At 68.7% G+C, this 56,962-nt stretch carries 55 protein-coding genes and 1 tRNA gene (2 of these 56 running past the window's edge); 36 read left to right on the top strand and 20 right to left on the bottom strand.

What is annotated here, in order from left to right:
* Positions 1–860, top strand: partial view of a transcription-repair coupling factor gene (gene mfd / locus OPU70_RS07835; RefSeq protein ID WP_498557470.1) — the 3' portion only. Its footprint begins 2,704 nt before the window's first position; the window shows 860 of its 3,564 coding nt (coding positions 2,705–3,564); its start codon lies off the left edge, out of view; its stop codon occupies positions 858–860.
* Between the two features lie 10 nt (positions 861–870).
* Here the strand turns inward: mfd and OPU70_RS07830 are convergent, their stop codons facing one another.
* Positions 871–1,752 (bottom strand): SDR family oxidoreductase, encoded by an 882-nt coding sequence (locus OPU70_RS07830; protein ID WP_079112485.1) that lies wholly within the window; start codon positions 1,750–1,752, stop codon positions 871–873.
* 154 nt (positions 1,753–1,906) lie between these two features.
* On the opposite strand from OPU70_RS07830, the gene OPU70_RS07825 reads away from it, so the two are divergent.
* The 3 genes from OPU70_RS07825 (at position 1,907) to OPU70_RS07815 (ending at position 7,257) form a co-directional block, all read left to right on the top strand.
* The gene (locus tag OPU70_RS07825; RefSeq protein WP_498557469.1) at positions 1,907–2,533 is read left to right on the top strand and encodes a gamma carbonic anhydrase family protein; all 627 of its coding nucleotides are present in this window, start codon (positions 1,907–1,909) and stop codon (positions 2,531–2,533) included.
* On the top strand, positions 2,530–5,664 hold the full coding sequence (locus OPU70_RS07820) for an aminotransferase class III-fold pyridoxal phosphate-dependent enzyme (RefSeq protein ID WP_498557468.1): 3,135 nt from the start codon (positions 2,530–2,532) through the stop codon (positions 5,662–5,664). The genes OPU70_RS07825 and OPU70_RS07820 overlap by 4 nt, the downstream gene beginning before the upstream one ends.
* Before the next feature lie 159 nt (positions 5,665–5,823).
* Positions 5,824–7,257 (top strand): APC family permease, encoded by a 1,434-nt coding sequence (locus tag OPU70_RS07815; protein WP_079112487.1) that lies wholly within the window; start codon positions 5,824–5,826, stop codon positions 7,255–7,257.
* 73 nt (positions 7,258–7,330) lie between these two features.
* On the opposite strand, the gene gdhA is transcribed toward OPU70_RS07815, so the two are convergent.
* On the bottom strand, positions 7,331–8,701 hold the full coding sequence (gene gdhA, locus OPU70_RS07810; protein WP_042542082.1) for an NADP-specific glutamate dehydrogenase: 1,371 nt from the start codon (positions 8,699–8,701) through the stop codon (positions 7,331–7,333).
* 150 nt (positions 8,702–8,851) lie between these two features.
* Positions 8,852–11,539, bottom strand: a complete 2,688-nt coding sequence (locus tag OPU70_RS07805; protein WP_498557467.1) for a phosphoenolpyruvate carboxylase — start codon at positions 11,537–11,539, stop codon at positions 8,852–8,854.
* Between the two features lie 86 nt (positions 11,540–11,625).
* Between OPU70_RS07805 and OPU70_RS07800 the strand changes: the two genes are divergently transcribed.
* The 4 genes from OPU70_RS07800 (at position 11,626) to OPU70_RS07785 (ending at position 15,814) form a co-directional block, all read left to right on the top strand.
* On the top strand, positions 11,626–12,792 hold the full coding sequence (locus OPU70_RS07800) for a Na+/H+ antiporter NhaA (RefSeq protein WP_042542208.1): 1,167 nt from the start codon (positions 11,626–11,628) through the stop codon (positions 12,790–12,792).
* 34 nt (positions 12,793–12,826) lie between these two features.
* Complete coding sequence (locus OPU70_RS07795; protein ID WP_498557466.1) at positions 12,827–13,504, top strand: nucleoside triphosphate pyrophosphohydrolase; 678 nt, start codon at positions 12,827–12,829, stop codon at positions 13,502–13,504.
* A gap of 65 nt (positions 13,505–13,569) precedes the next feature.
* Positions 13,570–14,820: a histidine--tRNA ligase gene (locus OPU70_RS07790; protein WP_498557522.1), complete on the top strand. Its 1,251-nt coding sequence runs from the start codon at positions 13,570–13,572 to the stop codon at positions 14,818–14,820.
* 181 nt (positions 14,821–15,001) lie between these two features.
* On the top strand, positions 15,002–15,814 hold the full coding sequence (locus OPU70_RS07785; RefSeq protein ID WP_498557465.1) for an SGNH/GDSL hydrolase family protein: 813 nt from the start codon (positions 15,002–15,004) through the stop codon (positions 15,812–15,814).
* Here OPU70_RS07785 and OPU70_RS07780 read toward each other — a convergent pair.
* Positions 15,783–16,307 carry a VOC family protein gene (locus tag OPU70_RS07780; RefSeq protein ID WP_498557464.1) on the bottom strand — a complete coding sequence of 175 codons (525 nt, stop codon included), beginning with the start codon at positions 16,305–16,307 and terminating at the stop codon, positions 15,783–15,785. The two genes, OPU70_RS07785 and OPU70_RS07780, sit on opposite strands and share 32 nt — an antisense overlap.
* Positions 16,308–16,443: 136 nt before the next feature.
* On the opposite strand from OPU70_RS07780, the gene OPU70_RS07775 reads away from it, so the two are divergent.
* Positions 16,444–17,247, top strand: a complete 804-nt coding sequence (locus OPU70_RS07775; protein WP_042542075.1) for an AraC family transcriptional regulator — start codon at positions 16,444–16,446, stop codon at positions 17,245–17,247.
* On the opposite strand, the gene OPU70_RS07770 is transcribed toward OPU70_RS07775, so the two are convergent.
* Positions 17,248–18,474 (bottom strand): APC family permease, encoded by a 1,227-nt coding sequence (locus tag OPU70_RS07770; RefSeq protein WP_042542074.1) that lies wholly within the window; start codon positions 18,472–18,474, stop codon positions 17,248–17,250. It lies immediately after the preceding gene.
* 49 nt (positions 18,475–18,523) lie between these two features.
* Positions 18,524–18,994 carry a PaaI family thioesterase gene (locus OPU70_RS07765; protein WP_042542073.1) on the bottom strand — a complete coding sequence of 157 codons (471 nt, stop codon included), beginning with the start codon at positions 18,992–18,994 and terminating at the stop codon, positions 18,524–18,526.
* Positions 18,995–19,093: 99 nt separating this feature from the next.
* Between OPU70_RS07765 and OPU70_RS07760 the strand changes: the two genes are divergently transcribed.
* The 11 genes from OPU70_RS07760 (at position 19,094) to OPU70_RS07710 (ending at position 29,380) form a co-directional block, all read left to right on the top strand.
* The gene (locus OPU70_RS07760; protein ID WP_079112493.1) at positions 19,094–19,444 is read left to right on the top strand and encodes a GntR family transcriptional regulator; all 351 of its coding nucleotides are present in this window, start codon (positions 19,094–19,096) and stop codon (positions 19,442–19,444) included.
* Positions 19,441–20,460 carry a DUF1648 domain-containing protein gene (locus OPU70_RS07755; RefSeq protein WP_498557463.1) on the top strand — a complete coding sequence of 340 codons (1,020 nt, stop codon included), beginning with the start codon at positions 19,441–19,443 and terminating at the stop codon, positions 20,458–20,460. The genes OPU70_RS07760 and OPU70_RS07755 overlap by 4 nt, the downstream gene beginning before the upstream one ends.
* Before the next feature lie 37 nt (positions 20,461–20,497).
* Positions 20,498–21,430 (top strand): CPBP family intramembrane glutamic endopeptidase, encoded by a 933-nt coding sequence (locus OPU70_RS07750; protein WP_079112495.1) that lies wholly within the window; start codon positions 20,498–20,500, stop codon positions 21,428–21,430.
* Between the two features lie 49 nt (positions 21,431–21,479).
* Positions 21,480–22,139, top strand: a complete 660-nt coding sequence (locus OPU70_RS07745) for an O-methyltransferase (RefSeq protein ID WP_498557462.1) — start codon at positions 21,480–21,482, stop codon at positions 22,137–22,139.
* A gap of 100 nt (positions 22,140–22,239) precedes the next feature.
* A complete protein-coding gene (gene eno / locus OPU70_RS07740) occupies positions 22,240–23,520 on the top strand; it encodes a phosphopyruvate hydratase (protein ID WP_042542068.1) in 1,281 nt (426 codons plus the stop codon).
* 53 nt (positions 23,521–23,573) lie between these two features.
* Positions 23,574–24,134: an FtsB family cell division protein gene (locus OPU70_RS07735; RefSeq protein WP_311879492.1), complete on the top strand. Its 561-nt coding sequence runs from the start codon at positions 23,574–23,576 to the stop codon at positions 24,132–24,134.
* Between the two features lie 69 nt (positions 24,135–24,203).
* Positions 24,204–24,746 carry a DUF501 domain-containing protein gene (locus tag OPU70_RS07730; protein ID WP_056376067.1) on the top strand — a complete coding sequence of 181 codons (543 nt, stop codon included), beginning with the start codon at positions 24,204–24,206 and terminating at the stop codon, positions 24,744–24,746.
* Positions 24,747–24,757: 11 nt separating this feature from the next.
* Positions 24,758–26,035 (top strand): S8 family serine peptidase, encoded by a 1,278-nt coding sequence (locus OPU70_RS07725; protein WP_498557461.1) that lies wholly within the window; start codon positions 24,758–24,760, stop codon positions 26,033–26,035.
* 39 nt (positions 26,036–26,074) lie between these two features.
* The gene (locus OPU70_RS07720; protein WP_498557460.1) at positions 26,075–27,544 is read left to right on the top strand and encodes an NAD(P)/FAD-dependent oxidoreductase; all 1,470 of its coding nucleotides are present in this window, start codon (positions 26,075–26,077) and stop codon (positions 27,542–27,544) included.
* A 283-nt stretch (positions 27,545–27,827) separates the two neighbouring features.
* On the top strand, positions 27,828–28,661 hold the full coding sequence (locus OPU70_RS07715; protein ID WP_498557459.1) for a cation-transporting ATPase: 834 nt from the start codon (positions 27,828–27,830) through the stop codon (positions 28,659–28,661).
* A complete protein-coding gene (locus OPU70_RS07710; protein WP_498557458.1) occupies positions 28,658–29,380 on the top strand; it encodes a DedA family protein in 723 nt (240 codons plus the stop codon). Before OPU70_RS07715 ends, OPU70_RS07710 begins: the two co-directional genes overlap by 4 nt.
* Before the next feature lie 13 nt (positions 29,381–29,393).
* Here the strand turns inward: OPU70_RS07710 and OPU70_RS07705 are convergent.
* Positions 29,394–29,466: transfer RNA gene (locus OPU70_RS07705), tRNA-Leu, on the bottom strand.
* A gap of 349 nt (positions 29,467–29,815) precedes the next feature.
* Here OPU70_RS07705 and OPU70_RS07700 point away from each other — a divergent pair.
* The 3 genes from OPU70_RS07700 to OPU70_RS07690 all read left to right on the top strand — a co-directional run bounded on the left by OPU70_RS07700 (position 29,816) and on the right by OPU70_RS07690 (position 33,028).
* Entirely contained in the window at positions 29,816–31,063 is a 1,248-nt protein-coding gene (locus OPU70_RS07700) for a type III PLP-dependent enzyme domain-containing protein (protein WP_056376071.1), read from the top strand.
* Positions 31,060–32,373, top strand: coding sequence for a D-arabinono-1,4-lactone oxidase (locus OPU70_RS07695; protein WP_498557457.1), 1,314 nt, complete (start codon positions 31,060–31,062; stop codon positions 32,371–32,373). The genes OPU70_RS07700 and OPU70_RS07695 overlap by 4 nt, the downstream gene beginning before the upstream one ends.
* Before the next feature lie 88 nt (positions 32,374–32,461).
* On the top strand, positions 32,462–33,028 hold the full coding sequence (locus OPU70_RS07690) for a LemA family protein (protein ID WP_042542063.1): 567 nt from the start codon (positions 32,462–32,464) through the stop codon (positions 33,026–33,028).
* A 72-nt stretch (positions 33,029–33,100) separates the two neighbouring features.
* Here the strand turns inward: OPU70_RS07690 and OPU70_RS07685 are convergent, their stop codons facing one another.
* Positions 33,101–33,586 (bottom strand): hypothetical protein, encoded by a 486-nt coding sequence (locus tag OPU70_RS07685; protein WP_079112499.1) that lies wholly within the window; start codon positions 33,584–33,586, stop codon positions 33,101–33,103.
* Positions 33,583–34,845: a winged helix-turn-helix domain-containing protein gene (locus OPU70_RS07680; protein WP_309687002.1), complete on the bottom strand. Its 1,263-nt coding sequence runs from the start codon at positions 34,843–34,845 to the stop codon at positions 33,583–33,585. The genes OPU70_RS07685 and OPU70_RS07680 overlap by 4 nt, the downstream gene beginning before the upstream one ends.
* A gap of 79 nt (positions 34,846–34,924) precedes the next feature.
* Between OPU70_RS07680 and OPU70_RS07675 the strand changes: the two genes are divergently transcribed.
* Positions 34,925–36,121: an AI-2E family transporter gene (locus OPU70_RS07675; protein WP_498557456.1), complete on the top strand. Its 1,197-nt coding sequence runs from the start codon at positions 34,925–34,927 to the stop codon at positions 36,119–36,121.
* Complete coding sequence (gene ilvA / locus OPU70_RS07670) at positions 36,118–37,347, top strand: threonine ammonia-lyase (protein WP_311879479.1); 1,230 nt, start codon at positions 36,118–36,120, stop codon at positions 37,345–37,347. Before OPU70_RS07675 ends, ilvA begins: the two co-directional genes overlap by 4 nt.
* A 91-nt stretch (positions 37,348–37,438) precedes the next feature.
* Here the strand turns inward: ilvA and greA are convergent, their stop codons facing one another.
* Positions 37,439–37,927, bottom strand: coding sequence for a transcription elongation factor GreA (greA, locus tag OPU70_RS07665; RefSeq protein WP_042542059.1), 489 nt, complete (start codon positions 37,925–37,927; stop codon positions 37,439–37,441).
* Between the two features lie 95 nt (positions 37,928–38,022).
* On the bottom strand, positions 38,023–38,409 hold the full coding sequence (locus tag OPU70_RS07660; protein ID WP_042542058.1) for a DUF4307 domain-containing protein: 387 nt from the start codon (positions 38,407–38,409) through the stop codon (positions 38,023–38,025).
* A 69-nt stretch (positions 38,410–38,478) separates the two neighbouring features.
* Here OPU70_RS07660 and OPU70_RS07655 point away from each other — a divergent pair, with 69 nt between their 5' ends.
* On the top strand, positions 38,479–38,763 hold the full coding sequence (locus OPU70_RS07655; RefSeq protein ID WP_056376082.1) for a hypothetical protein: 285 nt from the start codon (positions 38,479–38,481) through the stop codon (positions 38,761–38,763).
* Between the two features lie 15 nt (positions 38,764–38,778).
* Here the strand turns inward: OPU70_RS07655 and trhA are convergent, their stop codons facing one another.
* Positions 38,779–39,510, bottom strand: a complete 732-nt coding sequence (gene trhA, locus OPU70_RS07650; RefSeq protein ID WP_042542056.1) for a PAQR family membrane homeostasis protein TrhA — start codon at positions 39,508–39,510, stop codon at positions 38,779–38,781.
* A gap of 97 nt (positions 39,511–39,607) precedes the next feature.
* On the opposite strand from trhA, the gene OPU70_RS07645 reads away from it, so the two are divergent.
* The 4 genes from OPU70_RS07645 (at position 39,608) to OPU70_RS07630 (ending at position 44,554) form a co-directional block, all read left to right on the top strand.
* The gene (locus tag OPU70_RS07645) at positions 39,608–40,387 is read left to right on the top strand and encodes an isoprenyl transferase (protein WP_042542055.1); all 780 of its coding nucleotides are present in this window, start codon (positions 39,608–39,610) and stop codon (positions 40,385–40,387) included.
* Positions 40,388–40,591: 204 nt separating this feature from the next.
* Positions 40,592–41,974 carry an RNA 5'-3' helicase PhoH2 gene (phoH2, locus tag OPU70_RS07640; RefSeq protein WP_042542054.1) on the top strand — a complete coding sequence of 461 codons (1,383 nt, stop codon included), beginning with the start codon at positions 40,592–40,594 and terminating at the stop codon, positions 41,972–41,974.
* A 142-nt stretch (positions 41,975–42,116) separates the two neighbouring features.
* Complete coding sequence (locus OPU70_RS07635) at positions 42,117–44,348, top strand: carbon starvation CstA family protein (RefSeq protein WP_498557455.1); 2,232 nt, start codon at positions 42,117–42,119, stop codon at positions 44,346–44,348.
* Positions 44,348–44,554: a YbdD/YjiX family protein gene (locus tag OPU70_RS07630; protein WP_042542052.1), complete on the top strand. Its 207-nt coding sequence runs from the start codon at positions 44,348–44,350 to the stop codon at positions 44,552–44,554. Before OPU70_RS07635 ends, OPU70_RS07630 begins: the two co-directional genes overlap by 1 nt.
* A gap of 64 nt (positions 44,555–44,618) precedes the next feature.
* Here the strand turns inward: OPU70_RS07630 and OPU70_RS07625 are convergent, their stop codons facing one another.
* Genes OPU70_RS07625 through xseA form a run of 5 tightly spaced genes read right to left on the bottom strand, consistent with a single transcriptional unit; the run spans position 44,619 to position 48,921 of the window.
* Positions 44,619–46,034, bottom strand: a complete 1,416-nt coding sequence (locus OPU70_RS07625; RefSeq protein WP_079112504.1) for a class II fumarate hydratase — start codon at positions 46,032–46,034, stop codon at positions 44,619–44,621.
* Positions 46,031–46,720: a carbonic anhydrase gene (locus tag OPU70_RS07620; protein WP_042542050.1), complete on the bottom strand. Its 690-nt coding sequence runs from the start codon at positions 46,718–46,720 to the stop codon at positions 46,031–46,033. The genes OPU70_RS07625 and OPU70_RS07620 overlap by 4 nt, the downstream gene beginning before the upstream one ends.
* A gap of 2 nt (positions 46,721–46,722) precedes the next feature.
* The gene (locus tag OPU70_RS07615) at positions 46,723–47,361 is read right to left on the bottom strand and encodes a DUF4245 family protein (protein WP_079112505.1); all 639 of its coding nucleotides are present in this window, start codon (positions 47,359–47,361) and stop codon (positions 46,723–46,725) included.
* Entirely contained in the window at positions 47,358–47,597 is a 240-nt protein-coding gene (locus tag OPU70_RS07610; protein ID WP_042542048.1) for an exodeoxyribonuclease VII small subunit, read from the bottom strand. Before OPU70_RS07610 ends, OPU70_RS07615 begins: the two co-directional genes overlap by 4 nt.
* 31 nt (positions 47,598–47,628) lie before the next feature.
* Complete coding sequence (gene xseA, locus OPU70_RS07605; RefSeq protein ID WP_309687036.1) at positions 47,629–48,921, bottom strand: exodeoxyribonuclease VII large subunit; 1,293 nt, start codon at positions 48,919–48,921, stop codon at positions 47,629–47,631.
* 54 nt (positions 48,922–48,975) lie between these two features.
* Between xseA and OPU70_RS07600 the strand changes: the two genes are divergently transcribed.
* The 3 genes from OPU70_RS07600 to OPU70_RS07590 all read left to right on the top strand — a co-directional run bounded on the left by OPU70_RS07600 (position 48,976) and on the right by OPU70_RS07590 (position 51,672).
* Positions 48,976–50,055 (top strand): 4-hydroxy-3-methylbut-2-enyl diphosphate reductase, encoded by a 1,080-nt coding sequence (locus tag OPU70_RS07600; RefSeq protein WP_197066103.1) that lies wholly within the window; start codon positions 48,976–48,978, stop codon positions 50,053–50,055.
* The gene (locus OPU70_RS07595; RefSeq protein ID WP_498557454.1) at positions 50,048–50,848 is read left to right on the top strand and encodes an IclR family transcriptional regulator; all 801 of its coding nucleotides are present in this window, start codon (positions 50,048–50,050) and stop codon (positions 50,846–50,848) included. Before OPU70_RS07600 ends, OPU70_RS07595 begins: the two co-directional genes overlap by 8 nt.
* A 284-nt stretch (positions 50,849–51,132) precedes the next feature.
* Complete coding sequence (locus OPU70_RS07590; protein ID WP_475436383.1) at positions 51,133–51,672, top strand: DUF6264 family protein; 540 nt, start codon at positions 51,133–51,135, stop codon at positions 51,670–51,672.
* 60 nt (positions 51,673–51,732) lie between these two features.
* Here OPU70_RS07590 and fbaA read toward each other — a convergent pair whose 3' ends face one another.
* The gene (gene fbaA, locus OPU70_RS07585; RefSeq protein WP_042542045.1) at positions 51,733–52,761 is read right to left on the bottom strand and encodes a class II fructose-bisphosphate aldolase; all 1,029 of its coding nucleotides are present in this window, start codon (positions 52,759–52,761) and stop codon (positions 51,733–51,735) included.
* 182 nt (positions 52,762–52,943) lie between these two features.
* Between fbaA and glpX the strand changes: the two genes are divergently transcribed.
* A complete protein-coding gene (gene glpX, locus OPU70_RS07580; protein WP_042542044.1) occupies positions 52,944–53,930 on the top strand; it encodes a class II fructose-bisphosphatase in 987 nt (328 codons plus the stop codon).
* 157 nt (positions 53,931–54,087) lie between these two features.
* Positions 54,088–54,384 (top strand): hypothetical protein, encoded by a 297-nt coding sequence (locus tag OPU70_RS07575; RefSeq protein ID WP_042542043.1) that lies wholly within the window; start codon positions 54,088–54,090, stop codon positions 54,382–54,384.
* A gap of 2 nt (positions 54,385–54,386) precedes the next feature.
* On the opposite strand, the gene OPU70_RS07570 is transcribed toward OPU70_RS07575, so the two are convergent.
* Entirely contained in the window at positions 54,387–55,739 is a 1,353-nt protein-coding gene (locus OPU70_RS07570; RefSeq protein ID WP_311879916.1) for a DNA recombination protein RmuC, read from the bottom strand.
* A 44-nt stretch (positions 55,740–55,783) separates the two neighbouring features.
* Entirely contained in the window at positions 55,784–56,377 is a 594-nt protein-coding gene (locus tag OPU70_RS07565) for an exonuclease domain-containing protein (RefSeq protein ID WP_042542042.1), read from the bottom strand.
* 59 nt (positions 56,378–56,436) lie between these two features.
* Between OPU70_RS07565 and OPU70_RS07560 the strand changes: the two genes are divergently transcribed.
* Positions 56,437–56,962, top strand: partial view of a class I SAM-dependent methyltransferase gene (locus OPU70_RS07560; RefSeq protein ID WP_311879468.1) — the 5' portion only. The gene runs 224 nt beyond the window's last position; the window shows 526 of its 750 coding nt (coding positions 1–526); its start codon is at positions 56,437–56,439; its stop codon lies off the right edge, out of view.

Below are 56,962 nucleotides of genomic sequence, written 5' to 3'. Positions count from 1 at the left end.
AGACGGGTCTCGACATCGCGAACGCGAACACGATCATCATCGACAGGGCCGACAAGTACGGGCTCAGCCAGCTGCACCAGCTGCGCGGACGTGTCGGTCGAGGTCGCGAGCGCGCCTATGCGTATTTCCTCTACGACGAGATGAAGCCTCTCAGCGAGACGGCGGCCGACCGCCTCCAGACGATCGCCGTCAACAACGACCTGGGGTCGGGAATGCAGGTCGCGCTCAAAGACCTCGAACTTCGAGGCGCCGGCAACCTGCTCGGCGGTGAACAGGCCGGACACATCGCCGGGGTCGGATTCGACCTCTACCTCCGGATGATCGGCGAGGCCGTCGCGACGTTCCGTGGCGAAGACGTCGAGTCGGGCCAGGAGCTGCGCCTCGAGCTGCCGTTGGACGCGCGCATCCCCGAGTACTACATCGACAGCGAGCGACTTCGTCTCGAGGCATATCAGAAGCTGTCAGCGGCGTCGACGGCGACGGCGAAGGACGACGCGATCGATCTCGTCATCGACGAGCTCACCGACCGCTACGGCACCCCTCCCGACGAGGTCACGGGCCTGATCGCGGTCTCCCGCCTTCGCCGTCGTGCAGCCAGAGCCGGGCTCTCCGACGTCGTGGTCATGGGCTCGAACCTGCGCATCGCACCGGCTCGACTCGAGGACTCGATCAAAGTGCGCCTGCAGCGGCTGTACCCCAAGGCGAAGCTGGTCGGCGGGGGCGAGGCGCTCGTCGTGCCGATGCCGACAGTGCCCGCCGCCGTGGGAGTGGGACTCGAACCGCTGCAGGCGGCCGAGCTGCTCGACTGGGTCGACCAGCTCTTCACAGCGATCTTCCCCGAGCCGGCGAAGGTCGGGTGACGGGAACCGGCTACAGCGAGAATCCGCCGTCGGTGGTCAGCACCTGGCCGACCACCCACGAGCCGGCGTCCGTGCACAGCCAGCCGATCAGGCGGGCAGGGTCGTCGGGGCGACCGACACGGCCGAACGGCGTGCCCGCGATCCAGTCCTCGACGCCCGACAGATCGCGATCCGTGGTGTCGGCATCGAGGTAGCCCGTGTTCACCGGACCCGGATTGACGGTGTTCAGCACGATCCCGACATCGAGCAGCTCGGCCGCAGTCGAACGGGTGATCCCCGCGAGCGCGGCCTTGCTCGTCGCGTACGAGATCTCGCCGCGCATCGCCCCGTGCCCCTGACCCGAGGTCATCCAGACGACGTGAGCGGTTGGCTTCTCGAAGGGGCCGAGCGACGGGATGCTGTCGCCGGGGCGACCGACCGGAGTCTCTGCACCGCCGAGTTCTCGGCGTACTCGATTCGCCAGCCCGGCTGTGAGCAGCAGCGAGGCGCGGGTGTTGGCCTGCCAGTGCGCGTCGAGTCGGTCGGCGGTCATGTCGAAGATCGTGCCGTCGCCGCCGCTCATCGCCTGGTTGCAGATGACGATGTCGAGCCGACCCGAGAGCGCTGATGCCGCGTCGAGCAGAGGGTCGATGCTGGCCGGGTCGCGGAGATCCGCCTGGGCGTCGCCCATCACGGCCCCGGATGCGAGGGAGTCGTGGATGCCGGCGCGAACCGCGTCGAGGTCGTCCCCGCCCCACGGGTGGTCGAGATCATGGGGGCGGAAGTGGTGGAAGAACACGTTCGCGCCGAGAGACGCGAGCGTCGTCGCGGTCGCGAATCCGATGCCGCGTCTGCGGGAGACGCCGGTCACCAGAGCAGTGCGTCCGAACAGGGGAAGGTCGTGGGAGTGCATGGCGATGCGCCTTTCGATCGATGGAGCCCCGGGCACGCCGAACGGCGGTCGGAGGCGGGGGAGGGATCGAGTCAGCTGCACTTCATGGGCGTCAGCGTAGCAGGAGGCTCGGTCAGCCTTCTCGACACGTATGCGGCGGCGCTACGCTGGCGTCATGTTGTACGAGCACCTCGGGGCTCGGCCCCGGATCCATGACACCGCCGTCGTCGCTCCCACCGCCGTGATCTCCGGAGACGTGACCATCGGCCCTGACTGCCAGGTGCTCCATGGCGCCGTGATCACCGCAGAAGGAGGGCCGATCACGATCGGCGAGCACGTGATCGTGATGGAGAACGCGCTCATCAGAGCCACGGCCGCGAACGCCGTGCACATCGGTGCGCACACCCTCGTGGGAACGCTCGCGAGCATCGCCGGCGCGACCGTGGGCGAAGAGGTCTTTTTCGCGTCCGGGGCACGGATCTTCAACGGTGCGCTGGTCGGGGATCGATGCGAGGTGCGGGTGAACGCCATCGTGCACCGACGAGCGGTGCTCCCGGCCGGAACGGTCGTGCCGATCGGCTGGGTCGCGGTCGGAGATCCCGTGCAGCTCCTGTCTCCCGACAGGGAGGAGAAGATCTCCGCCGCGCAACCCGAACTCGACTTCCCCGGGCACGTCTTCGGCGTGGATCGCGACACCCCCGACCTCATGGTGCAGCTGACCGAGCGCTACGGCAGCTCGCTGGCCCGGCACGCCGACGATGTGCGTCTCGACGCCGACGGTCGCGCGGCGGGTCGCGGGTGAGTGACGGCGCGGGGCTCGTCCGACCGGACATCAGCACGGACGACGCCGCGCTGATCGCTCGCGAATGCTACGGAGTCGAGGCGGTGGCGACCGAGCTCGGCAGCAATCAGGACCGCAATTTCGTGCTGGTCGAGCCGGACGGCTCGCGCAGCGTGCTGCGCGTCGACAACCCCGTCTTCGGTGACGACGCGAGAGCCGCGCAGCATGCGGCGCTCGATGCCTATCGCGCGGCCGGCGTGCGGGTTCCCGCCGTGCTCCCCGGACTCGACGGTCAGCTCACGCAGCGCTGGCGGGGATTCGCGGTGCGCCGCAGTGAGTTCGCCGCGGGTGAGCCGATGGTCGATGCGGGGTATCTGGCTCCCGTGGTCCTCGCCGAGTTCGGCGCGCTGGCGGCGGCATCCGTGAACGCGCTCGCGGGTCTCGCGCATCCAGGGCTCGAGCGCGACCAGATGTGGGACATGCGCGTCGCCTATGCCCAGATCAGCGCGCTCGCCCCGGCGGTGACGGAGGCCGAGCTGCGCTCCCGCGTGCGCACGGCCGCGGAGGACGCGCACAAGGCACTGTCGATCGTGGCCGCTGCGTTGCCGGTGCAGCCGATCCACGGCGACCTCACCGACGACAACGTCACCGGGACGCGCGGTGACGATTCCCGGCTGCACCCGCACACCGTCCTCGACCTGGGCGATCTGGGGCTCGGCTGGCGGGTCGCCGAACTGGCCGTATGCGTCTCGTCGATGCTGCACCACGAGCCGGAGCGCCCGCTCCGTGCCCTCGATACCGTGGCCGCGTTCCATGCCGACGCGCCGCTCAGCCGTGACGAAGCGCTCGCCGTGTGGCCACTGGTCGTGCTGCGAGCGGCTCTGCTCGTCGCCAGCGGGTGGAGACAGCTCGCGATCGACGGAGACAACGCCTATGCCCGCGAGCGGATCGCCGGCGAGCAGGCGATCTTCGACGCCGCGACGGCGGTTCCGCTCGCCGAGGCGACCGAGCTGGTGCTCGCTCGGCTCGGGTTCGAGTCGCCGGAGTTCGAGGCGCCGACGCCGACCGCCTCGCACACGGCGGTGCCGGAGCCGGAGACCCGGGAGCCCGAGGCGCAAGAGCCCGAGGCGCAAGAGCCCGAGGCAGCAGTGGCGGAGGCTCCCGAGCCCGAGAAGACCGAGCCCGGGACTCCTGAGCCCGAGACTCCTGAGCCCGGCCGTTCGCCACTCGACGCTGCTGACGATGAGCGCCCCGAGCTGTCGACCCTTCTTCCGGAGCTCGACGGTCGCGTCGTCGTGGTCGACCCCGGTGTCGAGGCCGAGGGGCTGGGCGCAGGCCGGTGGGCGCATCCCGACGCCGAGGCGCTCCTCGTCGCCGAGGCCCACGCGCGGGGTGCGCGAGCTGCCGTCGTGCCCTACGGCGTGTTCCGGCTCACCCGCACGGCGGTCGACACCGCGAGCGCTGCGGCCACCTGGCCGATCGAGACCGAAGTGCACGTCGCCCCTGGGCCGTCGTCGCGGATGATCGCGCCGGCAGAGGGCGAGCTCAAGACCACAGAGGGTGGGGTGCGCATCGCGCTCGACACCGGGTGGGTGCTCGAGCTCCGGGGCGCCGACCTCGAGCCGAACCGCAGCGGCCGAGTCGAACGGGGCGAGAGCATCGGCAGGCTCGCGGCATCGTTCGAGAACAGGACGATCATCATCGGTCTCAGCCGAGCCGATGCTCCGCCGCTTCCGGCGCCGCGGCCCGATACGTCAGTCACCGCGCATCTCGTGGCACCCGATCGCGTCGCGGCGTGGTGCCGCTTCACCGCCGACTCGGCTGCGTTGCTCGGGCTTCCCTCCCACGCGCAGCACGACGAGGCCGCCCAGGAGCTCGAGCGCAGGGAGCGCATCTTCGCGAGCGCTCAGGAGCGCTACTACGAGCATCCGCCGCAGATCGAACGCGGCTGGCGGCACCATCTCGTCGACACGACCGGTCGCAGCTATGTCGACATGGTGAACAACGTCGCGGGACTCGGCCATGGTCATCCCGGAGTCGCGGCGGCCGCGAACCGGCAGCTGAAGACGCTCGCCACCAACTCGCGGTTCCTGTTCCGCGATCTCGCCGAGTACAGCGAGAGGCTGATCGCGCTGATGCCCGAGAGGAGCGGTCTCGATACGGTGCTGCTGGTGAACAGCGGCTCGGAGGCGGTCGATCTCGGCATCCGTCTGGCGCAGGCGGCCACCGGACGACGCACGGTGGTGGCGCTCCGAGAGGCCTACCACGGGTGGACGATGGCAAGCGATGCGGTCACGACCAGCGCCTACGACAACCCGCATGCTCTCGAGACGCGGCCCGACTGGGTGCACGTCGCCGACGTGCCCAACCCGTTCCGCGGCACCTACCGCGGAGACGACACGGCCGGCCGCTACCTCGCCGATCTCGCCGCAGACCTCGGCGGTCTCGTCGCGGACGGCCGAGAGCCCGCAGCCTTCCTGTGCGAGTCCGTGCTCGGAAACGCCGGGGGAGTGCTCCTGCCCGACGGCTACCTGGCAGGCGCCTACGAACTCGTGCGCGCGCGGGGTGGCCTCTGCATCGCCGACGAGGTGCAGGTGGGCTTCGGTCGCATGGGATCGACCTTCTGGGGGTTCGAGCAGTCCGGAGTGGTCCCCGACATCGTCACGATCGCCAAGCCGATGGGCAACGGCTTCCCCATCGGGGGCGTGATCACATCGAAGCGGATCGCCGACGCGCTCAGCAGCCAGGGGCAGTTCTTCTCCTCAGCGGGTGGCAGCACCCTCAGCAGCAGCGTCGGCCTCGCCGTGCTCGACGCCATGGTCGAGGACGATCTGCAGCGCAACGCCCTCGAGGTCGGTGGACATCTGGCAGACGCTCTTCGTGCGCTCGCGGAGCGGCATCCGCTGATCGGTCCCGTGCACGGCCAGGGGCTCTATCTCGGCGTCGAGCTGGTGCGCGATCGCGAGACGATGGAGCCGGCGGATGCCGAGGCCGCAGCGATCTGCGAGCGGATGCGCGAGTTGGGCGTGATCGTGCTCACGACCTCCGAGCGATCGAACGTGCTGAAGATCAAGCCTCCGCTCTGTCTGACGATCGAGAGCGCCGACCACGTGGTCGCGATGCTGGATCGAGTGCTCACCGACGGGTGGTGATCGGAGGCCGGATCTTCGAATCGAGTCGGTTCGCGGCATGTTAAATGCGTATTTCGAATCAGATCTGCTCTTCCGCTGAGGAATATCCCGGGTACATACTGAGCGTCAGCGTCGGATCGCCCGAAGTCCGACCCATGCGCTGTTCCCGAAGGAGTACTCATGGCCACGCCCATCAAGACGAAGCCGCTCGCGCAGGGCGGCGGAAGACTGCGACGCAACCTCGGTCTCTGGGCGATCGTCGGTCTCGGTCTCGGCTACATGACGCCGACCGTCGTCTTCGACACCTTCGGCATGGTGGCTCGCGACACCGACAACGTCGTTCCCGCCGCCTACCTCGTCGCCCTCGTCGTGATGGTCTTCACGGCGATCAGCTACGGCAAGATCTCCCGTGCCATCCCGAGCGCCGGTTCCGCCTACACCTACGTGCGCGAGTCGATCCATCCGAACCTCGGCTTCATGGTCGGCTGGACCTCGCTCATCGACTACGTGCTTCTCCCGATGGTCAACTGCCTCATCATCCGCAGCTACCTCGAGGCGCTGTTCCCCGACATCCCCGGCTGGATCTGGGTGGTGCTCTACTGCATCCTCGTCACGAGCATCATCTACATGACCATGCGCGGCACCTCGAACATGAACATGATCCTGCTCGTGTTCTCGATCGTCGTGATGGTCGTGTTCGTCGTCATGGTCGTCGCCCAGCTGATGCGTGGTGAGGGTGCGGGGACGATCGCGTCGGCAGCTCCGTTCATCCACGACGGGGCGACGATGAGCGCGGTGCTCATGGGCGCCACGATCGTCTGCTTCTCGTTCATCGGCTTCGACGCCGTGACGATGTACGCCGAGGAGGCGAAGGACCCGAAGATCATGCCGAAGGCGATCCTGCTCACGGTGCTGCTCGGCGGAGCGATCTTCCTCGTGGCCGCGTACGTGACGCAGCTGCGGTTCCCGGACTGGAACGAGTTCGCTCCCGGTGGCGACATGCAGTACGTCGAGGACTCGACCCTGCCGATCATCGGCAACCTCGTCGGCGGCAACGTGCTCATGGCCGTGCTGACGGCTGCGGGCTTCTGCGCGACCCTGGCGTCCGGGCTCGCCTCGCACGCATCGGTGTCGCGCATGCTCCTCGTGATGGGACGCAACAACGTGCTGCCGCAGAAGGCCTTCGGCTACATCAACCCCCGCACGCACACGCCGACCTTCAACATCGTGCTGGTCGGCGCCATCTCACTGCTCGCCATCCCCTTCACGCTCGAGCTGATCGCGGCGTGGATCAACTACGGCGCGCTGATCGCGTTCACCTTCGTGAACATCTCGGTGATCGCCTGGTTCGCGATCCGCAAGGGTCGGCGTCACACGCCGCGCGACATCTTCTCCTACATCGTGATGCCGGGAATCGGCATGCTGCTCACCGGACTGCTGTGGGCGAACCTGCACGCGGACGCCCTGACCGGTGGTCTGATCTGGACGGCGCTCGGGCTGATCTACCTCGCTGTGATCACGAGGGGCTTCCGCAAGAAGGTCGTCGCGTTCGACGAGAACCAGGCGGTGACCGGATTCAACAAGGTCGTGAAGGTGCCGGTCGACGAGAGCTGACGACGCGGGATGCAGAAGAGCCGCCACCCGTGAGGGAGGCGGCTCTTCACCTGTGTGCGGGACGCGAGTGGGCTCAGATCACGCCCTGCGCGAGCATCGCGCCGGCGACGCGCTCGAAGCCGGCGATGTTCGCCCCGGCCACGTAGTCGCCCGCGACGTCGTAACGCTCTGCGGCGTCGAACGCGGCGCTGTGGATGTCGGCCATGATCTCGCGCAGCTTGTTCTCGCTGGCGTCGAAGCTCCACCGCTGACGCGAGGCGTTCTGACTCATCTCGAGTGCGGAGGTCGCCACGCCTCCGGCGTTCGCGGCCTTGCCGGGCGCGAAGAGCACGCCGGCGCCCTGGAACGCCTCGACGGCGGCGGGGACGCAGGGCATGTTCGCGCCCTCCGAGACGGCGCGCACGCCGTTGGCGATGAGCGCCTCGGCAGCGTCGAGGTCGAGCTCGTTCTGCGTGGCAGAGGGCACGGCGATGTCGACGGGAACCTCCCAGACGCTGCCGCCCTCGACGAAGCGCGCGCCGGGGCGACGGTTCGCGTACTCGACGATGCGGGCGCGCTCGACCTCCTTGATCTGGCGCAGCAGGTCGACGTCGATCCCGGCGTCGTCGACGACGTATCCGGAGGAGTCGGATGCGGTGACAGCGGTCGCGCCGAGCTGCGATGCCTTCTGGATCGCGTAGATCGCGACGTTGCCCGAGCCTGAGACGCCGACGCGCTTGCCGTCGAGCGAGTCGTTGTGGACTCCGAGCATCTCCTGCGCGAAGAACACGGCGCCATAGCCCGTGGCCTCGGTGCGCACCTCGGCGCCACCCCAGCCGGTGCCCTTGCCGGTGAACATGCCCGACTCATGACGGTTGGTGATCTTGCGGTACTGCCCGAAGAGATACCCGATCTCGCGGCCGCCGACGCCGATGTCACCCGCGGGGACGTCGGTGTGCTCGCCGAGGTGGCGGTAGAGCTCGTTCATGAACGACTGGCAGAAGCGCATGATCTCGCCATCCGATCGGCCGTGCGGGTCGAAGTCGGAGCCGCCCTTGCCGCCGCCGATGCCCTGACCGGTCAGCGCGTTCTTGAAGATCTGCTCGAAGCCGAGGAACTTGATGATCGACAGGTTCACCGAGGGGTGGAAGCGCAGTCCGCCCTTGTACGGGCCGAGAACCGAGGAGAACTGGATGCGGTAGCCGCGGTTGACCTGCAGGCGACCGGCGTCGTCGACCCAGGGCACCCGGAACAGGATCTGCCGCTCCGGCTCGACCAGGCGGTCGAGGATGCCGCCGTCCACGAACTGCGGGTTGCGTGCCAGCACAGGGGCGATCGAGTTCAGCACCTCGTGCACGGCCTGCTGGAATTCGGGCTCGTGCGGGCTGCGGACGAGCACCGTGTCGAACACGGGCTGCACGGACTCTGCGAGCGGGTGGAAGTCGGCGGATGGCGAAGAGGTCACGCGAAAGAGCTTTCTGATCGGGGGATGGTGCTGCGTGCGATCGTGTCGCGTGAGGGTACGCCGGATCGGGCGGAGTTTTCACTCTAGCGGGCACGCCGATGTGAGGACCTTCGCACCGGCATGCGCTTGCTCAGGCGCGATGGGCGTCGATCACCCGGTGTTCTGCAGACCGGCCGCGACGCCGCTGACCGAGAGCAGCAGCAGGCGCTTCTGCTCGTCGTCGGCTCCGGATCCGGTCGCCTCACCGGGGTCGCGCAGGGCGCGCAGTGCGCGCAGCTGCAGCAGTGACAGCGCGTCTACGTACGGCGTGCGCAACTGCACCGCGCGCTGCAGGATCGGCTTGTTCTCGAGCAGCCCGACGCCACCGGTGAGGCGGATGACCCATTCGCGGGTGAGCGCGAGCTCGTCCAGCACGAGCTGGGCGAGATCGTCGCGGTCACCGAGTGCGAGGTACTGGCGGGCGATGCGCTCGTCGGTCTTCGCGAGGCTCATGGCCACGTTGTCGATCATGGTGCGCAGCAGCGGCCAATCGCGGTAGGCCTCGATGAGCCGTCCCTCGTCGCCGACGGCGGCGAGAGCCGTGCCGAGGCCGAACCAACCGGCCAGGTTGATGCGGGCCTGGGTCCAGGCGAACACCCACGGGATGGCACGCAGGTCTTCGAGCGACTCGACCGACAGCCCTCGCCTGGCGGGACGCGAGCCCAGGGCGAGCAGACCGATCTCCTCCAGAGGAGTCACCGTGGCGAACCAGGGAGCGAAGCCCTCGGCCTTCACGAGCGAGAAGAACCGCTCGCGTGACGAGGCGTCCATGACGGCGGCGATGTCGGAGAAACGCGCCGCGGCGTCGCTCGTGTGCTTCTCGACGCTCGGCGAGGACGCGAGCAGGGTCGCCGCGGCGACCTGGTCGATGTGCCGCATGGCGATGGCAGGCTCGCCGTAACGGGCGAAGATGACCTCGCCCTGCTCGGTCAGCTTGAAGCGCCCGTCGACCGAGTGCGGCGGCTGCGCGAGGATCGCCGAGTTGGCCGGTCCGCCGCCGCGTCCGAGGGCGCCGCCGCGTCCGTGGAACAGCGTCAGCTCTATGTCCGACTCCTGTGCCCACTGCGCGATCTTCTCCTGCGCCTCGTACAGCGCGAGGTTGGCGGCGACCGGGCCGACGTCCTTCGACGAGTCCGAGTAGCCGAGCATGACCTCTAGTCGGTTCCCGGTCGCTGCGAGGCGAGCCTGGAACTCGGGGAAGGTCACCGCCTCGGCGAGGATGCCGGGAGCCGCCTGGAGGTCGGCGAAGGTCTCGAACAGGGGCACGACGTCGAGCACGGGCGCATCGTCGCCGAGCGCATGCGCCGCGAGCCTGTGGACGTTCGCGAGGTCGGAAGCGGCCTGCGTGAACGACACGACGTAACGACCGGCGGCACGGAGTCCGCGGTCGCGCTGGATCTCGGCGATCGCGCGGAAGACCTCGAGCACCTCTTCGGTCTGCGTGCTGATCGCCTCGCCGCTCTCGAGCTCTGCGAGGGCCTTCGCGTGCACCTGCGAGTGCTGGCGCACCTCGAGCTCGGTGAGGTGGAAGCCGTACGTCTCCACCTGCCAGATCAGGTGCTGCACGCCTCCGAAGGCGTGGCGCTTCGCACCCGCATCCGACAGCGACGACTGCACCACGCGAAGGTCTTCGAGCAGCTCCTCCGGGCGGGCATACCCCTCCTCGTCGCCGTGCCTGGTGGCAGCGACGCGATGTGCCAGGGCGAGCAGCACCCGTCGGTGGGGCTCGCCGGGGGAGCGGGCGGCCAGTTCGTGCGCGACCCGCGGCTCGGCGGCCGCGAACGAATCCCAGAGCGCCGAGACGGCGTCACTCGGGGGAGTGTCCTCGGCGCTGAGGGTGAGCGTGCGGCCGATGCGCTCGAGCGCGCGCTCGAGACCGCGCAGCACATGGTCGGAGGCGATCTGCGACGCCTCTCGGGTCACGGATGCCGTCACGAACGGGTTGCCGTCGCGGTCGCCGCCGACCCAGGAGCCGATGCGCACGAAGGCCGGGACGACCGGTGCGCTCGAGCCGGAGTCGTCACCGCGCAGTGCGTCGTCGATGCGGCGATACACGTGCGGCACGGTGGTGAAGAGCGTCTCGTCGAACACGCCCATGACCGTGCGCACCTCGTCGGTCGGCGACGGCTTCTCGGCTCGCAGCGGTGCCGTGCGCCAGAGGGTGTCGATCTCCTCCAGCATCCGACGCCGGGCGCGGTGCTCCTCGGACCCGCCCTCGCTCGCCGCGTCGTGCTGCGTGAGCAGATCGGAGAGGCGGCGGATGCTCGACGACACGGCGCGACGGCGCGCCTCGGTCGGGTGGGCGGTGAACACCGGGTGGAAGCGCAGGCCCTCGAGACGACGGCGAGCCTCGTCATCGCCGACCTCGGTCTTCAGGCGGGCGTACGCGGTGGCGACCGTGTCTGCGGCATCCTCGCGACCGGGCTGGCCGGCGCGCTCGCGCAGAACCCGCACGCGCTGGTGCTCCTCGGCGAGATTGACGAGGTGGAAGTAGCAGGTGAACGCGCGGGCGACCTCGTCGGCGCGCGCGATCGAGAACGACTCGGCGATCGCCGCAGCGCGGTCGAAGGCGTCGGACGTCTCCTCGTCATAGGCCTGGATCGTCGCCAGTCGCAGTCGCTCCACGTCCTCGAAGAGGTCGTCACCGCCCGACTCGCGCAGAACCTGGCCGAGAAGGGCGCCGAGCATTCTCACATCGGTGCGCATGGCATCAGGAATGCCGCGGCCTGCTTCGAAACGGCCGATGATGCGGATGGCCGAGGTGTCAGTGGGCTCGGGGAAGGCGTGTTCGGGGGTCACCGTTCGAGAGTATCCCGGCTCGGGGCCGTGCTCTGAACGCATGACGATGTGAGACGCGCGAGGCAGCCGCAACTACCATGGGGGCGATGCGCATCTCCGCGAACCCCCTCCGTGGTCAGCAGTTCCCCGCTGTCCTCCTGCTCGTCGCGGCAGGACTGGGAATCCTGCTGGCGAACCTCCCTTCGCACGATGCGCTCGCCGCAGTCCTCGACTTCCATATCGCGATCCCCGGCACCGTCCTCGACCTCTCGGTCGAGCACTGGGTGTCCGACGGGCTGCTCGCGGTGTTCTTCCTCGTCGTGGCGATCGAGCTGCGGCATGAGCTGACCCACGGTGAGCTCGACTCGCCGAGCAAGGCCGTGCAGCCGGCCATCGCCGCCGCTGGTGGTGTGCTGGTGCCGATCGCGGTCTATCTCCTCATCGCGGGCGACTCGGCGACCGCGACCGGTTGGCCCATCCCGACCGCGACCGACATCGCCTTCGCGCTCGGCGTCCTCGCCATGTTCGGCCGGGGGCTTCCGTCGAACGTCCGGGTGTTCCTGCTCGCGCTGGCGATCCTCGACGACATCATCGGCATCATCTTCATCGCCGTGCTGTTCGCGCACGATGTGCAGTGGCTCTTCCTCGCGCTCGCCGTCGCCGCCGTCGTCGCCTTCTGGCTGCTCAGCAGGCTGCTGCATGCCAAGGGGCATCCGGCGGTCGCCGTCGCGATGGTCGTGGTCGGCATCGTCGCCTGGGGCCTGGTGGCGTCCTCGGGGATCCATGCCACGATCGCGGGCGTGATGCTCGGGCTCGTGATGTCGCCCGTTCCCGCCGCACGCACCCGACACGCTCTCGAGCCGACGGTGAACGGCGCGATCCTGCCGATCTTCGCGTTCGTCGCCGCCTTCGTGGTGATCCCCGCGCTCTCGCCGACAGAACTGTCGCCCGCCTTCTGGGGAATCGCCGTCGCACTGCCCGTCGGCAAGATCATCGGCATCTCCCTGTTCGGGTGGCTGGCGATGCGGATCCGCCCCCGGGGCGCGGCGCCCGCCCTGCCGTTCGCCGACATCGTCGCCGCCGGCGCACTCGGCGGAATCGGCTTCACCGTCTCGCTGCTGCTGGCGAACCTCGCCTTCGCGACCGATGCGGGCATCCGCGACCAGGCGATCCTGGGCGTGCTCGTCGGCTCGCTCGTGGCGCTCGTGCTGTCGGGGATCATCGTCTCGCTGCGTGCACGCGCGTACCGACGCCAGGGCGTCGTGACATCGTGATCACGAGACAGAGACGAAGAAAGCAGGCACGGTGATGTCCGAGGAAGGGCCAGTGAGCGCAGAGTCGCACCGCGACCCGCTGCGCGCCGCCGCCGAGACGATGCGCGAGGTGCGAGAGCGCTGCGTCTGGTCGCAGCAGATCACCCACCGCGATCTCGTGCCGTACCTCATCGAGGAGTCGCACGAGGTGATCGACGCCGTCGAGAACGGCACGAGAGACGATCTGCGCGAAGAACTCGGCGACCTGCTCTGGCAGGTGCTGTTCCACTCCGCGATCGCTGCGCAGGATCCGGACGACCCGTTCGACATCGACGATGTGGCCGCCACGCTGACCGAGAAGATGGTGCGGCGGCATCCTCATGTCTTCGCCGGAGAGGTCGCGACGACGCCCGAAGAGGTCCTCGTGCACTGGAACGCCGCGAAGGCGGCGGAGAAGCGCACGAGACGGAGCGTCCTCGACGGGATCCCGCGTGGGATGCCGGCGCTCGCTCTGGCGCAGAAGATCGTCGGTCGCGCGGCGGGGGCCGGTGTCGTCGCCGGGGCGGATGCGGCGGCAGGTGACGCGAGGCCGTCCTCGGAGACCGAGCTGGGCGACGCTCTGCTCGCTCTCGTCGCGGTCGCCCGCGCCGAGGGCTGGGATGCGGAACGGGCACTGCGAGAACGGCTCAGAGCGGTCGAGGCCGAGGTCCGCGAGGCGGAATCGGGGGCCTGAGGCCGCAGGCCGCCCCGCCGACCTGGAAAGATGGAGGCGTGGCTACTGTGAACCCGCCGCGCGGAATGCGCGACATCCTCCCCGCCGACAAGGCCCGCCGCGAGCGCGTCCTCGCCGTCATCCGCGATCGATACCGCTCGCATGGCTTCGACGAGATCGAGACCCCCGCGCTCGAGGAGTACTCGCGACTGCACGCCGGCATCGGCGGAGACAACGAGAAGCTCGCATACAACGTGCTGCGACGCGGCCTCGACGCCGAGGCGATCCGTGACGCCGCCGGCGATCAGAGCGCGTTGGCAGACCTGGGTCTGCGCTACGACCTCACGGTTCCCCTCGCACGCTTCTATGCGAGCAACCGCGGGCAGCTCCCCGGTGTGTTCCGCGCCATCCAGATCGGGCCGGTCTGGCGCGCCGAGCGCCCCCAGAAGGGCCGCTACCGCCAGTTCGTGCAGTGCGACATCGACATCATCGGCGACGACTCCTCGCGCGCAGAGGCCGAGCTCATGGTCGCCTCGCTCGACGCGGTCGACGCGCTGGGCCTCGAAGGAGCGACCGTTCGCATCAATGATCGACGTGCGCTCGACTGGATGCTCGACAGCTTCGGCTTCACCGGCGACGAGCGCCCCGGCGTTCTGATCACGATCGACAAGCTCGACAAGATCGGTCCGGACGGCGTCGCCGCCGAACTGCGCGAGCGCGGCTCGGCAGCAGCGGCAGTCGACGCGTTCGAGGCGTTCCTCCTTCGCCCGCAGACCATGGAGCACAACCCGTTCGGTGAGCGGCAGATCCGCAAGGCGCTCCCCGAGAACGCTCCGGAGGAGATCGTCGGACACCTCGTCGGCATCGGCGAGGCCGTCGCCGCGGGGCGAGGTGCGACCGACATCCCGCTGGTCTTCGACCCGTTCCTCGTGCGCGGCATGGGCTACTACACCGGCACGATCTTCGAGCTCGCGCATCCGTCTGTGTCGTACTCGCTCGGCGGCGGCGGCCGCTACGACGGCATGATCGGGCGGTTCCTCGGTCAGCAGGTCCCGGCCGTGGGCTTCTCCCTCGGCTTCGAGAGGCTCGTCGATCTCGTGACGGCGGGAGCGGATGCCGGCGAACGCGCCGTCGTGCTCATCCACGACGCCGACGTGCCGGTCGCCGAGCTCGTCACGCACAAGGCGGGGCTCGTGGCATCCGGGGCCAGGGTCAGGCTCGAGCGGCGCACGAAGAACGTGAAGGCACTGCTCGAGCGCTCGGCCGCCGACGGATACACCGAGTTCGCGACCGTCTCGGCGGGCGCCGCCGAGCTGGAGCTCAAGCCGCTGGCCTGAGGCGCGGCTCCTCCTTCTCATTCCGGGCACGGCGTTCGAACTCTGGGTCCGTCTGCAGGAAGACCGCACGGGATGCAGGGGCAGACCGCTGGTTTCGTCCTGCGGACGTGCCCCGGTCCTGCAGACGGACACTGCGGATGCCGTTCACTCGGCGTTCACGCGGGTCGGATCGAATCAGGGCATGAGCCGACAGTACTTCGTCGCCTTCGCCGCGATCGGTGCCGCGTCGGTCTCGGCCGCCGTCGGCATCCGGTTCGTGCTCACGCGTCAGGCGGCGATCGCGCGTCGGCGCATCGGCAAACCGCTCGGCGAGCAGTCGATCGATGCTGATCGCGTCTGGCGCCGTGCGCTCGACGGCGATCCTGTGCAGCTTCTCGTGCTGGGCGACTCGGTGGCGGCGGGTCTCGGCGCCGAGCGTCGCAAGGAGACGCTCGGCGGACGGCTCGCGAAGGGAATGGCACGGCGGATGCGGCGGCCCGTGCGCCTGCGCACCGCCGCGGTCGTCGGTGCGGAGTCGCCCGATCTCGCTGCTCAGCTCGCGGGTCTGCCCGATGACTACGCACCGCACGTGGCAGTGATCGTGGTCGGAGGCAATGACGTCACCCACCGACTCCCGATCGCCGTCTCCACACAGCACTTACGCGACACGATCGTGCACCTGCGCCGCCAGGGCACCGAGGTCGTGGTCGGCACATGCCCCGACCTCGGCGCGCTGCGCCCCGTGCCACAGCCGCTGCGGAGGCTGATCTCGAGCGTGTCGCGCAGGCTGGCCGAAGCGCAGGCCGAGACTGCACGCTCGGCCGGGGCGCGGCCCGTCGATCTCCGCCGAGCCGTGGGCCCGATGTTCTTCGACGATCCCGATGCCATGTTCAGCCTGGATCGCTTCCATCCGAGCCCGCTCGGCTACCGGCGCACGGCCGAGGTGCTGCTCCCGGCCGCGTGCCTCGCGGCAGAGGCGGCTCTCAGCTCGCGTCGTCAGACGGCGCCGCGCTGAACGACGCGGCCCAGTCGGCGACGCGACGCGCGCTCTCGTCGTCCGAGAGGTCTTCGACGCGGGTCATCACCGACCACCTCACGCCGAAGGGGTCGCGGATGCTCGCGAATCGGTCGCCCGAGACGAAGGCAGACGGCGCTTCGCGCACGGTCGCTCCCGCGGCGACCGCCCGCTCGACCACGGCGTCGATGTCCGAGACGTAGAGGCCCATCGAGTAGCAGTCGTCGTCACCCGACGGCGCGGGAACCAGGTGATACTCGGGGCTCGGTTCGCCCAGCTGCAGGCGACCGAGGCCGAAGTCGAGATCGGCGTGGGCGACGACGCCCCCGAACTCCGTGACGTCGACGACGCGGGCGCCGAAGACGTCTCGGTAGAAGTCGATCGCCTCTCTGGCTCCGGCGATCGCGAGGAACGGAGTGAGCGAGGTCGCGCTGTGCGGGCGGCCGTCGGTGGTGTGTTCGCCGGTCACGCCGGTCGTGTTCTCGGTGGTCATGCGTTCACGGTACGGAGCCCTCGGGGTGTGCGCTTGAACATCGACGACAGACTGCGGAGCGCGTCCTCTGCGCGTGGCGCGAGGGTCGTAGGGTCGAAGACATGGATGTCGAATACCTCCCGAGCGACGAATAGACATGCGTCCGACGCGTGGAGTGCTCTACCCGGCCCGGCTGCCCGAGTTCCATCGGCTGCCGCCCGCGGCGGGCGCGCGGGATCTCGCCGTGTGGTTCTGGATCCCGGAGTGGTCGATAGAGCCCGGCCGGTCATCGCGGCAGGAGATCGTCGGCTACCCGGCGCTCAATCTCGTGGTCGAGCAGGGCGCGGTCACTCTGTCGGGCGCGACGACGCGGGCGTCGCATCGCGACCTGCGCGGAACCAGCTGGGCGGTCGGCGCGCTGTTGCGGCCAGCGGCTGTGGCAGCGCTCGTCGACGACCCGGCTGCGCTCGTCGACACCGAGACGATCATCGACGCGCCTGACCTGGCGGATGCGATCGGTGCCGCCATGAGCACAGGGGAGGGGCGCCGCGAACGCGCCGTCGCGGTCTTCTCCGACTGGCTCGTGCGCCGGGTCGGGGCTGTCGACGAATCCGCACGGCACGCGAACGCGCTCGTCGACGTGCTCATGGGTGATGATGCCGCCGGCAGCGTCGAAGAGGCGGCGATGCGTCTGGCCGTCTCGGTGCGCACACTGCAGCGGATGGCCCACCGACACGTGGGCGTCTCACCGGCGGCGATGATCCGCCGGCGTCGCCTTCAGGAGGCCGCCGAGCGGCTGCGCCTCGATCCGGGGATCGAGCTGTCGGGCCTTGCGGCAGACCTCGGATACGCCGATCACGCGCACCTCACACGTGACTTCCGCAGCATCCTCGGCATGGCCCCTCGCACGTATCGCGCAGGATCGTCCGAGCAGTCCCCGGACGAGAATGCGCGCATGTGATCACCGCGACAGTCTGAGGCGAGTCATCCGATAGAGCACTCCGACGAGCACGACCGCGGTTCCGATCGCCGAGGCCACGACGGGCAGCGTGTTCACGAGCAGCAGGCAGCCCAGAGCTCCGATGACCTGCAACGCGCGGGGATAGCGGCGAGCAGCCGCCTGCTGTCGGAACGCCGCGGCATTCGCGATGAGGTAGTACAGCAGCACCCCGAACGAGGAGAACCCGATCGCGTCGCGAAGGTCGGCGATGACCACGATCCCGACGATGATCAGCGCGATCGTGATCTCGGCACGACGCGGCACCTGCCAGCGCTCGTCGACCTTCGCGAGGAACCGCGGCAGGTCCTGCTCGCGGGCCATGGCCAGGGTCGTCCGCCCGATGCCGGTGAGCAGCGCGAGCAGAGCGCCGAGCGAGGCCGCCGCCGCCGCGATGCGGATGACCGGGGTGAGAGCCTGCCACCCGGTGGCCGCTGCGACGTCGGACAGAGGCGTCGTGCTCGTCGCCGCGTCGCCACCGAGGACGAGGACGACCGTGATCGCGACGAGCGTGTAGACGACGACCGCACCGCCCAGCGCGAGGGCGATGGCGCGCGGGATCGTCCGGGCAGGGTCGACGACCTCCTCGCCCATGGTCGCGATGCGCGCGTACCCTGCGAACGCGAAGAAGAGCAGTCCTGCGCCCTGCAGCACGCCGTACGCGCTGGCATCGGGAAGAGGGGCGGGGGTCGCCGTAGACGATCCGCCGAGTCCGGTCGCGACGACGAGCGCGAGCCCCAGCAGGGAGCACGCGACGAGCACCCGGGTGACGAGCGCGGTTCGCGTGACGCCGAAGCAGTTGACGGCTGCGAGCGCGACGACTGCGGCCACGGCCACCGGCACCTGCCAGCCCTCGGGCGCCGCGTAGGCGGCGAAGGTCATGGCCATCGCGGCGCAGCTCGCGATCTTGCCGATCACGAAGCTCCAGCCGGCCACGAAACCCCACCACGGACCGATCTCTGCTCTGGCGTACGCATAGGTGCCGCCGGCAACGGGGTGCGCTGCGGCGAGCTGCGCCGACGCGGTGGCGTTGCAGTAGGCGACGATCGCGGCGATCCCCAGGGCGATCAGGATGCCGCTGCCGGCGACGCCCATCGCGGGTGCCCACACCGAGAACACGCCCGCACCGATCATCGAGCCGAGTCCGATGGCGACGGCGTCGCCGAGTCTCAGGCGGCGTGCGAGGGGCATCCCGTCATCGTGTCATGCGAGGGTGAATTCGCGGTGACTTCCTCGCTGCTCAGCCGCGAGCCGCGGTCACGCGCTTCTTCTCGCGGATGTAGACCTCGCGTCGCACTTTCGCGACGACATCGCCGTCGCGGTCTGTGATCACGGTCTCGAACCACTCGAGCACCTTCGTGCCGCCGTGCGCGCGCTCGCGGATCTCCTCGACCCGCTCCCTGCTGACCTCGAACTCGGCTGTGAGGATCCCGCGGCCGGGCTTGAGGAACTCGATCTCGCCGCGGGTGTCCCACACCACGTAGTCGCGTCCGAGCTGGTGCATCACGAGCATGAAGAAGTACGGGTCGGTCATCGCAGACATCGAGCCGCCGAACGCCGTCTTGACGTAGTTGCGTGTGAAGACGTTCACATGCAGCTCGACTGTCGCGTGGGTCCAGTCCTCGCTGAATCGGCGGATGCGGATGCCGCTGAAGAGATTGGGGATCCACAGGCTCATGCCGATGGCGAGGCGTCGGGGAGTGATGCGCATGAAGTCAGTGTGGATGACGCCGGGATCGCCACAAAGATCACTGGAGGGTTCGAACAGTTGTTATAGTTTGTGTAGAACTAGTAGAAGAGAGGAGGCGGGATGCTGATCCGCATAGACCCCGACAGCGCTCGGCCGCTCTTCGATCAGGTGGCGGCGTCCGTCCGCGCCGACGTCCTCGCCGGCCGGCTCACGCCGGGCGACCGACTCCCCTCCGCCCGCGAGCTCGCGGATGCGCTCGAGATCAACCTGCATACGGTGCTCCGCGCCTACCAGCAGCTGCGAGACGAAGGACTGATCGATCTGCGACGGGGCAGGGGAGCCGTCGTGTCCCCGGCCGCCGCCCCACTCGCCGAGCTCTCCCACGACATCGCCGCCCTCGTGGCCCGTGCGGCGTCGCTCGGCCTCTCGCCTCCCACCCTGGCCGCCCTCATCAAGGAGACCGAAGCATGACCGCCGAGATCCGCCGAGCCCGCACCGCGTTCTGGTGGGTGGGGGTGATCGTCCCCGCGGCCCTGATCGCGCTCGCCGCAGTCGTCGTCGTCGCCTGGCTGCCCGAGATCCCCGATCCGGCCGCGGTCCACTGGGGCCTCGACGGGGTCGACGGCTTCGGGCCGCGGTGGACGCCGTTGGCGTTGCTCATCGGTCTGGGCGGCGGGACGATCGTGCTGTTCGCGATCATCGCCCTGGTCTCGCACAGACTGCCCGCGCACGGTGCATCGACGTCGAGTGCACCACCGCAGTGGTCGACGACCGCCCGTCTGCTCGGAGCCGCAAGCCTCGGCATCGCGGGCATGATGTCGATGCTCGCCGTCGTCTCGACCGCCGCTCAGCGCGGCCTTTCGGATGCGGCCGAGGCCGCCGACATCACGCCGTGGGTCCCGGTCTTCTTCGTGGTCTCAGCCGGGCTGGCCGCCGCCGGGTGGTTCCTGCAGCCGAAGGTGCAGTTCGCGCCCGCAGCATCCGAGCCACCGGCGGAACCCCTGCCGCTCGCCGATCATGAACGCGCCGTATGGATGAAGACCGTCGGCATCGCCCGGAGCGGTCAGGTGGTCCTGGGGATCGGCGTCTTCCTCACGATCGCGATGAGCGTGCTGCTCCTTGCACGGGGCGTGGCTGCCGGATGGATCGTCGCGGTCATCGCGCTGATCCTCGTGATCCTCGTGGCGAGCGGTCTCTCGTTCCGGGTCCGCGCGAGCGCCGCGGGTCTCCGGGTGCGCTCGGCAGCGGGTTGGCCACGACTCGAGATCCCCGCCACGGAGATCGCGAGCACCCGGGCGGTTCAGGTCAACCCCTTCGCAGAGTTCGGAGGCTGGGGCTACCGCTTCGGCACGGACGGGCGGCGAGGATTCGTCCTGCGCACCGGAGAGGCCCTCGAAGTCACTCGCACCGACGGCCGCGTCTTCGTCGTCACCGTCGACGACGCGGCCACTGCGGCATCCGTCCTGGCCTCGGCCGCATCCCGATGACCACGCCCCTCGGGGGACCCGAACAGGGAGAGAACCCATGACTCGCATCCGAGCCGCAGCCATCATCGTCTTCGTCGCACTCGCGTGCGGACTCGCGTGGGTGGTCGCCCTCCCTCTCTGGCTGGGCGACGGACTCGCCGAGCCGAGCACCTGGTTCCTCCTGCCGGTGATGATGCTGACCCCCGCGATCGCCGCACTGGTGGTCACCTTCACGATGCGAATCCCGTCGAGGGGCGAGCGGGCGCGATTCCTCGGGCTGTGGCCGCTGCGTCCGGCGAAGCGGGTCGTCTGGCTGATGGTGGCCGGCTGGCTCGTACCGCCCCTTCTCGTCGCCCTCGGCATCGTGCTCGCGGCAGCGCTCGGGTTCGTGCAGCTCGACCTGACCTTCGCCGCGTTCTCCGCAGAGGTCGCGAAGGCGCTCCCCGCCGGTGCGCCGATGCCGCCGATCGAGGTCGTCGTGATCTCGCAGATCGTGATGATCCCCTTCGGCGCACTCCTCAACAGCGTGCTGGCGTTCGGCGAAGAGCTCGGATGGCGCGGATGGCTGGTGCCCGCGCTGCGTCCGCTCGGCACCTGGCCCACGCTGCTCCTCAGCGGAGCGATCTGGGGCGTCTGGCACAGCCCGCTGATCCTGCTGGGCTACAACTTCGGACGCACAGACATCACCGGTGTGCTCTTCATGATCGGTGGCTGCATGGCCTGGGGTGTTCTCCTGGGCTGGCTGCGCCTGCGCTCCGCCTCGGTCTGGCCTGCTGTGCTCGCCCATGGCTCCCTCAACGCCGCCGCCGGGCTGATCGTCATCTTCGCCGCATCGCAGCCCGATCTCGCGCTCGCCGGACCGCTCGGCCTCGCGGGGTGGATCGTCGCGGCAGCGGTCATCGCCGTCCTCGTCGTCACCGGGCAGTTCCGTGAACAGCCCGAGCTCGCCGACGGGCCCGGCCGACTGCTGTCCGCTCCGCGCGCGGAGTAGCCTCCGCAACCCTCTTGACGCTCCCGAGGCGTCACGGTTTGCTGAGGGCATGGATTCCACTCCCGCAGCCTGGTCGAACGCCGATGCCTATCTCGCCGAGCTGCTCGTGGGGCACGATCCGCACCTCGAGTCGGCGCTGTCGGCCCAGCGCGACGCCGGTCTCCCCGAGATCGAGGTCGCGCCCGTCGGCGGCAAGATGCTCAACCTCCTCGCGCGCATCAGCGGCGCTCGGCGCGTGCTCGAGATCGGCACGCTCGGGGGCTATTCGACGATCTGGCTCGCTCGTGCCGTGGGGCCGGAAGGCCGCGTCGTCACGGTCGAGGCCGAAGCCGACAACGCCGCCGTCGCGCGGGCGAGCATCGATGCCGCCGGGGTCGGAGAGCGTGTCGACATCCGGATCGGCCGGGGTGCCGACGTGCTCCCGACGCTGGTGGGCGGCTTCGACCTGGTCTTCATCGATGCCGACAAGGAGTCGAACACCGTCTACCTCGACTGGGCGGCGAAGCTGGGGCATCCCGGAACCGTGATCGTGCTCGACAACATCGGACGGGAGGGCGAGATCGTCCGTGCGGACTCGACCGACTCCAAGGTCGTCGGCACCAGAGACGGGCTGCGGATGCTGGGGGAGGATCCCCGCTTCGACGCGACCGCCCTGCAGACGGTCGGCGCCAAGGGCTGGGACGGCTTCGCCCTCGCCGTCGTGGTGTGAGCCGCCGAGACGAACCCGGGAGGTCGAGCGCGGGCGGGCTAGACTGGGCGCGGATCGACGACGCTCCACACAACCTTTTCTCTGAGCAAGGAGCACATCAGTGGCACTGATCGAGGCTGTAGGCGCACGCGAGATTCTCGACTCGCGCGGAAACCCGACCGTTGAGGTGGAGGTGCTCCTCGACGACGGTGTGGTCCAGCGGGCGGCCGTTCCGTCCGGTGCATCCACCGGCGCATTCGAGGCGTACGAGCTCCGCGACGGCGACAAGAGCCGCTACGGCGGAAAGGGCGTCCTCAAGGCGGTCGACGCCATCATCGACGAGCTCGGCCCGGCGCTCGAGGGTGTCGAGGCGAGCGAGCAGCGCATCGTCGACGCGATCCTGATCGAGACCGACGGCACCGACAACAAGCAGCGCACCGGCGCCAACGCGATCCTCGGCGTCAGCCTCGCGGTCGCCAAGGCCGCGGCCGACTCCGCAGACCTGCCGCTGTTCCGCTACCTGGGCGGCCCGAACGCGCACCTGCTGCCCGTTCCGCTCTTCAACGTCATCAACGGCGGCGAGCACGCCGACAACGGCATCGACATGCAGGAGTTCTTCCTCGCCCCGATCGGCGCCGAGACCTACTCCGAGGCGCTCCGCTGGGGCGTCGAGACCTACCACGTGCTGCGCGGCGAGCTGAAGGCCGCCGGCTACGCGACGGGTCTCGGCGACGAGGGCGGCTTCGCCCCCGATCTGCCCAGCAACCGCGAGGGTCTCGACTTCCTCGTCAAGGCGATCGAGAAGGCCGGCTTCACGCCGGGCACCGACATCGCGCTGGGCCTCGACGTCGCAGCCACCGAGTTCTTCAAGGACGGCGTCTACCGCCTCGACAACAAGGACTGGAGCGGCCCCGAGCTGATCGAGTACTACGAGGGCCTGGTCAACGACTTCCCGATCGTCACGATCGAGGACGCGCTGGCTGAGGACGACTGGGACAACTGGAAGCTCCTCACCGACGCTCTCGGCTCGAAGGTCCAGCTCGTCGGCGACGACCTGTTCGTCACGAACCCGACCCGTCTCGCCGACGGCATCAAGCGCGGCGTCGCCAACTCGCTGCTCGTCAAGGTCAACCAGATCGGAACGCTCACCGAGACGTTCGACGCGGTCAGCCTCGCGCAGCGCTCGGGCTACACCGCCATGCTGTCGCACCGTTCGGGTGAGACCGAGGACACCACGATCGCCGACCTCGTGGTCGCGACGAACGCGGGTCAGATCAAGGCTGGTGCGCCTGCTCGCAGCGAGCGCGTCGCGAAGTACAATCAGCTTCTGCGCATCGAGGAGGAGCTGGGCGACGCGGCTGTCTTCGCCGGCCGTTCCGCGTTCCCGCGTTACCAGGGCTGAACACAGCAGAGACAGACACACGCCGCCTGAGCGGCACGTACGGAGGAGGAGCCGTGGCACGACGACCGGCTCCTCCTTCGGCGTCTTCGGGCGCATCCCGCACCACGCCGGCGGCGAAGTCGACCCCGCGTCCGTCCGCCCGTCGGCCCAGGGGAGCCGCGAATCGAGGCTCCCAGGAGCGTCGGGTCGACGTGCGCGAGTGGGCCTCCGGCATCCGCCTCTCGGCGTTCTCGGTCATCATGCTGTCGCTCGTCGTGCTCGGGGCATGGGTGCTGGTGCCGACGCTGGGCACCTTCATCGACCAGCGGCAGAAGATCTCGGCTCTGGAGCAGTCGATCCAGGTCTCCGAAGACCAGATCGCGGCGCTCGAGAAAGAGCGTGAGCGCTGGAGCGACCCGGCCTACATCACCACCCAGGCGCGTGAGCGCCTGTACTACGTCAAGCCCGGCGAGGTCGTGTATCTGATCGACAACGATCTCGACCCCGCAGCGCTCCCGCAGCAGCAGGGGCCGGTCAGTGACACCCTCGAAGAGACGCCCTCCGACTGGATGCCGCAGCTGCTGCGCACGCTGACGTCCGCGGGGCTGAGCGACACGGCCGCCGTCAGCCGCTGACCGTCGGGCGCCGCCGAGCGGCCAGCGCGCTCAGAGCATCCTCCCGGTCGGCTCCCGTACGCTGGAGAGGTGACCACGCCGCCATTCCCCGCCCCCACGACCGCCGAGCTCGCCGTGGTGTCGGCCCAGTTGGGCAGGACCGCCCGTGGCGTCGTGGGAATCGCAGCCCGCTGCGAGTGCGGCAACCCCACGGTCGTCGCCACGACACCCAGGCTCCCGGACGGAACACCGTTCCCCACGTTCTACTACCTGACGCATCCGGCCGCGACGGCCGCGATGTCGACCCTCGAGGCCACGCAGGTCATGCCCGAGCTCTCCGCGCTGCTCGCCGAGGACGAGGGCGTCGCCGCGGCGTACCTCGCCGCGCATGAGGCGTACCTCGCCGACCGGGCGCAGTTCGGCGAGGTCAGCGAGATCGATGGCATCTCCGCCGGCGGCATGCCGTCGCGCGTCAAGTGCCTCCATGCTCTGGCCGGTCATGCTCTCGCGGCCGGTCCCGGCGTGAACCCGATCGGCGACGCGGCGCTCGAGCGCTCGACGTGGTCGCCGGAGAAGTGCCGGTGCGACGACCCCGGTGCGGCCTTGCGTGACGTCGAGGCATCGACCGCATGAGGCGGCCGCGGATGCTGCGCAACGGCGTCGCGATGGCGACGATCGTGGCATCCGTCCTGCTCCTCGGCGCGGCAGCGACCCCGCCGCCGGTGCCGGACGACCCCGCAGATCCGGATCGCGCCGCTCAGTACTGGCTCGACGGAGCCGGCATCCGCGACGCCTGGCAGACCACTCGCGGCGACGGGGTCACGATCGCCGTCATCGACACCGGGATCGGCAAGGTCCCTGGCGTGTTCGATGACGCCGTCGTGGGTGGCACCGACGTGTCTGGCACCGGAACCCCCGACGGCCGCACCCCGGTGGGTGCCATCGACGGCAATCACGGCTCGTGGGTGGCCTCGCTCGCCGCCGGACGCGGCTCTGCCGACGGCAAGGGCATGATCGGAGTCGCCCCCGAGGCCGATCTGCTGTCGATCTCCGTGGGCTTCGGCGCCGCCGCCGCAGTGCCGTTCACCGAGCAGGTCGCGAAGGCCATGCGGTGGGCGGTCGACCATGGGGCCGACATCATCAACCTCTCGTTCACCACGAACACGCTGGACTGGGACAGGAGCTGGGACGACGCGTTCCTCTACGCATTCGAGCATGACGTGGTGGTGGTCGTCGCCGCGGGAAACCGGGGGAGCGGCACCAACATCATCGGCGCTCCCGCGACGATCCCCGGCGTGCTGACGGTCGGCGGAGTCGACCAGACGGGCACGGCGAGCATCGAGGCGTCGACCCAGGGGATCACCATCGGGATCGCCGCGCCCAGTGAGGGACTGCGGGGCGTCTCGGCCGACGGCACCGTCGTGCCCTGGAGCGGCACGAGCGGTGCGGCGCCCATCGTCGCGGGCATCGCGGCGCTCGTCCGGTCTGCGCACCCCGAGCTCGATGCCGCCAACGTCATCAATCGCATCATCAAGACAGCGATCAAGGTGCCGGGCATGGCCGACCTCCCCGATCCTCTCTACGGCTACGGGCTGGTGGATGCCGACGCGGCGATCACCGCGGACGTGCCGAAGGTCTCCGAGAATCCGATGGGCGACCTCGGCGAGTGGGTCCGCCTGTTCCGACGCGCAGAGAGCGTTCCGCAGCCCGAACCCACCGCCGCGCCGGTCGAGGTGCCGCCCCTGCCCGATGCCGACGCGCCGACCGAGCCCGGTTCACCGCTGCTTCCCAGCGCTGATTCGCTGCGCTACGGTACCCTGCCGCTCATCGCGCTCACAGTCCCTGGTATCCTGATAGCGCTTGGCGTCACCGCAGCTGCCCGGCGCATCCGATCGGCGCGCGCTCGCACGCCACATCCCTGACTCCCGAGGAGTTGTCCCCCTGTGCCTCAGAACAGCACTGTGCCCAAGATTCTGATCGTCGGTGGAGGCTATGCAGGCTTCTACACGGCGTGGAAGCTGGAGAAGCACCTTCGCAAGGGTGAAGCAGACGTCACCATGGTCGACCCGCTGCCGTACATGACGTACCAGCCGTTCCTTCCCGAGGTCGCCGCCGGCTCGATCGAAGCCCGCCACTCGGTGGTCGCGCACCGTCGTCACCTCAAGCGAACGAACGTGCTCACCGCCAAGGTGACGGGCATCAACCATGCTGAGAAGGTCGCGACGATCACCCCTCCGGTGGGAGAGCCGTACGAGTTCTCGTACGACCAGATCGTGGTGACCGCTGGCGCGGTCTCCCGCACCTTCCCGATCCCCGGCATCGCCGACAACGCGATCGGTCTGAAGACCATCGAAGAGGCCGTCGCGATCCGCGATCGCCTGATGTCGAACTTCGACAAGGCGGCCTCGCTGCCCGCCGGACCCGCGCGCGATCGTCTGCTCTCGGTCGTCGTCGTCGGTGGTGGCTTCGCCGGCATCGAGGTCTTCGCAGAGCTCCGTTCGCTCGCGTCGTCGCTCGTGGGCAAGTACCCGCAGATCAGTTTCGAAGACACGCACTTCCACCTCATCGAGGCGATGGGCCGCATCATGCCCGAGGTGTCGCTGCCGACGAGCGAGTGGGTCCTCAAGGACCTGGCGAAGCGAGGCGCCAACGTGCACCTCGACACGCAGCTCACCAGCGCCGTCGACGGCAACGTCGAGCTGTCGACCGGCGAGGTCATCCCCACCGACCTGATCGTCTGGACCGCCGGTGTCATGGCGAACCCGACTGTCGTGCGCGGCGGCGATCTGCCGATCGAAGAGCGCGGCCGGATCCAGACCCGCGCAGACCTCCGTGTCGGCACGCCCGAGGCCTTCGTCGAGGGCGCCTGGGCCGCCGGTGACGTCTCGGCCGTTCCCGACCTCTCGGGTGGTGGCGTCGGCGGCTTCTGCGTGCCGAACGCGCAGCACGCCGTGCGTCAGGCGAAGCTCCTCGCGAAGAACCTCGTCGCCGTGCTGCGTGGTGAGGACCCGAAGGAGTACTTCCACAAGAACCTCGGTGCCGTCGCCGGCCTCGGGCTCTACAACGGTGTCTTCCAGTCCGGCAAGATCGCGCTCAAGGGCTTCGTCGCCTGGGTCGCGCACCGTGGCTACCACGGTCTCGCTATGCCGACGTGGGAGCGCAAGTTCCGCGTGGTCTGGGGCTGGTGGAACAACCTGTGGCTCGGCCGCGACCTGGTGAACCTCGAGACGGTGCAGAACCCGCGCTACGTCTTCGAGGAGTTCGCTGCACGCCCGCGTCCGGCGGCTGACGCTCCGGCTCCCGCCGTCACGGCACCGGCCGCTCAGGCGACCGCCTCCGACAAGGCCGCCGACGAGAAGCCGGCAGGTCAGAAGACCGCCGCCACGAAGCCGGCCGGGAAGAAGACCGCTGCGACGGCTGCCGCCAAGTAGTCATCCCCTCGAACGCCCCGACTCTTCGGAGTCGGGGCGTTCGTCGTCTCCGGCGAGGGCGTGTCTTGCACCGGCCTCATAGGCGCGCTTGCTAGCCTCGGCAGCGCAAGGGGAGTACTCCCGTCTGCGGTGGCGTCGTCATTACGGACACGAAGTCGTGTTCCGGCCCACCGGCCCGTGAGGGTGGAGGAGACCTGGCGTCCGTATCCGCGGACGACCATGGACCCTCACTGCCCCGCTGTCGAGTTCCGTGGTCGTCCACACCCACGAAGGAACCGTCACCATGGGAAAACTCAACCGACTGCTCGGGATGGCCGCTCGCGCCCTCGATCTCGACGAGAACGGATCCCGCACGGATCGCACCGGTTCGCAGGCAGCGACGCCGTCTTCACCGGTCGGGCGTCAGGCCGGAACCGATCGCTACTCGCCCCCGCCCGCGCGTCCGTCGGGCCGGGATCCCTACTCGCCGCCTGCGGCCGGCGCGCGCGGTGCAGCCGGTGCGCGCGGTGCGGCCGGTGCGGTGTCGGATGCCGACCGGGCAGCCATCGCGCGGTACGACTACCTGCTCGAGACTGCCGATCCGCACCGCGTGGAGCAGATCCATCGCGAGGCCTTCGCGCGCCTGACTCCCGCGCAGCGGGCGCAGGTGCAGGAGCGCATGAACGCAGAACTCGCTCCGGGCGAGCGCCCGGCATCGTCATCGGCCGATGATCTCGCCCGCGCCGCCGGTCGGTCCGAGGCGGCCCGTCCGGGGCGCATGCGCGGCATCCTCTCGCGCGTGCGCGGGTTCGGTGCTGCCGGTGCTGCCGGTGCGGTCGGCGGAGCCGCGGTGGGCGCGCTGGGGGTCGTCGCGGTGGGCGCGGTCGGCAGTGCCGTCGCCGCTCCTCTCCTCGAGCAGGCTGCCGGTCTCGGAGTCGACTTCGACGCCCTCGCTCAGGGCGTCGACGTCGAGGCGATCGCGAGCGGCCTCGGCGGCGAGGAGCTTGCGGGAGCGGCGGAAGGCGTTCTCGGATCGGCGGGCGAGACCGTCTCGGGCCTCGGCGACACGGCGAGCGAATGGGGACAGCGGCTCGGTGATCTCGGCATTCCGGGCATCGGCGATCTGTTCGGTCGATGAGCACCGCCGGCATGAGCGCCGCCAGCATGACCGCCGCCTCGTCGGCGTCGGATCACGGGTTCTCCGGCCTCACCGGATTCGCCGCTGACGTTCTCACCCAGCTCGGCGACATCGGGGTGGGTGTGCTGGTGTTCCTCGAGGTGCTCGTCCCGCCCATTCCCAGCGAGGTGATCCTGCCCTTCGCGGGGTATCTGAGCCAGAGCGGCGAGCTCACCCTCGGATGGCTGATCGTCTGGAGCACTGTGGCGTCGTGGATCGGCGCGCTCCTGCTCTATTGGCTCGGTGCGGCGATCGGCATCGATCGGGCGGTACGGCTCCTCTCCGCCACCAAGCTGGTCAGCCGTGCGGACCTGGATCGCGGAGTGCACTGGTTCCGGCGAAGCGGCGGGTGGACGGTGCTCGTCGGCCGGATGGTTCCCGGCGTGCGCAGCCTCATCTCGATTCCCGCGGGCGCGACTCGCATGAACCTGACCCGCTTCAGCGTGTACACGATCGTGGGCAGCGGCCTGTGGAATACGCTGCTCATCGGGGTCGGTGCGCTGCTCGGCACTCAGCACGAACAGCTGGAGCACCTGCTCGGCTACCTCGACTACGCCGTGTACTCCGCGCTCGCCATCGCGCTCGCCGTGCTCATCGTCCGACGTGTCCGTGAGGCACGTGCGTCGAAGGCGCGGAGCACGCATCCACGCGATCTCGCGGACCGGCTCATGGAGGACTGAGCAGAGCACGACGTGCCCCCGCTGGGACTCGAACCCAGACTGAAGCGATTTTAAGTCGCCTGCCTCTGCCATTGGGCTACGGGGGCTCCATGCCGTGACTGGCTCAGAGTACACGGGGGTCGCATCTGGGTGCACGACAGACGCGGTGCCTCGCTCGCCGTGCTGCCCGAGCCGCGCGAGGGGAGGCGGGCGCCCCCCGCACCCGCCTCCCCGTGATGCTGATCAGACAGCATCGCCGCCCCCCGGCGACCGGCCGGGCATGGCCGGTGAGACCGCCGCGAACGGCGGCCTCAGAGATCAAGACGGCGATCCATGCTGTTCATTACGACGATCGCCGCTGATGTACCGGGATTTCCAGATACGGGTCGCGAGAGGCAATGCAACTCGATCTCAGAAAGACTGAATCCGAGTCCGCCCACCCCATAGGGTGGGGGAGTGCTCGACCTCACCGCCGATCTGAGCCCCGATCAGGAACGAAACGCCGTTTCCCCCGAGTGGCTCGACCCGTCACGATACTGGCCGCGCCTGTCTGCGGCGACCGGCCATCTGCCGGCTCCCGTGGCGGTGATCGATCGAGAAGCTCTGCGCTACAACGCCCTGGATCTGCTGGTTCGCGCGGGCGGACTGCCGATCCGCGTCGCGTCGAAGTCCGTGCGGGTGCGCTCGGTGCTCGACGCCGTGCTGCAGCTGCCCGGGTTCAGAGGGATCCTCGCCTTCACGCTGGCCGAAGCTCTGTGGCTCGCCGAGACGCACGATGACATCGTCGTCGGCTATCCGACGGTCGACCGCGCGGGACTCGCACAGCTCTTCGAATCCGAGGAGGCGGCGCAACGGATCACGTTGATGGTCGACGATCCGGCGCACCTCGACATCATCGACAGCGTCGCGCCCGCAGGCAGCCGCCCGGACATCCGGGTCGCGGTCGACGCCGACGCATCACTGCGATCCGTCGCGCTCGGCCATATCGGGGTGCGACGGTCTGCTCTGTTCACCGCGGGCGAGGTCGCCGCCTTCGCACGCAAGATCGTGCGCCGCCCCGGGTTCCGGCTCGTCGGACTTCAGATGTACGAGGCTCAGATCGCGGGCCAGGGAGACAACGCCGGAGCGGATGCGCCGGTGATCCGTCTCATGCAGGCGCGTTCCCGATCCGAGCTGCGTGAGCGTCGAGCCGCGATCGTCGGCGCCTTGTCAGAGGTCGCATCGCTCGAATTCCTCAACGGCGGCGGAACCGGTTCGCTCGAGTTCACCGGCAGCGACGAGTCGCTGACCGAGGCGAGCGCGGGCAGCGGACTGCTCGGCGGGCATCTCTTCGACGGCTATCGATCATTCCGCCCCGCACCGGCGTCCGCCTTCGCGTTCGACGTGGTGCGGCGCCCCGCGGCCGACATCGCAACCGTGCTCGGCGGCGGATGGATCGCTTCCGGTCCCGCTGTCGCGTCGCGGCAACCGCTGCCCGTCTGGCCGCAGGGGCTGCGCACGCTGTCCCGCGAGGCCGCGGGCGAGGTGCAGACACCGCTGCAGGGCCGCGAGGCCGAGCGGCTCGGAGTGGGCGACCGTGTCTGGTTCCGCCACGCGAAGAGCGGCGAGCCTGCCGAGCGCATCGACAGCTACCAGCTCGTCTCGGGCGATGAGATCGTCGACGAGCTTCCGACGTATCGCGGCGAGGGGAAGGCGTTCCTGTGACCCGGATCGGGGGCACCTGGCAGAACTGGGCGAGGTCTGCGCAGGTCACACCGCTGCGCGTCGAGCGCCCGCGAACCCCTGAAGGCGTGCAGCGCGCGGTCCGCGCCGCGGTCGGGCAGGGGCTCACGGTGAAGGCGGTCGGCGAGGGACACAGCTTCACGGGCATCGCCGTCGCTCCCGGCGTGCTCCTGGAGCTCGACGACATGCAGGGCCTGGTGTCGGCGGACGCGGCCACCGGACGAGCGACGCTGCTCGCGGGCACACGACTGCACCGCATCCCTTCGCTCCTCGCACCGTTCGGCCTCGCGATGGAGAATCTCGGCGACATCGACCGGCAATCCATCTCGGGTGCGATCTCGACGGGGACGCACGGTACCGGCGCCGGCTTCGGCGGCCTCGCGACGCAGGTCGTCGGCGCGACGCTGGTGACCGCCGCAGGGGAGTTCCTCCGGGTGGACGAGGGACAGAACGCAGACCTGCTCCCCGCGATCGCGCTGGGTCTGGGCGCGCTCGGCATCCTGGTCGAGGTGACGCTGCAGTGCGTGCCGATCTTCCTCATGGAGGCGATCGATGAGCCGGAACCTCTCGACGACGTTCTCGAGGCCCTGCACGACAGGGTCGAGGCATCGGACCACTTCGAGTTCTACTGGTTTCCGCACACCGACATCGCCCTGACCAAGAGACAGACGAGGGTGCCGGAGTCGACGAGGCGGCAGCCGCTTCCCGTCCTGGGGCGCTGGATCGACGAGACGGTGCTCTCGAATGGCGTGTACCGAGCGGTGTGCGCGACCGGACAGGCGGTGCCGGCCATCACCCCGCCCTTCAACAGGCTTGCGGTGAAGCTCACGGGCGACCGGCGGTACACAGAGCTCTCGCATCGAGTCCTGACCCAGAGCCGTACTGTCAGGTTCCGCGAGATGGAATACGCGGTGCCCGCCGAGAACGTGGTGCCGGCGTTCCGCGCGGTCCGCGACCTCATCGAGCGACGCGGGTGGCGCATCGAGTTCCCGATCGAGGTGCGCTTCGCGGCGGAGGACGACAGGTGGCTGTCGACGGCATACGGCAGGGCGAGCGGATACATCGCGGTCCACCGCTACTGGCGCGCCGACCCGTCCGCCTACTTCGAGGCCGTGGAGCAGATCATGCTCGAGCACGGCGGGCGCCCGCACTGGGGCAAACTGCACACGCAGACAGCCGAGCAGCTGCAGGAGCGCTATCCCCGTTTCGGCGATTTCACCGCGCTGCGCGACCGGCTCGACCCCGAGCGTCGGTTCACCAATCGATACCTCGATCGGGTTCTCGGCGCATGATCCGGGTTCTGCGCCTGACCGCCGCACCCAGTCGACGCGCAGGCTGCGCCGATAGGATGAGACAAACACGAGGAAGGGTGGGCCTCTGATGGAATGGCTCGTGCCGGTACTGATCGTCGTCGGTGTGATTCTGCTCATCGGAATCTACCTCTGGGCGACCTACAACTCGCTGGTGCAGCTGAACGTCCGCGTCGACGAGGCGTGGAGTGGCATCACGGTCCAACTGAAGCGCAGGGCAGATCTGATACCCAACCTCATCGAGACGGTCAAGGGTTACGCCTCGCATGAGAAGGCGGTCTTCGAGAACGTCACTCGTGCGCGAGCGGAGACGCTCTCGGCCGGCAGCCCGGGTGAGGCGGGAATCGCAGAGGGGCACCTCCAGCAGGCGCTTCGCAGCCTCTTCGCGGTCGCGGAGGCCTATCCGCAGCTGCAGGCGAGCCAGAACTTCCTGCAGGTGCAGCAGGCCCTCGTCGACACCGAAGACAAGATCCAGGCCGCGCGCCGCTTCTACAACGGCGGGGTCCGCGAGCTGAACACGAAGATCAAGGTCTTCCCGAACAACCTCTTCGCGAAGGGGCTCGGATTCACCGAACGCGAGTTCTTCGAGGTCGCCGACAGCGGCGCGATCTCCGAGCCGCCGCGCGTGCAGTTCTGACCTGCGGGAAGGGCCGATGCGCCTCGTCGCATCGGGCCTTCTGCGTATTCGGGCGCTGACCCGGAGCGCTGCTCACCACACGTCGAGATCGACGTCCCCATCCTCGACGCTCGCGTCGCCGCGGAGCGTCCACGAGTCCGTGCGATAGGTCTCGGTTCGCGGACTGCCGTCTTGTCCGGTACCCGACACGGTCGCGACGAGGATGCCGCCTTCGGCGATGAATCCGTCATCGGTCAGCTCCAGCACCGGCATCCGCTCGACGCGGAAGCGGACGTCGTCGACCGCGGCGAACTCGGTGCCCCACGGGATCCTGATCCCGCACCCCTCGGGGACGACGCCGTCGGTGACCACGGCAGAGGTGCAGTCCTCGAGGTGATCGTCGAGCGCCCGCTGCGCCAGAGCCCGCGGATCGGCATCGGGTGTCGGCGAGCTCGTCGCGGTCGGCGTGGCCCGTGCCGAGGGGATGTCGCTCGACGCCTGCCAGAGCCACACGGCTGCCCCCGCGACCAGGAGCGCGGCGACACCGCCCCCGATCGTCCACGCGAGGCGGCGATTCACTCGGATGCCTCTCTGGCGTGCACATGGCGACGCACGGATGCGTCTGCGCGACCGGACAGCGCCGCATGCAGAGCCTCGGACGCGGTGCCCCAGCGCGAGACGGAGACGTGCGCCAGCCCCTGCCATGCCGCCGCGAGGGCGAGCTCAGCGGCGATCTTCTCGGCATCCGCGCCCGGCTGGCCCTGAGGCTCCCACCAGGCCGATTGCACCTGGAGCGTCGACGTCGCGCGGTCGGCCTTGAGATCGACACGCGCCACGATGCGGTCGCCGACGAGCACGGGCAGCGAGTAGTACCCGTATCGCCGCTTCTCGGCAGGAACGTAGATCTCGATCCGGTAATCGAGCTCGAAGGCGCGCAGAGCCCTGTCACGGAACCAGACCACGGGATCGAAAGGCGTCAGGAGCGCGGCGGCGTCGATCCTGCGCGGCAGCACGGCGTCGCGGTGCCTCCAGGTGGGCAGCGGACGACCGCCGCGGTCCCAGCCGCGCACGGAGACCGGGAGGATCTCGCCTGAGTCGACCAGATCCGCGATCGACTGCGACACCGCCGCTCGGTCGCGGATGCGGTGGTAGTCCGCGAGGTCCGACTGGGTCGCGACCCCCGACGATCGTGCCGCGCGCCGGGTGAGCTCGCGGATCGCGTCCTCTCGGGGCACATGCTGCGACAGGATGGCGTCGGGGATCACCTGCTCGGCGAGCGCGTACGTGCGCTCGAAGCCCTTTCGACCGCTGATCGCCACGTCGCCGGTGCGCCACAGGTGCTCGAGGGCGAGCTTCACGTCATCCCAATCCCACCAGGTGCCACGCTCGCGAGGAGCGTCGTCGCGGAGGTCGGCCGGTCGCAGCGGCCCCCTGGCTCGGAGCTCGTCCTGCACCCAGCGGAGGGTGCGCGTGTTGGTGCTCATCCAGGAGTCGGGCGCCGCCCATCTGGCGCGGAAGTGATCCATGCGGAATCGCCACAGAGGCCAGTCCTCGATGGGGATGAACGTCGCCTCGTGAGCCATGTACTCGACGTAATGGGTCGTGCGCGAATGGAAGACGCGATCGAAGAGCGCCGGTTCGTAGGCACCCAGGCGCGAGAACAGCGGCATGTAGTGCGACCGTGCGAACACGTTGACCGAGTCGATCTGCAGCACGCCGAGACGATCCATCACGCGGTGGATGTGCCGGGCCGACACCGAGGCCGGGCGTGCACGAGAGAAGCCCTGCGCGGCGAGCGCGATGCGACGGGCCTGGGCGGCGCTGAGGGTGTCGGTCACCTCGTCAGGGTAGCGCCGAGCGCCGACATCCGCGCCCGGCCCGTCACGACGGTCGGCGGCTGCGCCGTAGACTTGGGCGATGAGCGAAGAGCAGCGTCCGCGGCTGAGAGACCTCTTCCGTCCGCGTTCCGTCTCCCTTGATCGCACGGTGACCACCGAGGCCGACGAGGCGGTCCCCCGAGGGCTGCGCGTCACGGCGGCATACTCGTGGCGGATTCTGCTGATCGCCGCGGTGGTGGCCGGATTCATCTGGCTCGTCATCGAGCTGAAGCTCCTCGTGATCCCGCTCATGGTCGGCATCCTGGTCACGGCCCTGCTGTGGCCGGGATTCCAGTGGATGCTGCGCCACCGCTTCCCGCGCTGGCTGGCCGTCGCCCTCTCGATCATCGGCACGCTCGCGATCGTGTCCCTGCTCATGTGGCTCGTGATCTGGCAGGTCCGTGCGCAGCTTCCCGACGTGCAGGAGCGCAGTGCGCAGGCGGTCGACGAGTTCCGTCAGTTCCTGCTCACCGGACCGCTGCACCTCAGCGACTCGCAGATCCAGGGATACATCGACCAGGCCCTCCAGGTCGTCAACGAGCAGACTCAGACCCTCTTGAACGGTGCGCTGGCAGTCGGCACGACCGCGGCGCACGTCGTGACCGGTGCGGTCCTCTCGCTCTTCATCCTGATCTGCCTGCTCGCCGACGGCCGGGGCATCTGGGAGTGGACGCTGCGCCTCTTCCCGCGCGCTGCGCGCCCCGCCGCCGACGCCGCCGCGAGCAACGGCTTCGCGACGATCGTCAACTACGCCCGAACCCAGTTGCTCGTCGCCGCGATCGATGCGGTCGGCATCGGCGTCGGCGCCGCTCTGCTCGGCGTGCCGCTGGCGATCCCCGTCGCCGTGCTCGTCTTCCTCGGTTCGTTCGTGCCGATCGTCGGTGCCGTCGTGACCGGCGCGATCGCCGTACTGCTCGCGCTGGTCTACAACGGCCCCTGGATCGCGCTCGCGATGCTGGCCGTCGTGCTCGGCGTGCAGCAGCTCGAGGGTCACATCCTGCAGCCGATCCTCATGGGCTCGGCAGTGAAGGTGCATCCGCTCGCCGTCGTCCTGGTGGTCGCCGGGGGCTCGATGGTCGGCGGCATCCCCGGCGCGCTGTTCGCGGTGCCTCTCGCGGCCTTCGTCAATGTCGCCGCGGTGACAGTCAGCACCGGCGCCTGGCGCACCGGCGATAAACCGAACGCAGACCTTATCTGGAGCACAGTGCCGCGCGAGCGCACACGGAGGAATCGATGAGCGCAGTCCCCAGCCTGACCGAGTTCGAGAACGCCGCTCAGAGTCTGGCTGAGGTGATCACGCGAACGCCGACCCTGCCCTCGCGCGCCCTGTCGGACGTGCTCGGCGCACCGGTGGTGCTCAAGATGGAGAACCTGCAGCGAACGGGATCCTTCAAGATCCGTGGTTCGGCATACCGCCTCTCGCAGCTGAGCGCCGAGGAGCGTTCGCGCGGCGTGGTCGCAGCGTCCGCCGGAAACCATGCACAGGGCGTCGCCCTCGCGGCCCAGACGCTCGGAATCCAGGCGACCATCTTCGTGCCCCTGGGCATTCCCGTGCCCAAGCTGCTGGCGACGAGGAGCTACGGTGCCGAGGTCGTGCTCGAGGGAGAGACCGTGGCGACCTCGCTGCGACTCGCCGCTGAGTTCGCCGAGCGCACGGGGGCAGTGATCATCCATCCGTTCGACCACCGCGACGTCGTCATCGGGCAGGGCACACTCGGACTCGAGCTGCTCGAGGACGCTCCCGATGTCGACACGATCGTGCTGGGAATCGGCGGCGGGGGCCTCATCGCCGGCGTCGCGGCCGCGGTGAAGGCCAAGGCTGCCGAACTCGGGCGCTCGGTGCGCATCATCGGCGTACAGGCCGAGAACGCCGCGGCGATGATCCCTTCGCTGGAGGCCGGGTACCCCGTCGACATCGAGACGAAGCCGACGATCGCCGACGGAATCCTGGTCGCGCGACCGGGGGCCATACCGTTCGAGATCATCAAGGACCTCGTCGACGAGGTCGTCACCGTGACCGACGACGACCTGGCGCGCGCCATTCTGGTTCTTCTCGAGCAGTCCAAGGTGATCGCGGAGCCCGCCGGAGCGGTGGGTGTCGCCGCGATCCTCGCCGGCAAGGTGAAGGCGAGCGGCACGACCATGGCCGTCGTCTCCGGAGGCAACATCGACCCGCTGCTGCTGCAACGTGTCGTCTCCCACGGCCTCGCGGCCTCGGGCCGTTATCTCACGATCCGCATCCCGCTGCCCGATCGCCCCGGTCAGCTCGCGCGAGTCTCGGAGCTCATCGCCCAGGCGGGAGCCAACGTCATCGAGGCCATGCACACCCGGCACGGGCACGGCCTGCAGATCAGCGAGGTGTTCCTCGAGCTCAGCGTCGAGACGCGCGGTGCCGAGCACTCCGAGCACACCCTGGACACGCTCCGTCGCGCCGGCTTCCAGCCGATCGTCGTGCCGGACTGACGCGACGCGCACTCAGCCCTGACATGCAGATGCCCCGTCCAGTCGGACGGGGCACCTGCATGTCAGGGCACGAGCCCGATGCTGACCGGTGTCAGCCCGTGTAGGTGTCGACGTTCACGATCTCGACCGAGATCGCGCGGCCGTTCGGAGCCTCGTAGGACGACTTCTCGCCGACCTTGAGTCCGAGGATCGCCTGTCCGAGCGGGCTGGCCTCGCTGTAGACGTCGAGGTCGCTGCCCACGGCGATCTCGCGGCTGCCGAGCAGGAAGACCTCTTCGCCGCCGGCGACGATCGCGGTGACGACGGTGCCGGGCTCGACGATGCCGCGGCTCGCGGGCGCCTCACCGACCTTGGCCGTCTTGAGGAGGTTCTCGAGGGTGCGGATCCGCGCCTCCTGCTTGCCCTGCTCGTCCTTGGCGGCGTGGTAGCCGCCGTTCTCCTTGAGGTCGCCCTCTTCGCGGGCCGCTTCGATGCGCTTGGCGATCTCTTCGCGACCGGTGGTGGAGAGGTGCTCGAGCTCGGCGACGAGCCGGTCATACGCTTCCTGCGTGAGGAAGGGAACCTGAGCGTCAGTAGACATGACGAAGCTCCTTCGGTAGGTACCCGGCGACGTTCCGCGGGGGATATGCCAAGACGCCCCGGCACGTGCCAGGGCGTCATCTGTCTGGCACGAGTCTAGGCGACCCAGCAGCTGTTCACCAAACCTGTCGTCGCGGCTGAGACGGTGGGAACCGTGGCCGAGAGCGCCTGCGAATGCGTGTCTCCCGCAGGGATCTCGACGACCTTCCAGCCGACCACGCCGAACTCCTCGTCGAGCGCCTCGACGACGCAGGCCACGTCCTTGCCCTGCACTCCGGTGATCTGGAAGCGCACGGTGACGCTGTGCTCGTCGACCAGGTCGAAGCCGAGGTCGTCGGAGTCGACGGCGTTCATCTGCGACGTGACGATCATCCAGCCGAACGCGCCGACGAGAAGTGCGGCGATGGCGATGACGATGATCCACGGACCCCGTCGGGTGCGGGTGCGGCCATAGCGGTCGTCGAGCTGTTGTGCGGTCGTCACGGGGTGGGTCTTCCGGTCGTTAGGCTGGTAACTCCAGGTTATGCGACCTGCGCATGAAAGGCAGACTCCATGCTTGCTCTGACCGAGACCCCGATGCCGACGCCCACGATGACCGTGGCACCGGAGCTGGTCACGCCCGGATTCGTCGGCTTCGCCGCCGTGGTGATCATCCTCATCGCGGTGATCCTGCTGATCCTCGACATGAACCGTCGGATCCGTCGGGTGCGCTACCGAGAAGAGGTCAGGGACGAGCTCGATGCCGAAGAGGCCGCGCTCGCGGCCGACGAGGCGACCGAGACGGATGCCGATCTGCCGATCGTCCGCGAGGGCGACGACGACCCCGAGAAGCGCTGACCGGACCGGAGCGGTTCAGGCCCCGAGCGACGGGGACAGCGGCGCCAGCGCGATGAGCAGGCACGCGACCCAGTGGCACAGGAACGCGAGCACCGTGCACAGGTGGAAGATCTCGTGGAAGCCGAAATGGCCAGGCCACGGATTGGGCTTCTTGAGCGCGTAGACGATCGCGCCGCCCGTGTAGAGCAGGCCGCCGACGATGACGAGCGCCATCATGGTCGCGTTCGCGACGAACAGGTCGGCGAGGTACATCACCGCCGCCCATCCGAGCAGCAGGTAGAGCGCGACATACAGCCACCGAGGGGCATTGATCCAGAACACGCGGAACAGGATGCCGACCAGCGCACCGGACCAGACGAAGACGAGGAGCAGCGCGCCCTTGCCCGGGGGGAGCGCCAGCACGGCGAGCGGGGTGTACGTCCCGGCGATCAGGAGCAGGATGTTCGCGTGGTCGATCCGCTTGAGGATCATCTTGACCTTCGGACTCCAGTCGATCCGGTGATACAGCGCCGAGTTGCCGAACAGCAGCAGCGATGACGCCATGAACACCGCCGCAGCCCACTTCGCGGCGCCACCCTGGGCGACGACGATCAGCACCACACCGGCGACGATGGCGATCGGGAAGGTGGCCGCATGCAGCCAGCCTCGCCAGGTGGGTTTGATCTCGGCCGCGGCGACGTCGTGCGCGGCATCCTCCAGGAGGGGCAGCTGGGGGACGTCGGGTACCGAGGAGTCGGGTGTGCTCACGCCCTCACTCTATGCGGGCGATCATGCAGCCGAGCGTACATATCCTGAGCATCGATCCTCGGTCCCGAGACCGCCGACACGATAGCGTAGGGAGGTGATGTCACGCGATGTTCAGGGGCGGGGGCCGCTGTACCGGCTCTATACCAGCAGGCTTCGCCGACACCTCGACCCCGAGTCGGTTCCGCACCACGTCGCCATGATGATCGACGGCAATCGGCGTTGGGCGCGTCAGCTGGGCTATGACACTCCGGCTGAGGGGCATCGGGCCGGTGCCGCCAAGATGCGGGAGTTCCTCGGATGGTGCGACGAGCTCGGCATCCGCGTCGTGTCGCTCTATCTTCTGTCGAGTGACAACCTGCTCAAGCGCGACTCGGCAGAGCTGGCCGACCTGATCGAGATCATCGCGGAGCTCGCCGAGGCTCTGTCGCGCGAGGGCAACTGGCGAGTGAAGCACGTCGGCCGCTCGGACATCCTCCCCGCGGAGCTCGCGAGAGTGCTCGACGACGCACAGGAGCGCACGCGCGACCACACCGGGCTGCACGTCAACCTCGCGGTCGGCTACGGCGGCCGCAACGAGATCGTCGACGCCGTGCGCAGCATCGTCACCGCGCATCAGGCGTCCGGAGGGACGATCGAAGACCTCGCCGCGCATCTCACACCCGAGATGATCGGCGAACATCTCTACACCGGCGGCCAGCCGGATCCCGATCTCGTCATCCGCACGAGCGGCGAGCAGCGACTGAGCGACTTCCTCCTGTGGCAGAGCGCGCACAGCGAGTTCTACTTCGTCGAGGCGCTCGGGCCGGATCTGCGCCAGGTCGACTTCCTGCGAGCGATTCGCGACTTCGCCGACCGCGATCGGCGCTTCGGCCGCTGAGACGGTGCATCAGGGGGCCGGTCACATCCCGTTAATCAACACGTAACGAACTGGTGGCGTGTCGAGCCAGGCGAATGTCGGCACCTGGTCGTAACTTCTAGGCATCGGGCAAGGCGCCCGTCGGGTCGGCCTCAGGTTGACGACTCGTGACCCCCTGGTCGACTCGTTCGAACAAACCGGGATTCCCCGGGTCGGGAGTGGGTCGTGACCTCACGTACAGCGCAGCAGTCCACAGGCACAGCGCAGCAGTCCACCCGTAAGACGACGACGCGAGCAGCGTCCGCTGATCCTGATCAGGATCTCCGGACCTACGTGCTCGACACGTCCGTCCTGCTGAGTGATCCTCAGGCCTTCTTCCGGTTCGCCGAGCATTCGGTGGTCGTCCCGGTCGTGGTCATCACCGAGCTCGAGGGCAAGCGCCACGACCCCGAGATCGGCTACTTCGCCCGTCAGGCGCTGCGTCACCTCGACGACCTGCGCATCGAGCACGGTCGTCTGGACTTCCCGGTCGAGGTGGGCGAGGGCGGCACGCTCCGCGTCGAGCTGGCCAACACCGACTCGTCGGTGCTCCCCGCCGGGATCCGGCTGAGCGACAACGACACCCGCATCCTCTCCGTCGCCATGAACCTCGCACAGGACGGGCAGGACGTCACGATCGTCTCGAAAGACCTTCCGATGCGGGTCAAGGCGGCGTCCCTCGGCCTTCGCGCCGAGGAGTACCTCGCCGAGCAGGCCGTCGACTCGGGCTGGACCGGCATCACCACGCTCGACCTGTCGGGCGATGAGATCAGCGACCTGTACGAGAGCGAGGTGGGCATCAGTGAAGACGCCAGAGGCCTGGCGGTCAACACCGGGCTCATCATCCACTCCGAGCGCGGATCCGCCCTCGGCAGGGTGACCGGCGACGGCGAGTACAAGCTCGTGCGCGGCGATCGCGACATCTTCGGGATGCACGGGCGATCCGCCGAACAGCGGATCGCGATCGACCTGCTCACCGACCCCGACATCGGCATCGTCTCGCTCGGCGGGCGTGCGGGCACCGGAAAGTCGGCACTGGCGCTCTGCGCGGGTCTCGAGGCGGTGCTCGAGCGGCAGCAGCAGAAGAAGATCATCGTGTTCCGACCGCTGTTCGCCGTCGGGGGCCAGGAGCTCGGCTACCTGCCCGGCGACCAGGGCGAGAAGATGGGCCCGTGGGGGCAGGCGGTCTTCGACACGCTCGGCTCGGTGGTCTCGGGCAACGTCATGGAGGAGATCGTCGAACGGGGCATCCTCGAGGTGCTTCCGCTCACGCACATCCGCGGTCGGTCGTTGCACGACGCGTTCGTGATCGTCGACGAGGCGCAGTCGCTCGAGCGCAACGTGCTGCTGACGGTGCTCAGCCGCATGGGGCAGAACTCCCGAGTGATCCTGACCCACGACGTCGGTCAGCGCGACAACCTCCGCGTCGGACGCCACGACGGCATCGCCAGCGTCATCGAGACGCTCAAGGGACACGACCTCTTCGCCCACGTGACCCTGATGCGCTCGGAGCGCTCCGCGATCGCCGCCCTCGTGACTGAGCTTCTGGAGGGAGGCGAGCTCAGCTGAGCTGACTCTTCGACAGCGGATGCCGTGGTCTCACGGCATCCGCTGTCGTCTATTCCGGAGGATGCGTCGGCGATTCGCTTCCCTCCGCGCTGACGTCGGCATACGCTCGTGGCACCGAACGCAGACAATGGAGTGATGCGCGATGAGTGATGCGACGAAGACCGTGGAAGATGACCAGCTGCCGCCCGTGGCGGTGGACGAGAAGCCGCGGTGGACACCGCTGAAGATCGTGCTCTGGGTGGCGATCGCGCTGCTGGGCGGCATCGCCTGGACGATGCTCGCGATCGTCAGGGGCGAGACGGTGAACGCGATCTGGTTCGTGTTCGCGGCGGTCTGCACCTACCTCGTGTTCTACCGCTTCTACTCGAAGTTCATCGAGCGGAACCTGGTCAAGCCGAACGACCGGCGAGCGACTCCCGCCGAGTACAAGGCGGACGGCAAGGACTACGTCGCGACGGATCGTCGGGTGCTGTTCGGCCACCACTTCGCCGCCATCGCGGGCGCCGGTCCGCTCGTCGGTCCGGTGCTGGCCGCCCAGATGGGCTACCTTCCCGGCACGATCTGGATCATCGTCGGAGTCGTGCTCGCGGGTGCGGTGCAGGACTACCTCGTGATGTTCTTCTCGATGCGGCGAGGCGGACGCTCTCTCGGTCAGATGGCCCGCGACGAGCTCGGCCGATTCGGAGGAACGGCGGCGATCATCGCGACGCTGCTCATCATGATCATCATCACGGCGATCCTCGCCCTCGTGGTCGTGAACGCCCTCGGGGAGAGCCCGTGGGGCGTGTTCTCCGTGGCGATGACGATCCCGATCGCGCTGTTCATGGGGGCGTACCTCCGATGGATCCGCCCCGGCAAGATCACCGAGGTGTCGATCATCGGCTTCGTGCTGCTGATGGCCGCGATCATCGGCGGCGGGATGGTCGCCGAGACCGACTGGGGTCAGGCGATCTTCACCCTCGACCGGACCACCATCGCGTGGGGCATCATCGTCTACGGCTTCATCGCGGCGGTGCTGCCCGTGTGGATGCTGCTGGCTCCGCGTGACTACCTCTCGACGTTCATGAAGATCGGCGTGATCGTGGCGCTCGCCGTCGCGATCCTGTTCGTGCGGCCCGAGATCACCGTCCCGGCCTTCAGCGAGTTCGCCGCGGGCGAGACGGGGCCGGTCTGGGCAGGGGCGCTCTTCCCGTTCCTCTTCGTGACGATCGCCTGCGGGGCGCTGAGCGGATTCCATGCGCTCATCGCGTCGGGCACGACGCCGAAGATGATCGAGAAGGAGAAGCAGACGCGCTTCATCGGCTACGGCGGGATGCTCATGGAGTCGTTCGTCGCGATCATGGCGCTCGTCGCCGCGATCTCCATCGACCGCGGGCTGTACTTCGCCATGAACTCCTCGCCGGCGGCGACGCTCGGCACGGTCGAGGGCGCGGTCGCGTTCGTCAACGGTCTCGGCCTGACCGGGGTGAATCTGACACCGGAGATGCTCACGAGCACGGCAGAGGCGGTGGGGGAGGAATCGATCGTCTCCCGCACGGGCGGCGCGCCGACGCTGGCTCTCGGCCTCGCACACATCATGCAGCAGTGGATCGGCGGCACCGGGATGATGGCGTTCTGGTATCACTTCGCGATCATGTTCGAGGCGCTGTTCATCCTGACTGCGGTGGACGCCGGCACCCGCGTCGCGCGCTTCATGCTGCAGGACTCGGTCGGCAACGTCTTCCCTCGCTTCAAGGACACCTCGTGGCGGGTGGGCGCGTGGATCTGCACGGCCGTCATGGTCGCGGGGTGGGGCGCGGTGCTGATCATGGGGGTCACGGATCCTCTCGGCGGCATCAACACCCTGTTCCCGCTGTTCGGCATCGCCAATCAGCTGCTGGCGGCGATCGCCCTCTCCGTGGTGCTCACGATCGTGGCGCGCAGACGCACCTTCAGGGTTCTCTGGGTGGTGGCGCTGCCGCTGGCATTCGTCACGGTCGTGACGGTGACGGCCTCGCTGCAGAAGATCTTCTCGACCGTGCCGCAGGTCGGCTACTTCGCGAACCATGTCGCCTTCCGCGACGCTCTCGCGGCGGGGGAGACCTCCTTCGGCACGGCGACCGGCGTCGCCGCGATGGAAGCGGTCGTCCGCAACACCATGATCCAGGGCATCCTGTCGGTGACGTTCCTCGTGCTGTCGGTGATCGTGATCACCATCTCGATCATCAAGGTCATCCAGGCCGTGCGCCCCGGGCCCGTCATCGACCAGGAGGACCCGGAGGTGCCGTCGCACCGCTTCGCACCGGCCGGTCTCATCGCCTCGTCGGAGGAACGCGCCGTCGAGAAGCAGTGGAACGCACTCCCTTCGTCCGCTCAGCCCACGAGGGGGCACTGATGGCCGCCGTGGTATCCGACCATGTTCGGCGGGCCTGGCACGCGGTCGCCTGGTACGTGAACGGCGTGACCGGGCAGTCGCGGTACGCGTCCTACGTCGCGCACGAGCGGGAGCGGCATCCCGAGAGAGAGCCGCTCAGTGAGCGGGAGTTCTGGAGGGCGCACTACGCGCAGCAGGATGCCGACCCGGGTGCCCGCTGCTGCTGACGCCGTAGACGACGGATGCCGCAGGGACCGAGTCCCTGCGGCATCCGTGTTCAGAGCCTGACGATCAACCGGGGTGGGTCATCGAGAGCAGGTCGAGCTTCTCGTCGAGCTGCTCGAGCGTCAGGTCGCCGCGTTCGACGTATCCGAGGTCGATCACGGCGTCGCGCACCGTGATGCCCTTCGCGACCGAGTGCTTGGCGATCTTCGCCGCGGCCTCGTAGCCGATGAGCTTGTTGAGCGGGGTGACGATCGACGGGCTCATGCCGGCGAATGCCGCCGCGCGGTCGAGGTTCGCCTGCAGTCCGTCGACGGTCTTGTCGGCGAGCACGCGCGAGGCGTTCGCGAGCAGACGGATCGACTCGAGCACCGCCGTGCCCATGACCGGGATGGCGACGTTCAGCTCGAAGGACCCGGACGCGCCGGCCCAGGCGACGGTCGCGTCGTTGCCGATCACCCGGGCGCAGACCATCAGTACAGCCTCGGGGACGACCGGGTTGACCTTGCCCGGCATGATCGACGAGCCGGGCTGAAGGTCGGGGATGTGCAGCTCTCCGAGACCCGTGTTGGGGCCCGAGCCCATCCAGCGCAGGTCGTTGTTGATCTTGGTCAGCGAGACCGCGATCGTACGCAGCGCGCCCGAGGCCTCGACGAGTCCGTCGCGGTTGGCCTGCGCCTCGAAGTGGTCCTTCGCCTCGGTGATCGGCAGCTCCGTCTCGGCGGCGAGCAGCTCGATGACCTTCTGCGGGAATCCGAGCGGCGTGTTGATGCCGGTGCCGGTGGCGGTGCCGCCCAGCGGAACCTCGGCGACGCGGGGGAGTGCAGACTGCACGCGCTCGATGCCGAGGCGCATCTGACGGGCGTAGCCGCCGAACTCCTGGCCGAGTGTGACCGGGGTGGCGTCCATGAGGTGCGTGCGGCCGGACTTCACCGCGTCCTTCCACAGCTCGGCCTTCGCCTCGAAGGCGACGGCGAGGTGGTCGAGCGCGGGGATGAGCGTGTCGATGAGCGCCTGCGTGACGGCGATGTGCACGGAGGTCGGGAACACGTCGTTCGACGACTGCGAGGCGTTCACGTGGTCGTTTGGGTGCACGTTCGCACCGAGGATGCGGGTGGCGAGAGTGGCGAGCACCTCGTTCATGTTCATGTTCGACGACGTGCCGGAGCCCGTCTGGTAGGTGTCGACCGGGAACTCACCGTCGTGGGCACCGGCGGCCACCTGGTCGGCGGCCTGGGCGATCGCGTCGGCGATGGCCCCGTCGAGGGTTCCCAGCTCCTTGTTCGCGAGTGCAGCGGCCTTCTTGATGCGCGCGAGCGCGGCGATCTGCGTGGACTCCAGGCCCTTGCCCGAAATCGGGAAGTTCTCGACGGCGCGCTGCGTCTGTGCGCCATAGAGCGCGTTCACGGGAACCCGCACCTCGCCCATGGTGTCGTGCTCGATGCGGTACCCCTGCGCGTCTGCGCCACTGTGCTGGTCGGTCATTCCGAACCCTCCTTGGTTGCGGGGCCGTGCCCCTCGGTGTCGTTTCCGTCTGTGTCGATTCCGACCGTGATGACGGGCACCGCAGTGCCCTCGGCCAGACGGTAGTTGGCGCCCACGATGCCCAGACGGCCGTCGGAGACAGCCTGCGAGATCACCTCGGACGACTGCAGCAGGTCCCGGACCGTGTTGCGCAGGTGCTCTTCGCCCACGAGCTCCGCGTCGATCTCGGCGACGGTGGTGCCGCCGCTCTCGGCCAGCACCTTGCGCGCCGCCGGGACGATCGGGGCGATGAGCTTCCAGATGTGCGGCGGCAGGGGCGCGGCGTCGATGGCCGTTCCGTCGATGGCAGCGCGGACGGCACCGCACGAGTCATGCGCGAGGACGACGATCAGAGGCACGTTCAGCACGGCGACCGCATACTCGAGGCTCGCGACGATGGACTCGCCGATCACCTGGCCGGCGTTGCGCACGACGAACAGGTCGCCGAGTCCGAGGTCGAAGATGATCTCCGCGGCGAGGCGCGAGTCCGAGCAGCCGAACAGCGTAGCGACCGGATGCTGTGCCTCAGCGAGGTGCTTGCGTCGAGCCACGTCCTGGTTCGGGTGCTGAGGTGCGTCGGCGACGAATCGCCGATTGCCGTCCTGCATCTGCTTCCAGGCAGCAGCGGGCGTGAGCGCGTGGGTCATGGTCACTCCGAGAGGTCGCGGATCTGGGGGACGAGAGACTCGGCGAGTTCCGCGGTGGAATCGGCGGAACGCGAGCCGTAGAGCAGCAGGTAGTCGTCACCCGCCTGGGTGCCGATGGCGTAGGTGATGTTCTGCTTCGCGCCGGCATCGCCGAGGTCGTAGACATCCCATTCCAGGCCGCCGATCGACGTCGTGTCGGTGGGCGCGGTGCCGTTGAGACGCTGAGGCGCCCATGAGGAGTCGGCGTCGAAGGCCTGCGCGAGCTTGATGAATCCGCGCTCGTCCTCGGCGGACGGCGCCAGGGTGACGTCCCAGACCACGGTGGCGGCGCTCGTGAGCTCGGCGGTGTTGACCCGCCAGAAGTCCGCCAGATCGGGCACGATCACCGGGCGATCCATGGTGGATTCCACGTCGGCGGCGATGCCGACCACGTCGATCTTCTGCGTGGTCGCAGGCTCTCCGCGCGGAACGGCCAGCACGATCACCGCGACGATGGCGAGGGTGACGATCAGCGCGGCGACCAGACTGCGCACGGTCTGACTCGAGCGGTAGGCCTTGCTCGAGGCGGCCTTGCGTGCGGCGGTCTCCTCGGGAGTCTCCGGACGCCCGAGCTCGGCGACGATGGGAGCCGGCTTGTTCACGATTCGTCTCCCTCGGCGGTGCCGGTCGACGTGGCGCGCGCGGCCTCGAGGCGGCGCTTCGCTCCGAGCAGCCACTCTTCGCAGCGAGCAGCGAGCGCCTCGCCGCGCTCCCAGAGTGCAAGCGACTGTTCGAGCGTCGGAGCGCCCTGTTCGAGTTCGGAGACGACCTTCACGAGCTCATCGCGAGCGGCCTCGAATGACAGGGTGTCCACGGGGGTGTCATTCAGCGCACTCACGCCTCCATCCTACGCGGTGCGCACGACACCCTCAGCCGGAACGAGGCACCGGTGCTTCCTCGATCTCGCCTTCGGAGCGCGCCGCGATCGAGCCGCGGTCGACGGTGATCGTCAGGCCGCTGCCTGCCGGCGCGTCCGCGGCGTCTCGGAGGATCACTCCGCCGTCGAGGTGGGCGATCGCGTAGCCGCGCGACAGCGTGGCTGCAGGAGAGAGCGCCCTCAGCGAGGCCCGAAGTTCGCTGGTCGCGCGACCGGCCGCATCGTGTTGGCGCCTGATCGTGTCGCGGCCGCGCGAGAGCAGCAGCCACACGTCTTGGGAACGCGACTCGATGATCGGGTCGGGAGAGCGCAGAGAGGGGCGCGAGCGCAACTGCTCCAGCTGCGCGATGTCGTGCGAGAGCCGCTGCGTGAGCCTCGTCGTCGCTCTCGAGCGCAGCTGCGCGATCAACGCCCGCTGCTCGCTCACGTCGGGGACGACGCGCTTCGCGGCATCCGTGGGAGTCGAGGCGCGCAGATCGGCGACGTCGTCGAGCAGCGGGTGATCGTTCTCGTGGCCGATCGCGCTGACGATCGGCGTGGATGCTGCCGCCACGGCCCTCACGAGACGCTCGTCGCTGAATCCGAGAAGCGTCTGCGGGTCGCCACCGCCCCGGGCGATGACGATGACGTCGACATCGGGGTCGGCGTCGAGACGCGCCAGCGCCGCGAGCGTCTCCGGCACGCACCGGTCGCCCTGCACGGCGGCGTACTCGGTGCGGAACCGCACCTGCGGCCAGCGGAGCTCCGCATTGCGGTGCACGTCCTTCTCGGCATCGGACTTCTCGCCGGTGATCAGACCGATCACGTGCGGGAGGAAGGGCAGGCGCTTCTTGCGTGCCGGATCGAACAGTCCCTCCTGGCGCAGCTGCAGACGGAGCTTCTCGAGCTTCTCGAGCTGGTCGCCGAGACCGACGTGCTTCATCGCGGAGACGGCGAAGCTGAAGTCGCCGGCCTTCACGAAGTAGTCGGCCTTGACCGCGGCCACGACATGATCACCCACTGCCAGGTCGCCGGGGATCCGCGGGCGCACACTCGACCAGATCCGGATCGAGATCTGCGCGTCGGAGCGGGTGTCCTTGAGGCGGGCGAAGATGTTGCCGCCGCGGACGTTCCAGGAGGTGATCTCGCCCTCCACCCACACGGTGTTCCACCGGGCCACGAAGTCGCGGATCGTGGCGTTGAGGCGGGCGACCGATGTCGGAGCATCGGCCGATGAGTCGCGCGGAGCGACCGCATCCGCCGGGGGAGTCTCGCCGGATCCCGTCGAGGCTTCGAAGACCGTCATCCGCTCAGTGCACCTTCCCGCTCCTGCTCAGGTTGTCGACGGTAGAATTCAAGAGTGACCTCGACTGCCGTTCATCTGCCCCTTCCGCGCGTTCCACGAGTACGTGGGGCGGCCGGGCGGCTTCAGGATAACCCGGTCGTCGGGAACAAGCGCGTTCTGCTCGCCGCTCCGCGCGGATACTGCGCCGGGGTCGACCGCGCCGTGGTCGCCGTCGAGAAGGCGCTCGAGCGCTATGGCGCCCCTGTCTACGTGCGCAAGCAGATCGTGCACAACATCCACGTGGTGACCGAGCTCGAGGACAAGGGTGCGATCTTCGTCGAGGAGGTCGACGAGGTTCCCGAGGGTGCGCACGTCGTCTTCAGCGCGCACGGCGTCTCACCTGCCGTCGTCGAGGCGGCATCCGACCGCGGACTCCATGCGATCGACGCGACCTGCCCTCTGGTCACGAAGGTGCACCGCGAGGCCGTCCGCTTCGCCCGCGACGACTTCGAGATCCTGCTCATCGGCCACGAGGGCCACGAAGAGGTCGAAGGCACTGCGGGTGAAGCCCCCGAGCATGTGACCATCGTGAACTCGCCGGCCGAAGCCGACACCGTGCAGGTGAAGGATCCCTCGAAGGTCGTCTGGCTCTCGCAGACCACGCTCTCGGTCGACGAGACCATGGAGACGGTGAATCGCCTGCGTGCGCGGTTCCCCGAGATGCACAATCCGCCGTCCGATGACATCTGCTACGCGACGCAGAACCGTCAGGTCGCCATCAAGAAGGTCGCGGCGAACGCCGACCTCGTGATCGTCGTCGGTTCGTCGAACTCGTCGAACTCGGTGCGCCTGGTCGAGGTCGCACTCGAGTACGGCGCGAAGGCCGCGTATCGCGTGGACTACGCCGAAGAGGTCAAGCAGGAGTGGCTCGACGGCGTCGCCACGGTGGGCGTCACCAGCGGCGCTTCCGTTCCGGAGGTTCTCGTGCACGAGGTGCTCGAGGCGCTCGAAGGAGCCGGGTACCGTGACGTCGAAGAGGTCAAGACGGCGGAAGAGGACCTGATGTTCTCGCTGCCGAAGGAACTGCGGCAGGATGCTGCGGGCCAGCGCGATGCGCGTGCGCTGGGAGGTCGTTCCTCCGGTGGGAATGCGTGACAGTGGCGCCACGGAGGCGGCACCGACGCTGATCGGCTCGGTTCAGCGTGCGCTCCGGCTGGTCGACATCGTGGCGAACTCGCCACGACCCGTGCCGGTCAAGAGTCTCGCGGCGCGAACGGGTCTCACCCCCGGGACGACGTACAACCTCGTGCGAACGCTGGTGCATGAGGGGTATCTCGTGAGCGAGCCCGACGGTCTGGTCCTCGGCGAGAACTTTCCCGTATTCCGGTCGCGGTCCGATGCGGGCGGCGTGTTCTTCGCCCATGTCCGCGCGGCGCTGCGCCGCGCGACCGAAGAGGTGGGCGCCACCGCCTACCTCTCCCGCTACGAGAATGGCGAGCTGCACCTCGTCGACATCGTGGATGCTGCTCGCAGCCCGCGGATCGACCTGTCGGTCAGTCTCGACTCGAGCGCGCACGCGACAGCGCTCGGCAAGCAGATCCTCGCGGACCTGAGTCGCGATGAGCGGATGGACTATCTCTCGCGCCACCCGCTGGAGCAGCTCACGCCCCGCACGATACGGGACCCACAGGCTCTGCTGACGGCGCTCGAGCGTTCCCGCGGATTCGCCGTGGACTGTGAGGAGTACGCGATCGGAAATGCCTGTGTCGCCGTTCCGGTGACCGCTCCGAACATCAGGGCGTCGCTCGCCGTCTCGCTTCCGGTGGGCCATCCGCGGCTCGATCGCGGCCTCGTCGAGAAGCTCCGACTGGTGGCACGGCGGTTGTCGCTCCAGCTGGGTGCAGAAGCGCTGGGCGGCAGTGCCTCCCGTCTCGCGACGTCGTTCTGACGCTCGCCGCTTACAGCGCCTGCGTCTCTTCACTATCTGAAGAAGTGCCACTGGTGCTCGGGCACACGCTTTCCATAACATGTGAGAAGTAGTCGTCTGTGCAATCGGCGCTACTGGTGGTGGAACGTCCCCAGCGTTCCTCGATCCACTTGGATGACGAACGTCCCCAGCGTTCCGAGTCCGCGGCCCCGAGGAGTCCCCACTCCTCCGGGGCCGCCATCATGTGCGGGCGGTTCAGACGCTCCCTGGGAACACCTCCTAGTCGATCGGACTAGCATGCTGGGATGACGGACCAGCGGCCCCAGTACGGCGAAATCGCGACCCTCGACGAGCAGCGCAGGGCAGCCGGGCTGCCTCCGCTGGGCGAGGTTCCGACCGCCGAGGTCGGTGCACCCTCGAGCCGGCCCGCTCAGACTGGCAGCGCCCCGACCGGTTCGGCCCCCGCGCGTCCGCGTCCGGTCGACCGATTCGTCACGATCGCCCTGCTCGCCTACGGTCTGGTGAACGTCGTCATGACGGGCCTGTCGTACCTCGACTTCTCCACGGCGATGAATCAGATGATGAGCGTGCTCGGTGTGGACGGAGAGTTCACGAACTTCGCGCAGGGGAGAACCTGGGGCACGATCGCGGCGATCGTCCTGGCGGTCGGCTGGTCGCTGACCGCGTTCTTCTCCATCCGTCGCCTTCGCACCGGCAAGCGCTCGTGGTGGGTGCCGCTCGCCGGCGCGGCGATCACTCTGCTCGTGGCGTCCGTCTGCGCCTCGATCCCGCTGATGAACGATCCCGCCTTCATCGACTTCGTCGCCAAGACAGCCGGTCAGTGACCGTCTGAACGACAGATGCCCCCGGCCGATCGGCCGGGGGCATCTGTCATTCGGGACTGATCAGCTCTTCGACTGTCCGTACGAGCCGAGCTGGCGCGTGGACTCGACCACGCGAGCGGCCATGGCCGTCTCAGCGATCTTGCCCCAGGCGCGCGGGTCGTACTGCTTCTTGTTGCCGACCTCGCCGTCGACCTTCAGGACGCCGTCGTAGTTCTTGAACATGTAGTCCGCGATCGCACGGGTGTACGCGTACTGCGTGTCGGTGTCGATGTTCATCTTGATGACGCCGTTGGCTACCGCGAGGGCGATCTCGTCGTCGGTCGAGCCCGAGCCGCCGTGGAAGACGAGGTCGAGCGGCTTCGGGCCGGTGTTGTACTTCGCGGCGACCTGCTGCTGGATCTCGCCGAGGAGCTCGGGGCGCAGCTTCACTCCGCCGGGCTTGTACACACCGTGGACGTTGCCGAAGGTGAGAGCGGCGATGTAGCGACCCTGCTCGCCGAGGCCGAGAGCCTGCACGGCCTGGTCGACGTCCGCGAAGGTCGTGTAGAGCGCGTCGTTGGAGCCCTCGTGCGCGACACCGTCTTCCTCGCCGCCGACGACGCCGATCTCGACCTCGAGGATCGCGTTGATGTTCTTCATGCGGGGGAGGAGATCCTTGGCGATCTCGATGTTCTCCGCCAGGGGGACAGCCGAGCCGTCCCACATGTGCGACTGGAAGATCGGGTTGCGTCCGGCCTTGACCTCTTCTTCAGAGGCGGAGATCAGCGGCTCGACGAAGCCGGCGAGGGCATCCTTCGGGCAGTGGTCCGTGTGGAGCGCGACGGTGATCGGGTAGTTCTTCGCGACCTCGGTCGCGAAGCGGGCGAAGGCGAGTGCGCCGGTCGCGCGTGCCTTGACCGTGTGGCCGGCGAAGTAGTCCGCTCCACCGGTGGTGACCTGGATGATTCCGTCGGAACCTGCCTCGGTCAGGCCCTGGAGGACCGAGTTGATCGTCTGCGAGCTGGAGACGTTGAAAGCCGGGTACGCGAAGCCGCCGGCCTTCGCGCGGTCGAGCATTTCGGCGTACTGATCCGGGGTGGCGACGGGCATGAGAACTCCTGCGATTTGGGAAGCCGGGACAGCAGTCACTCTATCGGGGCTGACTGTCGGATGCTGTCGGAGCGGACCGGCCGACTTCCTCCTCCTGCGCCCACGTTAAGAATCGCACTTCCTTCGTCGCCGCCTGACCGAAAACAGGCGTTTCGCGCCCGCCCGATGGTTAGGCTGACCGCATGGTTAGTCTTACAGCGGATCTGAGCCCCCTTCGTCCCGATCGAAATCTCGCGATGGAGCTGGTGCGGGCCACTGAGGCAGCCGCCATCCGTGCCGTCCCCTTCATCGGTCGTGGCGCGAAGGAAGCGGCCGACGGCGCAGCCGTCGATGCCATGCGTGCGTTCCTCGGAACCGTGGCCTTCCAGGGTCGTGTAGTGATCGGCGAGGGTGAGAAGGACAACGCGCCGATGCTCTTCAACGGCGAGGAGGTCGGCACAGGCACTGGCCCCGAGTGCGACATCGCGGTCGACCCGATCGATGGCACGTCGCTGACAGCCGCGGGGCGCCAGAACGCGCTCTCCGTCATCGCCGTCTCCGACCGGGGCTCGATGCTCGACGCGTCGTCCGTGTTCTACATGGACAAGCTCGTCACGGGACCCGCCGGCGTCGGAGTGGTCGACATCCGTCTTCCGATCGGTGAGAACATCCGCAAGCTCGCGGGGGCCCTCGGAAAGCCGGTGGACGAGATCGTCGTATCGGTGCTGAACCGCCCGCGTCATGAGCAGCTGATTCAGGAGATCCGGGATGCCGGGGCCGGTACGCGACTGATGAGCGACGGTGACGTCGCCGGTGGCATCAACGCGGCCAGGCACGCCGCGCGCACCGACATGTGCGTGGGCGTCGGAGGCAGCCCTGAGGGAATCGTGACGGCGTGTGCCATCAAGGCGCTCGGCGGGCACATCCAGGGGAGACTCTGGCCTCGCGACGACGACGAGCGCCAGCGCGGCATCGATGCCGGACTCGACATGGACAAGGTCTATGAAGCCAACGACCTGGTGCGCGGAGACAACACGATCTTCGTTGCCACGGGTGTCACGGATGGGCAGCTCGTGGCCGGCGTCCGCCGTGAGCACGGGTACATCTACACCGAGAGCGTCGTGCTGCGCGGCGCGTCGGGAACCCTTCGGAGGATCGCCTCGGAGCACCTCGTCTCGAAGTGGCTCTGATCTCTGAGATCTGAGCGGAACCGGTCATCGTTACCGACCCGGTACCGCCGTGCGCAGCGCCGAGCCGAGGTTTCTCGCGCGTCCGTGTCACAATTGTCACTGGATTTGTCGCCGTCGACGGAGCCGCCAGGCACCGCAGGCACAGGAGGGCAGACCGATGACAACGCAGCACACGAATGGTTCCAAGGCCGCGCCGACCAAGATCGTGACGACGCCCACCGGTCGCATCATGCGGATCAATGTCGATGAGGCCGGTGTGCCTCTTCCGACGGGGACTCCGGCGCCGCCTGTGGTCAAGACCGCTGTCGCAGACCCCGCTCGTCGCGCTGACGTGCTGTTCCGAAAGCGCCTCGATGAGGGGCACGAAGTCAGCTCCTGGTGGATGATCGGCGCTTTCGTCGTGACCAGCGGTCTCGTCATCCTTCTTCTCAGCGGCGTGCCGGGCGTCGCCTGACCTCAGTTCCGGGGCTCTTCGGGGTCGATCGCTCCGAAGGCCGAGCCCGTCTGCACCGACTCTCCGTTGCCGAGACGAGAGCGGACGTCTCCGACGTCGGCCTGAATCGGTGAACCCGGCTCCTCGGATGCCTCGCCCTCGGCGTTGCGGATGCCGACGTTCGAGTCGAGTTCCTTCTCCGAGTCGATCATGAGCTCAGGCGCGGTGAAGCGTCGGGTCTGCGCGGTGACCGCGGGTGCGACCGAGTCGAGTGTCGACGAGCTGATGCCGGGGAACTGCCGAGCTGTCACGAGCACTCGGCTCTCGAGCGAGCCGGCGAACCTGTTGTAGCTGTCGACCGTGCGCTCGAGCGCGCGGCGAAGATCATCGGCATGACCGGCGAGCACACCGAGCCGGTCGTACAGCTGCGTTCCCAGGTTCAACAGCGCTCGTGCTTCGGTCGACACTTCCTGCTGCGTCCAGCTGTAGGCGACGGTCTTGAGCACCGCCCACAGGTTCACGGGCGATGCGAGCGCCACCCGCTTGCTGAAGGCGTAGTCCAGCAGCGTCGGGTCTTCGTCGATGGCCGCCGCGAGGAGCGACTCGCTCGGGAGGAAGCAGATGACGAACTCGGGGCTCGCGTCGAGACCCGACCAGTAGGCCTTCTTCGCGAGTGCGTCGATGTGGGCGCGCACCGCCTTCACATGCTTCTGCATGTGCGCGCGTCGCTGGGCCTCGTGCGCGTCGCCGATCGGCAGCGCCGAGGCCTCGAGATAGGCGTCGAGCGGCACCTTCGCGTCGACCGCGATCGACGTGCCGCCGGCCAGGCGGATCACCATGTCGGGGCGGCCCTGGCCGCGGTCTGACGAGATCGTCGACTGCAGGTCGAAGTCGACGTGACGGATCAGCCCTGCGGCCTCGACGACGCGGCGCAGCTGGGTCTCGCCCCAGACGCCGCGCGTGGCTGTCGACCGCAGCGCCCCGGCGAGCGATTCGGTGGTCGATCGCAGCGCCTCGTCGGACTCCTGCGCGCGCCTGAGCTGCTCCGCGAGGGAACCGAACTGCGCATGCCTCTCCTGCTCGATGGCCGAGACCTTCTGCTGCATCTGCTGCAGGCTCTCGCGAACGGGGGCGAGCGCCGTGAGCACCGCATTCTGCTGCTGCACACGCTGCGCCTCGGCGCGCTGCTCGAGTCGCGCGTGCTCGACGGCATCCCGATACAGGTCGTACTGCCGGTCGCGATCGTCTCGGGCGGCGGCGAGTTCCGCCTCGATGCGGGCGAGATCCGCCGCACCGCGCGAGCCGTGGAGGAACCAGCCCACTGCGACGCCGGCCACGAGCGCGGCCAGGAGGAGAACGAGCGTGAGAGCATCCATGTGCTCCATGATGCGCTCGGCCACGGACATTCGTCCGGTGCGACTCAGGCGACCGCGCGCTCCGGAGTGGCGATGACCGGATCGGTCACACGCAGCGCGAGCGCATCGGCCAGGGAGAAGACGTCGGACGCGCCGTGCCGGCGGGCGGCATCGATGATGATGTGCGCGCAGGCGAGCGCGTCAGCGAGCGCGTCATGGTGCGAGAATCCGGTGAAACCGGCGGCCTCGGCTGCCTTCGGAAGACGGTACGACTCGAGCTCGTAGGTCTTGCGCGCCACCTGCAGGCTGCACAGCGAGCGATACGGCGGGCAATCGCCACCCGTGGCCTCTGACGCGCGGCGGAGCACATTGAGGTCGAAGCCCGCGTTGTGCGCCACGAGCACATCTGCACCTGCGAAGGCGCACAGGCGGTCGAACTGATCCGCCCAGCTCGCGGCGTCCCGCACATCGTGCGCCCGGATGCCGTGGATCTTCGTGTTCCACTCCTGGAACTCGTCGTGCCCGGCGGGCGGGCGGATCAGCCATCCGGCCGTCGCGACGATCCGGCCATCGCGCACACGCACGAGGCCGACGGAGCAGGCGGAGGCGGGGCTGGAATTCGCCGTCTCGAAGTCGATAGCGGTGAAGTCCAGTGGCACATCCCCACTCTCTCCCGGCATCCGAGACGCTCCCGGATGACTCGCCGTAGGCTGGCGACATGAGTACCGAGCGAGCGACATCCTTCGGCGCCGAAGCCGCGAACTACGAGGCCGGGAGACCCGACTATCCCTTCGAAGCGGTCGCGTGGATGCTCGACCCGATGCCGCACGGTTCTCGTCGCATCGCCGATGTCGGCGCGGGAACGGGCAAGCTCACTCGCGTGCTCGCTCAGGCGCCGGACGCCGAGGTCGTGGCCGTCGACCCGGACGCCACCATGCTCGAGACCCTGCGTCTGAGCGTTCCCGGTGTTCCCACGTTCCAGGGGACCGCCGAGCGGATGCCGTTGCCCGACGCGAGCCTCGACGCCGTCGTGCTCGGTCAGGCGTGGCACTGGGTGCAGCCGGCAGCCGCGTCTGCCGAGCTCGGACGAGTCGTCCGCACCGGGGGAGTCCTCGGGTTGATCTGGAACATCCGCGACGAGCGCGTGGAGTGGGTTCGTCGCCTGACGGACATCATGCACAGCAGCCCGGCCGAGAACATGGTCAACGGCCCCGGGTCCGATGGTCCGCGCATCGAGGCGCCCT

Source organism: Microbacterium sp. SWDP-B6 (assembly GCF_059803615.1).
The sequence above is the reverse complement of the archived record's forward strand: the minus strand, read 5'-3'. Positions and strand labels throughout refer to the sequence as shown.

Coding starts and splice junctions, on each gene's coding strand:
- OPU70_RS07830 (WP_079112485.1), bottom strand. CDS start 1,752: ATGCACTCCCACGACCTTCCCCTGTTCGGACGCACTGCTCTGGTGACC.
- OPU70_RS07825 (WP_498557469.1), top strand. CDS start 1,907: ATGTTGTACGAGCACCTCGGGGCTCGGCCCCGGATCCATGACACCGCC.
- OPU70_RS07815 (WP_079112487.1), top strand. CDS start 5,824: ATGGCCACGCCCATCAAGACGAAGCCGCTCGCGCAGGGCGGCGGAAGA.
- OPU70_RS07800 (WP_042542208.1), top strand. CDS start 11,626: ATGCGCATCTCCGCGAACCCCCTCCGTGGTCAGCAGTTCCCCGCTGTC.
- OPU70_RS07795 (WP_498557466.1), top strand. CDS start 12,827: ATGTCCGAGGAAGGGCCAGTGAGCGCAGAGTCGCACCGCGACCCGCTG.
- OPU70_RS07790 (WP_498557522.1), top strand. CDS start 13,570: ATGCGCGACATCCTCCCCGCCGACAAGGCCCGCCGCGAGCGCGTCCTC.
- OPU70_RS07785 (WP_498557465.1), top strand. CDS start 15,002: ATGAGCCGACAGTACTTCGTCGCCTTCGCCGCGATCGGTGCCGCGTCG.
- OPU70_RS07780 (WP_498557464.1), bottom strand. CDS start 16,307: ATGACCACCGAGAACACGACCGGCGTGACCGGCGAACACACCACCGAC.
- OPU70_RS07775 (WP_042542075.1), top strand. CDS start 16,444: ATGCGTCCGACGCGTGGAGTGCTCTACCCGGCCCGGCTGCCCGAGTTC.
- OPU70_RS07770 (WP_042542074.1), bottom strand. CDS start 18,474: ATGCCCCTCGCACGCCGCCTGAGACTCGGCGACGCCGTCGCCATCGGA.
- OPU70_RS07765 (WP_042542073.1), bottom strand. CDS start 18,994: ATGCGCATCACTCCCCGACGCCTCGCCATCGGCATGAGCCTGTGGATC.
- OPU70_RS07760 (WP_079112493.1), top strand. CDS start 19,094: ATGCTGATCCGCATAGACCCCGACAGCGCTCGGCCGCTCTTCGATCAG.
- OPU70_RS07755 (WP_498557463.1), top strand. CDS start 19,441: ATGACCGCCGAGATCCGCCGAGCCCGCACCGCGTTCTGGTGGGTGGGG.
- OPU70_RS07750 (WP_079112495.1), top strand. CDS start 20,498: ATGACTCGCATCCGAGCCGCAGCCATCATCGTCTTCGTCGCACTCGCG.
- OPU70_RS07745 (WP_498557462.1), top strand. CDS start 21,480: ATGGATTCCACTCCCGCAGCCTGGTCGAACGCCGATGCCTATCTCGCC.
- OPU70_RS07725 (WP_498557461.1), top strand. CDS start 24,758: ATGCTGCGCAACGGCGTCGCGATGGCGACGATCGTGGCATCCGTCCTG.
- OPU70_RS07715 (WP_498557459.1), top strand. CDS start 27,828: ATGGGAAAACTCAACCGACTGCTCGGGATGGCCGCTCGCGCCCTCGAT.
- OPU70_RS07710 (WP_498557458.1), top strand. CDS start 28,658: ATGAGCACCGCCGGCATGAGCGCCGCCAGCATGACCGCCGCCTCGTCG.
- OPU70_RS07690 (WP_042542063.1), top strand. CDS start 32,462: ATGGAATGGCTCGTGCCGGTACTGATCGTCGTCGGTGTGATTCTGCTC.
- OPU70_RS07675 (WP_498557456.1), top strand. CDS start 34,925: ATGAGCGAAGAGCAGCGTCCGCGGCTGAGAGACCTCTTCCGTCCGCGT.
- ilvA (WP_311879479.1), top strand. CDS start 36,118: ATGAGCGCAGTCCCCAGCCTGACCGAGTTCGAGAACGCCGCTCAGAGT.
- greA (WP_042542059.1), bottom strand. CDS start 37,927: ATGTCTACTGACGCTCAGGTTCCCTTCCTCACGCAGGAAGCGTATGAC.
- OPU70_RS07655 (WP_056376082.1), top strand. CDS start 38,479: ATGCTTGCTCTGACCGAGACCCCGATGCCGACGCCCACGATGACCGTG.
- OPU70_RS07645 (WP_042542055.1), top strand. CDS start 39,608: ATGTCACGCGATGTTCAGGGGCGGGGGCCGCTGTACCGGCTCTATACC.
- OPU70_RS07635 (WP_498557455.1), top strand. CDS start 42,117: ATGAGTGATGCGACGAAGACCGTGGAAGATGACCAGCTGCCGCCCGTG.
- OPU70_RS07630 (WP_042542052.1), top strand. CDS start 44,348: ATGGCCGCCGTGGTATCCGACCATGTTCGGCGGGCCTGGCACGCGGTC.
- OPU70_RS07625 (WP_079112504.1), bottom strand. CDS start 46,034: ATGACCGACCAGCACAGTGGCGCAGACGCGCAGGGGTACCGCATCGAG.
- OPU70_RS07620 (WP_042542050.1), bottom strand. CDS start 46,720: ATGACCCACGCGCTCACGCCCGCTGCTGCCTGGAAGCAGATGCAGGAC.
- xseA (WP_309687036.1), bottom strand. CDS start 48,921: ATGACGGTCTTCGAAGCCTCGACGGGATCCGGCGAGACTCCCCCGGCG.
- OPU70_RS07595 (WP_498557454.1), top strand. CDS start 50,048: ATGCGTGACAGTGGCGCCACGGAGGCGGCACCGACGCTGATCGGCTCG.
- OPU70_RS07590 (WP_475436383.1), top strand. CDS start 51,133: ATGACGGACCAGCGGCCCCAGTACGGCGAAATCGCGACCCTCGACGAG.
- fbaA (WP_042542045.1), bottom strand. CDS start 52,761: ATGCCCGTCGCCACCCCGGATCAGTACGCCGAAATGCTCGACCGCGCG.
- glpX (WP_042542044.1), top strand. CDS start 52,944: ATGGTTAGTCTTACAGCGGATCTGAGCCCCCTTCGTCCCGATCGAAAT.
- OPU70_RS07575 (WP_042542043.1), top strand. CDS start 54,088: ATGACAACGCAGCACACGAATGGTTCCAAGGCCGCGCCGACCAAGATC.
- OPU70_RS07570 (WP_311879916.1), bottom strand. CDS start 55,739: ATGGATGCTCTCACGCTCGTTCTCCTCCTGGCCGCGCTCGTGGCCGGC.